Below are 56,905 nucleotides of genomic sequence, written 5' to 3' on the forward strand. Positions count from 1 at the left end.
AATCTATAATGATGTCTTGTACCGGGGAAATTATTTCCACATGTTCCACACCAGAAATATGTAAGACTGAATAGATTGCAGACTTGCGGACAGAGCGACCGATACGGCGCTGATCTCTGATATAGCTGTTTAAATTTTCTCTGGCTTGCTGCAACAAGGTACTATTTTTAGCAGTTTGAGCCACATAGATTTTTGCTTGAATGTCATAATTTACAATACCAATAGAATGCACTGTTGGACGGTCGCAAACTGGTCTGACACTTTCATCGTTGAGTGCGAGCTGAACAATATCAATTAATTCTTGAGATGCCGCCCCAGTCTCAGAATCATTTTGCAAAATGTAAATATCCAAGAAATACGGCTTATTTGGTGGAGAAACTACGGACACATCCCCCACACGACCATCGGCACTATGTGCAAAAAATTTATATGAAGATGTTGGACCAGCAACGCTTAAACTATTCATTGCCAAGATATAGCGATAACGTAGATCGTCATCAGTTTCCATAATTGCTGGCATTGGCGGCGTAACTGTATTATCTGCTGGACAAATGACTAATCGTTTTATATTTCGATCTGCAACTAAATTCTCTAAATCCGAACCTGTTGAATACATCACCAATAAAGATTTAACATCCTCGTTACGCTCCTGGCAGAATATCAATTCTAAATAAGCGCAATATTCCAATAATTTAGTCACTGGATCTGATTCACGTTTTAAGGTTTTTTCAATTTCTTCACGATCTTCAGGATTGTAAAGCGCGATAAATCCCTCTTTTCGTTTAGAAAGAATTTCTTCAAAATTCAGTTCTTTGATTAACTTTGGCGGTGTTAAATATTCAAAATTAATACCTGTCATTTTTCACCTACCTTATTACAATCCCATCCAGTTTAATTGCCTTACCATCCAGCAGATATTTACCTGTCAGCGTTAAAACCAATTGCCCTTTGGTTGCGCTGGTAATATCAATTTGCTCTAACTGCAAACGGTCTTCCCACTGATTTAATGCTTCAGCCACAGCCGCATAAATATCTACTAATGTTTCTCGATTTGTCGGCGCATCGATCAATTCAAATAATCGAGATCCGTATTCACGGCGCATGACTCTTGAGCCAATTGGCGTAGTCAAAATATCAACAATGCTTTGTCTTAAATGCTCAATACCTGTGAGCTCACGACCATGGATTCGACTCATCCCCATTAGTTGACCTCGCCTGAATTATCACCACCGCTTTTAACTTTATTATGAGTATGTGAGCCACCAATATTTTTGCCATTGTGTGTCACTGAACCACCAGTAAAACTAACATTGCCAGACATTGTGGATTTGCCTTTTACTGCCAATGCACCGCCAACGGATAAATTGCCTGTGCATGTGGTTTCTGGTGCATCTATCTGAACATGACTACATTTAACAATGACTTCTCCACCTGCTTGAGATGCATCGACAGTCAAGGTATGTGATTGCTTGTCATATTCAATATAAGTGCCATCCACATATATTGTTTTAGGATTAGCGTTTTTATTGGGGTTCGGAAATTTCTCTTGTGTAATTGAAAATGCAATGACCCCTTGTGCAATATCACCACTGGGCGAAAGTACACAGACTTGCTCACCTTCGCTGGGTGCATTGCCTGAACGATCATCACCAGCACGGGATTTAGCCCATTCAAGCCCTGTCACCAGTAAACCATCGAAATCCACTGCTGCTGTCATCGTCTCAAAATCAACAGACTCAATGCGCCCATAGCGAATTAAATCACCTAACATTCGATCCATATTGGCATTGGCATAACTCAAAGCTCTACCTCCTGATAATCTTGCTCATGACCTATACCTACATCAGGCGTATAGCTATAAACAGGGATCGGGGTTTCACCAATCTGCTTCCAAATATTTTCCCCAACTAGAATTGGGATTGAGAAATCCACACGCCATACTTCATAACTTTTTAAGCTTGGGTAAAAATGATCTTGTGTCAAAGCATCCAATGAAGCTGGTCCAACGGCAATAGATCCGTTATAGGCATGGAAGCGTTTATTTTTAAAAATATAATAAGCAACTTGAGCCGCTAAAGAACGAATATTGATTTTAGAGTTTTGTCTTTCAAAGCTGTCAATCACTCTGGCTTCAACTCTTGCGATCAATGGAAGTTGCTCAGATCCACTATCCCCATCAAGATTTATTTCAAAATCCATTTCCAGAAATAATGCAGGGAGTTCATTCAGTGTTGGCGGCTTGCGTTCTTCTTCTGATCGATAAAATTCAACCAATTTAAACTTTGGAAATTGTTCACGAAGTTTTTTTTCTATTGTCGCGTGTAGATTGAATAAATCTACCCCATCCATTTCATCTGCCATTTTAATTCATGCTCCAATGTCTTAAAAAACTGTTCATGAAATTCCACTGAATTAAACTCAACACCTTCAAGATATGCATCAGCTTGTGGCTTAATAATTTCAACCTGTTTTTCAATGGGTAAACGTGCTTTACCTATCCGTTTAAAAACTTGATTTTTACGCTTAGAAATAAAAGCCTCATCCACTTTTCGCTTACTGGCTGTTACCCCTTTTTGTGTTTGTCTTGGGTTTAAGTGAATCAAGGCAATATCATTCAATCCATAAAACAACCGTATTGAAAATCCTGAACCTGATTGAACGATGGTACTTTTCTTTAAACGGCGTCTGAGTATTTTTTGAGTCAAAGCCAATTCACTGCTTAAACCTCTGACTGTTCGGGTACTCATCCATTTCGCCATCTTGTTTAAAGTACGTTTTAGAGCAACTTTAGCTTGGTTTTCCGAGGGTTCAAGTTCAGCAACTATTGCCTCAATGCCTTCAGATCGAATATCAAATTGAATCATCTCGCTCTTCTAACTTTAAGATACAAAACCCCGTACCATCCCTTTGCGGATAAGTCATAATATTAAAGGTACGCCCATCATCCAAAATCAAACGATCCATTTTCTTAACATCGAAAACATCAATTTCTTTACAAGTAAAGCGTGGCTCAATTGCATCGACTTCATATTCGCCGAGTTGGGCATTTAGATAAGGTTCATCAAAAATGCCCGTAATATTTCGATTGGGTGAACAATCCAAAAATTCGATAGTGACGGTTATGGCAAAACCGCCCTTATCATCTTTTTGTAGAAATACGTCTAAATTTTCCCAACTTGGCGAAGGCATTGATTATTCCTCTGCAGCGGATTGAATAGCTTCAATCATTTGCTTTTTATTTAAACTTTTATCTAAGTCAACATCATATTCAGACTTAGCAAATTCAATCAGCTGGGGCATCGTTAACTTAGATAAATCAACTTCATTGGAATCTGTTTCTTCAAGTGTGCCACGACCTCGGTAAAGCAATTCTTTTGCCAATTGTTCATTGATCTCAACTTCTTCACCCGCACGGCGAATAACACCCTCAATAACGACTGCTGCGGTTAATTTAATCAATACTTTACTCATTTTAATATCCTGATATTTGATTCTAAAAAGCTACCTTTCGATAGCTTTAGAAATTTGAATTAAGGTGTTTTTTTGCCGTAGCAAATAGACTCACTATTACGCAATACAAAATCTACATCTTGGAAAGCGACAATTCGTAATCCACCGCTCGAACTTAATGAATAAGGGTCTAGTGTGAGATCCAGCCCACCCCAAAGACCAATAATTAAATCTGCAAAGTTACCAAAGAAAATATCTCCATCCTCAATCTGATTGGTGATTTCTGTGCGATAACCGTTGACTGTACCACCTGTTTCCCAAATAACACTTTCAGTACCCGTGCCGAACTTAGGAGCAGTTTTACAATGTCCGCGCATTAATGAGTTCATGACATAAGCCATGCGATCCACGTTGGCATTATCTGCAGCAATTTGACTTTCCATGTCGACAATTTCTTTATAGCTCGGATTTAACGCGGCAAAAGGAACCGCATTAATACCCGACATATTTTTAATGCCTAAAGGTTGTTTGTCCGTTCCTGTGCCGTAATAACCTGCTATATCAATGGTTAAAGCCAAAGCTTGGTTAATATCATCCCATACCAAACTTTCTGCATCTGGTGAACTTTGTTGCATCAAACTACGTGTAATATCAACAAGCGCGCCTACAGTTTTTGGTTTTAACTCTTTTTGACCTGTAGTCGGGTTGCTGCCTGCAACATTATCACCTTCACCAACCCAATAGGCGGTAGCTCCACCGGTTGCTTTTGGAATTTCAACATTCCCCACCAAGCCAGACATATGACGACCAAGTTGCATAATCGTGGTACGACTACGCAATAAATCAATAAACATATCTCCACGATGATTAGTCCCTAACAGACTTCCACCTGCGCCAGTGCCCCCACCCAAATCAAAAGCACGTTGTTGATTTTGAGGGATTGAACGGCTTAATACATCAGCAGGTACTAAAATACCCTGAGCAGTACGCCCATAGGCTCGCTCTGCTGCTGCACTACACTCAAACTCAAATGCAGCAGCTTCACGTTCTGAGGCGCTTGCGTTAGGGCGTAAAGCTCGGATAGCTCTGAATAGTGAAAACTGGCGTGTTTCATCATCAGTTAAACCAATATTTGCATTATTGGATTTTGGTTGTTCAGTAATTGGCTTGCCTTGGCGCTCATGCATTTTGTCTAAAATTGCAGTTTGAAATTCAGCTGGTGATTTTCGTTGACCAATATACTCAGTTGCCAATTCAGGCATATTGTATTTTTGACCCAATTCTAAAATTTCACGTGTTCGCGCATGTTCTTGTTCTGCTCCGCGTGTCGCTGTATCTTCAGCCTTGCGAAGAATCTCAATTGCACCAAAACGCTCACCTTTATCATTGAGCTGTTGGCGACAGTAATTACCGTCTTTGTCTGTAAAATGATCCCAATTCATATAAAACGCTCTTTGCTGATTGACTTGAGTTTTAACTTCAATAGGTTCATTTTGCTGAGTGGGTAAATTGTTTTCATTATTCACTTTTTCATTAGAACGACCTACGCCCACGGATGTATCCGCTGGAATAGAAACAGAAGAAATTTCATAGGGTTGCCATTCTGTAATCAGGTAAACATCTTCATGCTCACGCTGTTCCTTCAGAATTGCTTTTTTGATGATGTAACCCACGCTGATATTGGTACGAATTAGATCTACAATATCCTGTAGAATTTCTTCTCCGCGGGACGACTTACTTAATCGTACTAAAGCGCGCCCTTTACGCTGAGAATGGTCAAGCCATGCACTTTCAACAACACCGACTTGATCACGAGAATTATGATCCAGTAAGAATGGCGCACGAGCATTTAAACGACTGAAATCAATTGCACCCTGAGAGTGATCCAAAATCTCAACACCGAACCAACGCCCAACCTCTGCCTCACTTGAAAATGAAAGCTCTGCAGTACGTTTTTCAAGATCAACCTTAAAATCATCTACGACATAAGAACGAAATAATTTATCTTTATTAAAATCAGGCAATGGCTTTGTTTGAGATGCATCACGTTTAAAGTACGCACCTGCAAGCAACCCGCACACAATTGAAGTCGATAACTTAGACTTTTTCATTACACACCCTCTTTTGGTCGCCCAACTGCGCCAACTTGTTTTTTACCCATACTTGTTAAAACCATTTCTTCAGCCACTTCTTTTGTTATGCCTTGATCTACCAACAAATCAATCATTGCTCTGGTATCCCTTGCGATTTCTGCCCATACCGTTTGTGGGTCTTTGCCTTGCTCTCTAATCAGTGCACCAGGTGAAGTCAACATATTATTTTTAGACTTTTCCGCTGCTGCCACATCGCTAGATGGGTCAATCCATGCCCAACGGCGAGGTTGCCAAGACACAGATTTATAACGTTCAAGATCAAGCGCTTTTAGTGGAATATTGCCTTTTTTAATCACACCTTTAAGCAAAGAATATTCAAGCCAAGCGTTATATACGGGTTCAACTAATGACTCGATCAGCCATTGCTGTAATTCTTTCCAGTGTTCACGCTCATCTAATGTGCCCTGTCGAATACTTGAAAAATTCACACCTTCCAAATCAGAGGCGAGATTGTTGTAAAGCACACCCATGCCCGCTGCCATTGAGCGCAGCATTGCCTTATGGAATGGAAGAAATTCGCCAGTGGGGTAATTAGGTGACCATTCTTTTAATTGAGCACCTTGAGGTAACATCGGAAATTCACCAGCCTGAGACTCAATAACAATTTCATCTTCTTCAGGGTCAAACTCTGGACCACTTGCGTCCTTATCCCACTGAATGAATCCCATTTTGTTAGCTGAAACACGTGCATTGACAATGGCTGAATCTTCAAACTCTGCCAATTGCTTCATGCGAAATAAACTGGTTGCGGTCCAAGGTAATCCGCGCTTTTGCCCTACAATGTCATCTAAAAAACCGTGAATAACATCTTCAGCCATCACTTTAATGTAATTTGCAGATCCATATTTATATTGAGCATTTTGTTCGGTAGAGGCATCAAAATAGTAAGCAATCGGGCGACCGAATTTATTAAACTCAATCCCTTGGCGAATGAAATTACCATTTGATAATTTATCTGAATAATGCACTGGACAACGTTGAGCATCTAAAATTTGCAAAGCAAAACCATACTGCCCAGCTTCTTGACCTCGAATAATTCTTATAAAAAATTCTCCATCTTTGGCGGCAGATATGACACAAGCTCTTTGCAATGAGCGCCAAGACTTCTTCCCTTGAATATCACAAATAGACTTCTTGCCCCATTGCTCCCAAGCCTGCTCAATAGAGTCATTCACTTTATTGTCGAGTTTTCCAGCACTGTTTTTGATTTGTGCCTGAAGTGTGACACCTTGTGGACCTACAATATTTTGATGGGTGAGGCGTAAAAATTGTTTACCATAATCATTATTGGCGCATTGCTCGCGACTCCGCGCGACAATAATTTTTTGATAGCGCTCAATGATTAAATCTGCGGGTAAAGGCGAGGATGACCACTTTGAAGTAAGCCGATCTGTAACCCCAGCTTTAAACATTCGACTAGCAGTTTGAAATACACGTCCAGCTCTTTTTTTTATTGAGTCATTATTGATCTTAACTTCTGGTAATGCAGAAATATCAGGGGTTTCAGGTATGGTTCGCTTCAATCCAAACATGAGCATTTACCCCAACTTCACGCGCACGACTTTACCAAAAATACTTTTGCCACTTGACTTGGCAATTTCTCTTGATACTTCAGCACGATATTGATTTCGTAATTTTATAAGGGTGTCTAAGGGTGTTCTAAATAATTCCCTGTTGTTTAATCGATAGCGTTCTTGGTCTAAGGTTGCTCGCCCCTCAATTACAGCTTCTAATGCTTCAAGTGTTTTCTTGGCATGTGAACGTGTATCAACTTGACCAGTTACCGCAGCTAAATCTGTAATAACTTCAACAGAACCCGCTTCAATTTCTTCAACTTCGCCAAAATCATTGACAGCGCGTAAAGAAAAACCGTAATAGCCTGATTTATAGTTTTTTGTGACATCAGCAGATACGTTTAAAACGTGGAGATTTCCATCTTTCTCAGCACTAATATCAATGCTTGATGGTCCACGCAAATAAGCTTTAACAGCCCATAAGGAGGCTGGGTACGCTGTTAAATTAATGTTGTGCTTGAGTGTTAAGCCTGCTGTGATTTTTTGTGGAAATACCATAAAAAATGATTACCGAAACTGAGCTGTTATGCCCATCTTCGATAATCATTAAAATTTTTTCATTATTCATTTTTTCATCTATCTAACTATTAAACTAAAAAGTCTTACTTTTTATTTCCGAATACTCTTTTCTTTTTAACTATTACCGTGGATGACTTTTTTTTAACAACTGTATTTACTCGAGTTTTTTTCGGTTCAATCATTTCGGTTTTTACATTTTCGATGACTGCTGCATCAGTGAGTACACGTTCAGAAATACGTTTTAAATTAGGATTCATAATCTTTAATGCTGCCAAAGCATAAACACGACAATCCAGCGCCTCATTCCGTGCTCGGTCTGGTTTATGCCACTCTCTAATTGGTTGACCTTTGATGTATTTAATGACCAATTTTTCCGCTGTAAGTTGCTTATACCACTCTGTTTCTCGCTGAATAGGAAAATGGCAATAACCCGGTCCCACTCGATCCGATTCCAAACGACGAGATACCATTAATTTTGCTTCGTCTACACCAACAAGCCACAAATCAATTTTACGTTTATCCTTCCCTGATTGCTTTCGCTGTGGTGTTTGTACTATGGGTAAGCCCCATCCACCACGACCTTTGATTGCAAAAAGCTTTCTATTGCGGCGATTTTTAACGTACTCATAAGCCGCTTGTGTACATCCTGCAGTACCACCGGTATCCAGACAAGTTGCTGATATAGTTAGTTGTGAGCCAGACTCATGCAGATAAGATTCTGCAAGAACATCGTCTAACTGCTCCCATACTTCCTCACCAAGCGGATCACCCCACAACACACGATAATCTACAGACCAGCTTTCCTCGCCAAGTCCCCATGCGACAATTTCAAGTTCTAAACGGTCCATTTGCATATCGACACCACAAGTGAGATACACACCATTTAGCGGAACGATCGCTTTATATTCCTCAGCTCGTGCCTGCAAAGAATCAGGATCTACCTTATCTGCATTTTCCTCATAGGTTTCACCCAAAGATACATTTACAAATACCTGTAAATCATCCAAAGCCAATTTATCTAAATAGGATTGGACAATGTCTCGCATTTTTCGGAATGTTGAAAGCATCTCCGGGGCATGGAAACTGATATGACCTTTAAAGGGTAATTCTGCTTTCCAGCCATAACCGTTTTTCTCTGCATTTCGGATGGCTGCAATACGCTCCCCATCTGTCCAAATCTCATTACAACATTCACACCTATAGCCCGCTGTTTCTACTAAATGTGTTTGTTCTAAATCTTCTCGGGCATCTTGAATATTTTTAGATTTTCGCCCCTGCCAAGTCACATTTTCCCATTTTAAAAATTGTGCTTCTCCACAGTGAGGACAAGGAACATAGTACCTACGGCGGTCACCGTTATAATATGCCGTTTCTACACGACTTGCCCCCTTAACTGTGGGTGTACTGGATTCAGTTCTTAAAGCTTGATCGCCAAATGTTGCTGAACGTTGGGAAAGTAACTCAATTGGATCACCTTCGCTTGTAGCTTCCATGCCATCGATTTCATCTGCATGTGTCACTGGTGCAGATCTTGAACGCAATGTTTTAGGAGAACCAGCCCAAGAAAACATCAGCCAACCACCAATATATGAAATCATTCGGCTGTTATTTACACCTTCGCGGCTTCTTGGTTTTGCCATTTTTTTAGAAATTGATTTATTCGCCTCGATCATTGGTCTAAGTTTAGTTTCTAAAAATGTTTGCACGTCCCCTTGTGTAGGTTGGACAAATATCTGAGACTTTGGCTCATGTTCGATAAAGTAGCCTGTTGCACACTGCTGAATTGTTGTTTTGCCTAACTGAGCACCTGTCATATATGTGACACGGCGTACACCATATTCTTTGATAGCATCCAGCATTCCTCGCTGATAAGGTGCATTATCAAAATTTATGGGACCAGGTATGGCATTACCCACTGGAATTTTAATATTTCTCTCCGCCCACTCACTCGGCTTAATGTCAGGTGGTGGCATCAAGAAAGACATTGAGCGTTTAAGAGAATTTACGACTGACTCAAAATTACTAAAGATTGATAAATCACTCATCGTCATCATCCTCAATATCTGAGTCGGCTACTGTTTCAAGCGCTAAAACTAATTCAGCTCTTAATTTTTCTTTAAATGTGCGCTCATCTGTTTCACCTAATAACTGTAAAACCGCACGTTGAGGGATGTTTAGAATGTTTGATCGAATAATACTAAATGCAATGGATTGAGCACGCTCAAACTCTGAAATTAATGCCACTTCACCTTTTTCTTTTGCCAGTTTTAATTCTGCCAATTCGGTTTCTGCTTTTTGTTTTCGTAGTTCTAATTCTTCTTTATTGTCAGGTATTCCACCTGTTGCATTATCCACTGCTTGATCTTGAAGCCACTGGGAGATCTGAGCGGTGTTAAACTGCCATTCACTCCCTTTTCCATGACCTCGGACTACTACTGGACAACCTCTTTTAACCCAAGCATCAACCGTAGTTAAAGCAACTCCAAAAACATCTGAAAGCCCCTTTCTACTTACGTTTTGACCTTTACTTGAGACTGCCATAAAAGCACTTTTTCCAATCCTTATTTTGCTGAGAAGTAGTAGTATGTTTTATTTTAAAAATTCACGCAGATATGAAATCCTGCGAGGTCTTTGCCCCCGCTTGGGGTCACCCCCTGAAAGTACCTTCGATAATGATAATTATTCTCAACTATAAAAGATTTATTAATGTTAATATTTTCAACAACTTGAAGTATACCAATGCATCTCACATTAATAATTTCTTGGTTCATCAGAAGCCTGCCTTGATTACCCATTGACCTGTTCGCATCTGCTCTGCATGACGTTTAGCGCGTTGTGGTGTCTGCTTTGCCCAAAGAGAGTTAAGCATCCCTGTTGCTGCACTTTCATAGCGACCTGTGCGAATCATCTCAAGCGTATTCTTAAAGCCTAACAAGCCCTCTACACCCATCTGAAATGACATAGACAGCAATACACCACGGCGTGCATCATCTAATGATTTGAACCACGGTAGTTTTTGTTCAAGCAAGATTAAGCGTTTTTGAATATCGTTATTAAGCAAGTAAGCCGACTCTTCAGCTGTGATGCCCCCACCCTTACGGCGATCAATCAGACGACCAACGCCAATCGTTGAATATCCCAAATGATCTTTATACTCTGAAAGAACTTCACCCTCTTCAGCACGTAATAAGCGAGTCATTTGCTCATCAAAATTACTCATTACTTTTTACCTCGACTTAGCCAGCTCTTTATCATTTCACCAAAATAAGTGAAAAAGCTTTGATTCTTATATTCACCATTTTTTATCCAGGACGTAAGCTCTTGAATAACCATACCGCCAAACGCACCTAACAAGAATCCAATACCACCGGCATGCACTGGTTCAAGGTCTAACCAATAGATAACGACTTGTGTCAAATAATGAGCAGTTAAAGCGCCTGAAAGTATGAATACAGTGTAATCATGCCAGGTCTTTAATCTGTCTTTGTGGTATCTAGTCACTACTGAAGCTCCTAAAAAACCAGCGATGAAATACTGAATATTGTCCCAAAACTTCAAAATTGCTTCATAAACTTCATGCCAGTTCATTACACTAAGTTCTCAAAATTATTTATTTGATGATTTTTAAATTTTTGTTGTTTTATTTCATTATTCACTTTTTCATAACTTTTACAAAAAAGTCTCCTTCAGGAGACTTTTTTGTAAAAACTTAAGTAACAACAATATCTTCAAATATCTCATCTAATTTCTTTATATCAAACTTAGAAAATCCCAGTAAGTTCAGAGCCTTAGCTTTTTTAGTAAAGTTTGAATCTCCTGTTACCAACATCTTACTTTTACTTGCTAATAAATAATGCGTACAGTCTAAATAAAAATTAATAGGTTTATTCCGCTTATTAAAATTCTCCCCAAAAGCGCCTCGTGGATTGGTAAAATTGATAATATGATAAGCTATAAACATTTTTTCAAGCTTACTTAATTGATTTATATCTTTCCCTATAAATTTAATATATTTATCTAAGAACTTGTTAGCTTCTTGTATATTTTTTTCACTGATTTTTGAGAACTTAATTAGTCCTATTATCATTTCTTTAAACTCTTCTCTCTGAGTCTCTGGAAAATAATCATGGGCAGCATTCTCATAATATTTAATTTCACGAACACTATTTATAAATTCATTCATAAAATTTACATCATCAGAATTTTCCCAGCAATCACTTAAGAGCTGTTCTAAACTATCTGAATCAAAAATCCCTCTATCATTAATATATTTATTTAAAATCGATGTTTCTTTAAGTTTAGAAGTATCTACCTGTATGCTCGGAAAACTAACCTTAAATTTAAATTCCTGTTTATCTTCTTTGCTTACATTTGAATTAATAAGGTCTTGATAAAATTCGAATACACCGTATCCTGTTTTAACACCCTTTATTTTAGAAAATCTTGTTAATACATTTTCTCGTAATTTTGGAATATTTACCAAAAGAGTTCCATCACAAAACTCGTTTGCTAAGAAATATAAATCCTTTTGAATTTCAATAGGATCTGTAGAGTTCATTAAGTCATCAAGATGAGCATGAGAAAGTGGTGTTCTAAATTTTTTTTGAATATTTTTGAATTCAATCCATTTTTTATTTGCTTCTGGGTCAGAATCTTTTTTATAATATATTTTTGACTTCAAATCCTGAATAGCATTCCAATCAAAATATATATAATCATCTTTTAAAAAATCATCTTCATCTAAATTCATATTATCTCCTTACTAACATCTATATAAAATAGATCGAATTTGTTACAAGTTTAGATTCTTATTCTTAGTAATACAATCTTTGTTTTTCCGAAGCAACCAATAAAACGCCTCTTGTCGATAAGTTAAAAAATGCTGCTAATTGCTCTAAGCTATAGCCTTGCTTCAACATATCAATAATCCCTGCATTCCTTCTTTTTAGAATTATGTGCTTACAAAGTGAAAGAATTAATAACTCCCCACCAAACTCTTTGCATAACTTCAACGCATCGGCATAGCCTAAAATTTCAATCAACTTATGATCAAACCCTAACCGAGATTCTTTCGGTACATACAGAAGCAATTGTCCTTCACCATTTCGCTTCTTTGATTTATATCTTGGGTATTGGCTCACTAAAAACAGTGCTTGTTGCTTTCCTATAATTTCAGCAATAGAACGAATATCACCAGTCAAATCATTAATGTTTTCGGTCATAGTATCTTCCATTTAGGCATACGATATACGACTAAATAAACCACTCCTAAGATCCACATCACGTCTATAGGATCTGGATTGTACGAATAATTCTTGTATGCCATTGCTGAAGCTGCAAGCGCGATAAATAAGAAAAAGTTATCTTGAAAGACTAGTTGCCTATTCCAACCTTTTGGAGCACCAATAGAAAAAACAGAAGTGAGGAATACTGCAGTCACCAAGGCAAGCAAAATAGTGAATATTGGAATTAACAAATGGCTCAAAGCGATACACCTCCAAAATTTGCAAAACGCTTGTGAACCAACATTGCTGCATCTCTTGAATGCTCATTGGTTCGACCAAGCCATTTAGTAATTTTTTGAAATGTGGCTGCTTTAACTTTTGTCGTATTTGCTTTTGGGTGAATCATCAAATAATTGATTTTATTTTCAATGCACCATGTTTCCCATATTTGTGCATCACGTTTGATAGATCCAACGCCTTGAGCTTTTTCTCGTCCTCCGGTAAACCATGTTCTTAAACGAGCATCTTCGATGTATAAACAAACATTAGGATTTCCATATTGCTCAATAATCTCTTGAACGCGTGCCATAGCTTGAGTAATCGTTAAGCAATTGACCTGTACCAGTTCGCCACCATCTCCACGATCAATCGCCATTGCAAAGCCGGTATTTACACCTGTATCGATACCGATCATCACTTTTTCAAATGAAGAAAATTTATCAATGGCACTCATGCAACTTTCCTATTTTGTTTTGATTTAAATCCGACTGCCTGCAGGTGTGATTTCCAGTTCTGTAGCTCATTCGGATCTGAGAGTTTTGCAGCAATCCGGCTTGTTAGTTTTTCAAAGGATTCACCTGGCATACTGAACTCATCGATGACGTCTGGAAGTTGAGCTAATTTGTTGGCAAAAACATAAATCTGCTGAGGTGACGAGAAAAATACAGAATCAGAATCACCGCTTGATTTTCCATTTTGCGCTATGTCGTATTTGTGACGGTTTCTCAAAAGTGTGTCAGCGAAGTGGTAAATCAAAAGATCATCACAAAGATCCTTGTCGGCATTGAAAAGTTCGAAAGCTCTTTTTTCACGTTCGAACCAACTTGCTTCGATAATCGACTTTGGCACTACCGTCGGATCAGCTTGATCTAATTCCCAACGAAGTTTTTTCAAACAAAGCCAGTCTTTTTTATTTTTAGATTCTAATGGGAGATTCCTTGGGAGATTCTGTGTCCCAAAATTGGTACTGGTCTCGGTACCAATTTTGGTACTGGTTCCAGTTCCATTATTGGTACTAGTACCGTTTTTGGAACTAGTACCTAAATTGACACCTGTACCATTTTTGGTACTAGTCCCCTTTTTGGTACTGGTGTCTGAATAATCTTCACGTCCAAATACACCAATTAATTGATAAACCTTAACCCCGTTCCCTTTGATTTCACCTGTAAATTGGATCAATTTTTTGAGTTCAAGTTCATCTAAAACTTTGATAATCGTTTTGCGATTTAGCGTAGTGTCTTTCTCTAAGCGCTTTATGCTTGGAAAGCACTTATGATCATCACCGGCTCGATCAGCAAGAGCTAAAAGTACAAGCCTTTCGCTTGCACCTGAGACTGTAGCTTTCCATGCCCATACGGTTGCATCTAAGCTCATATTTCACCGACCTTAGGCATTTCATATATGAAACTGCCATACATTAAAATTTTATTAGCTTTGAGTAAGCTTGCGACAATCTCACCAGCTTGATACACCGTTAAGCGGTGTTCATTGATGAGCATTTCCATAAATTCATGCTTTGTGACTGCAGCATTTTTCTCATCACGATTAATCTTTCTTAAATTTGCTTTTCGGATTTCAAGAAATGTATCTAAAGACTTTAGTGCAGGTTCATACCAGGATTGAGTCCATTGCCTTTGTTTATGCTCTGGAGCTTTTTTAAATACCTTGTTAGTTGTCATGAAACCTCCGCAAGAGATAACTCTATTGGACTTAAACGGCGCTTCATCATGAGTTCAGTGGTTGTTGCGGTACGAATAGCACTTTCAGCTACTCGACCAATGCGGTGATCCGTTGTCCAATACTTACCATCGAATTCTTTAAGCGTAATAAGTTCATTTATCGATAAAAGATTAAGGTTCTTTAAAACCACTACATCACCAGGTAAAAAATTGGATTGATTGTTTTCGCTTATTTGTTGTGCTACATTTGATTTCATATTCATTCCTGATATGTGTGAATATATGAAGCCTGACCTCGAACATCAGGCTTTTTCAATTTCATTACCTGCTGTGTATTTCTTCATTTGTTTTAATGCTGCTTGATCAACCGCAGTCGCCAGCTCAATTAAATTCTGTGTGAGTTGGTGTATCTCTTCATATTCTTGTGGTGTCACAACACCATCTTCATAAGCGTCATAAACAACCTTGTTGGCTTTGCCTGACTTTATGTTGTGTTGCATCATTGCTTCAAAAATTGAAAGCTCATGGTGCTTACTCCGATCACAACTCACAGGAACTAAGGCAAAACCAAGTTCATGCGCCCAAATTTTTAACAATGCTGGGTTTTGCGTGTAATAAAGAATTGCTTCAAGTTTCTTAATACTTGGTAAGTGGTTCGGCATATTGATATTTGCGTAATTGCAAACTGTGTTATGCGAATCCCCTATTACCTGCGCGATGTCTTTAGGAGTAAAACCTGGAGTTTTGCTTATCATTTGCCAAATTGCGTTTTGGGCTTCTCGGCTTAAATTTAATTCCATATGTGAAACCTTGTTTTTATTCACGTTTATTTTTGAGTATTAAATAAGGAAACTATTGTAATTAAGAGCTAAGGGTATCCAAAGCTTTACGGTCAGCAAGCAACTTTCCATTAGTTTGAATTTCAAATACAGCTTGTGTTTTTAACGGAATTTTTTTTCGCCAATAACTTATTACTGATCTATCTTTTTTGAGAATTCGAGCAAGATCAGAATCATTTTTTGCTTGAAAATAATTTTTGAGGTCATCAATAGTCATGTTTAGTTTCCAAAACAAATTAGTTCACTTAATTGAACAATAAGTTTAGGAACATGTCAATTTTTTTGTTTAGTATTTTAAACAAATATAAGGTCTACAAATTATGCAATCTACATCTGATCGTATTTCTCTACGTATGAAAGAACTAGGCTTACAACATAAAGACTTAGTAGCAGCTACTGGAGCAAGTAAAGGAACTGTTACGAATTGGATTAGCGGGGTAAACAATCCCACTGGTAAAAGACTAATTCAATTAGCTCAAGCTTTAAATACAACTTCTGAATGGTTATTAGATGGTACATTTACTGATAAAAATGAATCTGGTGACATACGCTTCGCTCCTGTCGAATTCAGAAGTGCTGACACTAAAGAACGACTTACAAATGTAAGCATCCCAATATATAAAGATGTAAAAGCATCCTGCGGGGCTGGAATTCTAAACTTTTTAGAAGATGCTAATGAATACTTAGATATAGATCCACAAATACTTAAACTTATGGGTATTCAAACAAATCCCTCAAACTTAAGGATAATATACTCTGCTGAATACAGTATGTATCCTACTATTGCACCTGATAGCCCCTTATTTGTGGATGTATCGGATAAAGATCCTAATAATCTAAAAAATGGGAATGTATACGTATTTACTCATAACCATGAATTACGTATGAAAAGAATTTTTGTGAGTTATGCTGGATCAAAGACTGTAAAACTTACCAGTGATAATCCGGATAAAAATAGATATCCAGATGAATTTATTACAAATGAACAGCTAAATGAAATTAATTTTGTTGGACGTTTAGAGTTAGCACTAGTAAAACCTTAATTAATGCAAACAAGATTAAAAATATATTATATTTTTAATCTACTTTTACAATTATGAGGAAATTTATGACTAACTTTAATATTAGAATCATCCTTTGAATTAAATAGTTCAGCTATATATTAATGGGAAATATTATATGATGTTAAAGATTGAAAATCACAGATATTCTTTACATAGAAATTAAAAATTATTAAATCAAAGTTATATATTAACATTTGAATTGATTACATTTAAATGTATACCTTATCAATTAGTTAATAACAATACTTTTAATAATTTTCAAACTTAAAACATTTTTTAAAAAATTTATAAAAAAATAGAGAGCTTCATTGATTTAATTTTTTTATAAAAAAATCTGTGAACCCGACGCAGAACTTCACAATTGATCGGGTAGAGAGGAATAAAATGTATTATCCAATTTTACGTGGCAAACAAAATGAATTTTTAGCACTGAGAGATATTTTAAATAAATTATCTCAAAGCAAGAAAATAACCCCAGTTATTGAACCTGTAAAAGCTGATATTAAAGCGCTTTTGAGTTGTTTAAGCGAGTTAGATGCCAAAGAAGTGCCTAGTATTATTATAGTTAACCCTACTGAAGGTGAACTTGTTGGGGATGATAATGCAACCGAGAGCTTAATTCACAATATTTCAAAATCATTTAAATATGTTAAATTTGGTCTAATTATAAGAAGCACTTCAACATTATCAAAAATAAAATATTATTTGAGTATGATTGATGGTAAAGACTTTGTACTTTTCCATCACTCACCTTATCAAAATACTGATGATATAAAAACTATTGAGCAATTAAATAATTTTAACGGAAACCTTGTTAATCTTTCATCCGTTCCTAAAGATTATCATCAAGAGTTATCAAAAAATCATAATCTTATTGCGATTGATGACCCCTTCAATAAGCAACAAAGAAATGAAGATTATAGAATGAATCAAAATGAGTTTTTTTCTGACCTTCATCATACATATAGTGGTTTAGGATATAATGGTTTTGGAGATTATTTAATTATTGGGGAAGAGTTCCGAGAGGGAGGACGCCTACCCCTTACTGTAGCACTACATATTACTTATCCCAAAAATATAAAAGAAATTTGGGTAAGACATTTTCTCTCTCAACACTATCCACTAGATCCAAAAACATCAGCAATGGTATTAGAATCAATAAATGAACTAAAAGATTTTATTGAAGATAATCCAGATATTTTAGAATTTTCAACAAGTTGTAAAGAGCTCATAAGTAAAGGTGCAACCAGTCTTGGCAACTTGAAACGGCATTCAATTTCTCATCATATAGAATTAATTATATATCTGTTCGAGAAACAAAGAAATTGATTTCATTTTAGGTTTTGAATAATTAGCTGAAATCAAAACTGAACGTAAAGATTCAGGTGAATTTAAAATCAAATCTTTACGTTCTTGATCATATTGCCTTTTATGCATACTGTTTAGTAATTCTTTATGCATTGTTTCTCTATCAAGTTCTAATAAATATCTCTTCTCATCATAAAAATCATCTACTGATTTATATTCAAACTCCTTATTGAAATATTTTTTCAATAAGTACTTTTTATCTCCGGCATGTAACAAAGATGACATAATTTCTGTAGATAGAAGATCCTTATTACTTTTTGGTTTTCTATACTCATTAAAAGTATAATTGTCAGTCAAAATTATGATCCCAATATTTTCAGGCGCAATTTTAAGGAGATTTGATAATTTTTCTTCAGGTATAACAATATTGACATATTCAAAAGCCTTCTCATATATTTCAACTTGATTATTTAATCTTGCAAAAGAATCGTATGCTGTCTTGATCTCATATACTGTAGTAGTCCCATTTGCAACTACAACATCTGCTATTACACCCCATACAAACAATTCAGTAAAAAATGATATATTTTTAAATTTATGTCTACCTAGAACTATTTTATTTGCAATTGCATTTTTATAAATATATTCACTTCTATAAGATCGAACCATATTCAGATGTAAAGAATCAAATAACTCTCCATATGTTTTATTTTTTACTTCAAAATTAGAAACTGAATTTAAAATAGCATCAAATTTTTCAGACTTACCTTTCTTTAGAAATTCGCTAAGAATTCCTTTAGAAAAAGCATTAGACATAATTTTTGCATTTATGGACTCTAAAGACATCAAATACACCCTAAATCCTTCAGATTAACATCCTACCATTGGTAAGAGACAAGTTGCTAATTGTAATCGTAAAACAATCGCCATTGCTACACACATCACTATCAAAAAAGATTTTAATCAATTAGCCAAAGAATAGGAATATAAACATAAGTAAAAAAGTTTATTTTTATAAACATATGTATTGACCAATAAAGTTTAGTTTACTAAACTAAACTTTATAAATTAATTGAAGACACACAAGCTTTAAATCAAGAGTGTTCTTCGTCAGAGCAAGTGAATTATGAACACAAAACCACATTCCATCAATCCCACTCTTACACATCGCGTACAGCCGCTTAACCGCTTCAAAATTGCTATAGTGTCTGGATTATTGACAGTCGGTGCTATCGCTCTTGCGTACGATCAAACAGCGACTCCATACAAGCCACCTGTTGCTATTCCAAACGTCATGCCATCCACGTATAACATTGATGCCTTAAAACTCACCTCAGACACCTCAGGCATAGCTGTAATTAAATTAGATAGCTTCCTACTTAAAGTAAGTTTTGATTTTGATACTCGTCCAGACAATGACGGTGTTCCTGGTACTGAATTTACAGCAATAGACATTACCAATCTCGCGATAGATGAAATCACGGATGTAAATGGTAAAGACTGGAATGACTTCACAGATTACAACGATCACAGAAACATCAATCAAATGATTGTGTCTTATATCGAGCGTAACAAACTTGTGGAGGCAAAATAATGATTTCAACCACCCCAAATAAAACTGAATTCATCAGCAATGAAAACGGTGAATTCCGTATGCGTATCTATTCTTCTGAGTACATTCAAAAAAATGGTGAGATTTATCGAGTGAGTAAATCCGGCTATCTATTCCTCATTGAATTTGCGGAACATTTAGAAAAGCCCTGGATTAGTCTTAGTTTTGAAAAAGAGCGCAAATTCCAAAAGCGCAAGGCTTTAGCAATTGGTTTAAAAAAATCACATATCCCCTCTTATGAACGTCGTACTTACAAAAAACGTATGGGTTTGATTGGGATCCATTAATAGGCAATTTGATTAAGCAACTTGAGTATAAAGTTTCAAACTGAAATTTTTAAAGACGAAGATAAATTAAAAAACGAGTGAATTTATGAACCGTAGAGAAAACTTGATGGACGATCCATTATTAAAAACATCAGAAGTCGCAAAACTTACTTTTAGTCGAAATACGATCGACAGCAAATTAAAGAAAGGTTTATTTCCACAACCTGATTATGTAGACCCTGAAAGTAAATACCGCTACTGGCGACTTTCCACTATCAATAACTTCTTTAGTAAAAAGGCTTCTTAGGAAGCCTTTAATTTATCTATATAGTCAGACCAAGCCTGCATCATTTCAGCACGTTCTTCTAAAAACTTGGTTCTGTTATAAGCACGACCATGCATATCACGTACTTGATGGGCTAACTGCTGTTCTATTCGTTCTACAGTAAACTTTAACTTTTCTTCTAATAATGTTCGAGCGATTGCACGAAAGCCATGCCCTGTCATCTTGTCACGATCATAACCCATTCTTCGTAAAGCCATATTAATTGTCATGTCCGACATTGGGCGTGTTTTACTCGAGATACTTGGAAAAAGTAAATCAGACTTATAACAGAATGGTTTTAACTCTTTAAGTAACTCAATAACTTGATCGGATAAAGGAACGATATGTTCAACACCTGTCTTTTTCATAGTTTTAGGTGGTGTATAGGACCAAGTACGTTCTTCAAAATTTATATCCGACCATTTAGCATGACGTAACTCACCAGTACGCACAAAAACATGAGGCAGAATTTTTAAAGCGAACTTGGTGTGGACATAACCCTCATATTGCTCGATGTCTTTTAATAGTTGACCAAAGTCTTTTTCTTCAACCAAAGCTGAATAATGTTTAATTTCTCTAGGCTTAATCGTCCCAATTAAATCATGTGCAACATCACGCTCACAAAAACCCAATGAAACGGCGTACCTGAAAACTTGAGAGGCTTTTGATCGAATTCTATGTGCTGTTTCTATTGTGCCTTTTGCTTCTGCTTTACGAATGACTTTAACCAGATGCTTAGCTCTTATCTCAGAAATCGGCATCTCTCCGAATTCTTCATATAAATAGTTATAGATCCGTTCATTTCTAACGGCTGTCGCAGGCGTTAAGACTTGTTTGGTTTTAAATTCTTCAGCAATTTTTCTAAATGTATTTTCGTGGCTAATTTTAGCTTCTTCTAAAATGTCATTTCGATAAGTTTGAGGATCAATATTTTTTGAAATTAATGCTCTGTACTCTTCTCGTACTCCTCGAGCTTCAGCCAAAGTAATTTCAGGATAATTACCAATGGCTAAAGTATTTCTCTTTTTAGAGATTGGACGAGTATAGTCAAATCGCCAAAGTACAGCGCCAGAAGTACGGAAAATTAGATTTAATCCATCACCATCAGACAAACGTAAATCTTTGGCTAATCCACTGTTTATATTGGCTTTAAATTGTTTTTGCGTTGCTTTAATCTTCGAATCCGTTAACGGCACTACTTTCTTTGGCATGGCTTTTTGCGTTACAAATTTTGAGTTTTGATTATTGTAACGCAACCTGTACTGCAAAACATGCGTTACAACTATAAATTACTTTGGGATAGTTTGAGTAGACTTTAAGATATTTTCTTATACTTATTAACAACTTAATGCATCTTTCTATAGGTTTATGCAACCAATTTGGTACGCCCAGCGGGACTCGAACCCACTCCACAGGCTTCGGAAACCTGTACTCTATCCAGTTAAGCTATGGGCGCTTAAATTGAGATGGCACATCATAACAAAAAAAACCGTGAGGTAAAGCATTTATAAAACAACTCTTTTCATTGATGATCATGCTTTAAACAATGTTCTATATTTGCAATGTAGAATTCCGTCTAACTTACTTGGTTTATTCAAAAAGATCGCTCACAATACACACTCCTGAAACCATGTGAGAATTTCATGACTGATGCCTTGACGTTAAGAGATTTATCGAAAACCTATAGAAATGGATTCCAAGCACTCAAAGGAATCAATCTAACTGTTCCAGAAGGAGAGTTTTACGCACTTTTAGGACCGAATGGTGCAGGTAAATCTACAACAATCGGTATTATCAGTTCCTTGACACGTAAAACTTCAGGAACCGTAGAAATTTTTGGACACAACCTAGATACCCATCCATCAAATGCAAAACAATGTTTAGGTGTCGTCCCTCAAGAGTTTAACTTTGGTCAATTTGAAAAAATCTTTGACATCTTAGTGACCCAAGCAGGTTATTACGGTATTCCTCCAAAAATTGCACAAAAACGTGCAGAAGAATACTTAGAAAAACTTGGATTATGGGAAAAACGTAATACTCAAGGTCGGATGTTATCTGGTGGGATGAAACGCCGCTTAATGATTGCCCGTGCCATGATGCATGAACCGAAACTTTTAATTTTAGATGAGCCAACTGCTGGGGTAGACATTGAGCTGCGTCGTTCAATGTGGGACTTTCTCACTGAAATGAATGAAAAAGGAACGTCTATTATTTTAACCACACATTATTTGGAAGAAGCTGAAATGCTTTGTCGCCAAATCGCGATTATTGACCGTGGTGTGATTAAAGAAGACACCTCAATGAAAGCCTTTTTAAATCAACTCAGTGAAGAATCATTTATTTTTGATTTGGAATATCCAATCGAGCCCATCACTGTTGACATCATCGGGGTTAAATTTAATTTAATTGATCCAATGACACTAGAAGTCACGATGGACAAAGCACACGCTTTAAATGATTTATTCCAACTTTTAGAAGCTCAAGGTATTCGTGTACGCAGTATGCGTAATAAATCGAATCGTCTAGAAGAACTCTTTGTTAAAATGGTGGAGAAAAACCTGCAAGGAGCAGCACAATGAATTTTAATCAACTGCAAATTGCACTTTACACACTGGTCTTAAAAGAAATTCGCCGCTTTATGCGAATCTGGCCACAGACACTATTACCACCCGCCATTACCATGAGTTTGTACTTTGTGATCTTTGGTAATTTGGTTGGTTCTCGTATTGGTCAAATGGGTGGATTTAGCTACATGCAATTCATCGTACCCGGTCTGATTATGATGGCTGTAATTACCAACAGTTATGCCAACGTCTCTTCAAGTTTTTTTAGTGCCAAATTTCAAAAAAGTATTGAAGAGCTTATCATGAGCCCAGTTCCATTACACATGGTTTTATGTGGTTATGTGATTGGCGGGGTATGTCGTGGTGTACTTGTCGGTGCGATTGTCACTGCCATGAGTATGTTTTTCACTGACCTTTATATACATAATATTTTCGTGACCATATATACGGTGATTGTGACCTCACTATTGTTCTCTTTGGGTGGTTTTATCAATGCTGTATATGCAAAATCTTTCGATGATATTTCAATTATTCCAACCTTTGTATTAACACCACTGACTTATCTTGGTGGGGTATTTTACTCGATCAGTGCTTTAAGCCCATTTTGGCAAAATCTCTCTTTAGTTAACCCGATCGTATATATGGTTAATGCTTTCCGTTTTGGAATTTTAGGTCATAGTGATGTCAATGTTACTTTGTCTTTAATCATAGTGACACTTTGCTGTGGCTTACTCTATGGTATTGCTTACTATTTACTTTCTCGTGGTTCAGGAATGCGTGAATAATGTCTGTTGAACAATCTTTATTGGGTAAAGAAACCAATTACCCGACTACCTATCAGCCTGAAATTCTTTTTCCAATTTCACGTGCGCAAGCACGTGAACAATATGCTGAAGTTGAAGGCATATATCAAGGTCAAGATTGGTGGCATGTTTTCGAAATTTCTTGGCTAAATGCTAAGGGAATTCCTCAAGTTGGGATTGGGCGTATTGCACTCCCAGCAACATCACCGAATTTGATCGAATCTAAATCACTCAAGCTGTATTTTAATAGCATGAACTTTACTCAGTTTGATTCCCGTCAAGCTTTTATCGATACTGTTGAAAAAGATTTGTCTCAAGCAGCGCAAGCACCTGTCACTTTAACGTTGTTTCAAGTGGATGATTTAGACATTACCAAACCGACAGGTATTTGTATTGATGATCAAGAACCTGACCGTCTGGTCAATCATCCAGATGCTAGCCTTTTGGAATTCGATCAAAACACTTCAAATACAGATAAAAATGTTGAAATTCAACTATTTTCACACTTATTAAGAAGTAACTGCCCTGTGACAGGTCAACCCGATTGGGGAACTGTTTTTATCCGTTATCAAGGTAAAAAACCTTGTTATCGTAGTATTTTAGCTTATATTATCTCCTATCGTCAGCATAACGGTTTTCACGAACAATGCGTGGAACAAATTTTTGCCGATATTTGGCAAAATTTAAAACCAGAAAAGCTGATGGTTTATGCAACATATACACGCCGTGGCGGTTTAGATATTAATCCGTGTCGTGTATCTGATGAATCATGGATGCCAAGCCCAATTCGATTGGCGCGACAATAAACATTGAGGTTGAACACATGCCTTTTTTTGGTTTTGTACCTTCTGAAGAACTACTCAAGAATATTCAGACAGGTATCGAGAAAAAAAACTCTAACGAACCACTCTATCCTTTACGTGATCAAACAGCCTTACTTATCAATGAAGAAATTATTGATACGCTTTTGATTGAACTTGTTCGTCGTTTCCCTGCAAGCGACAAACGAGACACTGCGGAAAAACTCGCGGGTTATGTCAAATCAACCGTTGCTGTATTACTTAAACAGTTATTAAGTAAGGCAGACAATGATGTGGTTCGCCAGTCTGTAGATTTTTCAGAACGTAGTCTATTTAAAGATCCGCAAGGTCAATATCAGGTTGGGGTTAACTTAGATCCTAATTTGGTTATTAACCTAAAAAATAGCTTTGCTGAAGTTCAAGCCAATGGCGATGTCAATCGTGCCGTTTTAGCAGAGCAATTTAAACAGTTTGCTGATGCAACTACCAACCACTTTATGCGTGACTTTAATAAAACCCTAGATTTAGGAATGATTAAACGTAAAGCAGCAGATATTGGTGCAGCGGCTGTAGGTAAAGCTGTACATATCGCAATTGATAAATTGATTCCTAATTTAAATAAGGATGAAATTGCAGCAGTTGCAGAATATTACGACACTTTATTTTTTAATTGATCAATAAAATTTAATTGATTGTTTAAAATAAAAAATGCCCTTTTAATCAAGGGCATTTTTCTAAAAACCATTGATCAATTTGATCTATTTTTTAAAAATAAGAAATACTTAAATTCGCTAGAAATTAACTTTTGATTTTCTTTACAAAACAATCAAAATGATAAATAAAATAATCAGTAAATTTAATATGCTAGTATTGTAATTCATTAATCAGTAATTCTACTAATTAGATCAATTAAAAATGGAAGTATTACCTTATGGATGAATCTTTTAAATATTTATATACACACATAGGTACTTTTGGATCTTTGCCCACCCATAAAGTCTACATCAATCATACAACGGATCGCAGTAAATTAATTTTTGCTGATAATACCTATACCTATAGTTCAGTGTCATTTTGGGCTTTGAGAAACTCAGATTTTGATAGTGGGAAAATGGACTGGAAAGAAGAATCTTCCATATATTTAGAAGATGAGATTAAAAAATTAGCAATTTATAAAGCTCAACACCCCTTATTTGTAACTGAATCGCCAATTGAGTAGGTTTAATAAAATACATCTGTTATATTGAGTACGATCGAATCCGTAAGCGAAACGGTAGTGTTTAAGTTGTTATAGGAATAGCGTATTCCCTTCAAAAGCAAGTTTCAAAACTTAAACAGTTAACGCTGAGCATGAGACCGCAACATGCCGATCAAAGAGCCTACTATAATAAGTAGGTTTTTTATTAGAATTTCGAATGAAGATATTTTTTAAACAAAAAAAACTTATCATGAATCGATAAGTTTTATAAATCAGACACTAAAACTATTTGGAAATTTGTGGCTCATTTGTTTTAACCTCTTTAATTTCCTTAACTTCTTGATCAGGATGCGGTGGAGTTACACCAGTACTTGGTTTTGGCACATCCTTAGAGGGGGTCTGCTCATCATCTTTTTTAGTTCCAGCATTCGCCTGAGTTGTATTTTGTGAAAAGCTTTTGAATGACATTATCGTCTTCTTAAATAATAGAGTGAGTTTTGATCATAGTCTTCATAAATAATTGTTATGAGGTAATTATGAGAGTGAAATGTGTATATCTGTTCGGTTATATCTCTTTATATCGACAAAATGTGTCCATTTTAATTCAAATATTTTTTATCCAAATGATCTTAATAGATATTTAAATATAACTAAATTAAAGTGAAATACATTAAAGCAACATTTAAATCAATAAGGTATTTACTTTTGACAATGTGGAATAAAACCACTAACGCTTAGCAAAATGTTAAGACTTGCATTTTTCATGATGCTTATTGAACCGAATTTTATAGAAATTAAAGAAAAGTAACTTATAAATATACAGATAAATATTTTGTTGCGAAGTATTGATATTCATTGCCTTCGGGGGGGATTGTGATAGCATGCGCAAAACATGTTTTCGTACAAAATAGACCAATGGCACCAAGCTCTCAATATAAATTTTTACGGCATTCTCCTCGTGATGGTTTAAGCACCGCTACGCTCCCTTCTCGTTGGCAAAGACTACATATTGACCCTTGGTTGAGTTTATTTCTCATTTTAAATGCATTACTGGGCTTAACCGTGCTTTATAGCGCATCGGCACAGGATATGGGGTTGGTTTCCAAACAAGCAATGAGTTTTGGGATCGGTTTCTTAGTGATGTGCGGTTTAGCCCAAGTCCCACCCAAAGTTTATCAAGCGTTCGCACCATATTTTTATCTTTTTGGTTTGGTCTGTCTGGTTGCAGTTAAGCTATTTGGTGAAGTGCGAATGGGCGCACAGCGTTGGATTGGTATCCCAGGCTTCGGTAGTGTACAACCCAGTGAGTTCTTAAAAATTGGTATGCCCTTAATGATTGCTTGGTTTTTATCACGTAATCCACTTCCACCAAGCTTTAAGAATGTCGTTTTGTCATTATTGATGATCGGTATACCTTTTATCCTAATCGCTGAACAGCCTGATCTAGGGACATCACTGTTGATCTTAGCCAGTGGGATTTTTGTGCTGTTTCTCAGTGGGCTTTCATGGAAAATGATTTTAGGTGCAGTTAGCGCAGCTGCTGTAGTTATTCCAGTGGCTTGGGAGTTTTTACTGCATGATTACCAACGACAGCGTGTTCTCACCTTATTTAATCCTGAAGCTGACGCCTTAGGCACAGGCTGGAACATCATTCAATCTAAAACGGCGATTGGCTCAGGCGGATTTATGGGCAAAGGCTACTTAGAAGGGACTCAATCACATTTACACTTTTTACCAGAAGGTCACACTGACTTTATTATTGCTGCATTTTCGGAAGAATTTGGTTTGATTGGTATTCTACTACTCATCACTATCTATTTTTGTATCATCTTTAGAACCTTTCAAATGAGTCTACAATGCTTTCATAATTTTGGACGTTTGGTTGCCGGTGCTTTTGCTTTGTCATTTTTTGTTTATGTATTTGTAAATGCAGGCATGGTCAGTGGTATTTTACCTGTAGTCGGTGTACCACTACCCTTTATGAGTTATGGTGGCACGGCAATTATTACTTTAATGGCCACTTTTGGCATTGTGATGTCGATCCATACGCATCGTTAATTTTTTATCATAAATAATTAGGAAATATAACCTATGCTTACTTTTGGGCTTTTACAGAAGGTTAAAAATATCACTTTCTGTGCGGCAGCATTTTCACTGACCAGTTTTTGTCAAGCCAATGATTTTGCCAGCAACCCTGAATACAATAATTTTAAAGCCAGAACTATGCAAACATACGGCTTAAGTGCAGAACAGATTGATTGGGCAATGAATGGTTCACGCAATTTACCGAATATCATCAATATCATGGAACGCCCAGGTGAAAGCAAGCCTTGGTATCAGTATAAGACTAACTTTTTAGCCGAAGGCACTATTCAGCGTGGCGTGCGTTTCAAACAACAATATGCAGATACCCTAAATCGCGCAGAACAGCAGTTTGGTGTGCCTCAATCGATCATTTTGGGCATTCTAGGGGTTGAAACAGGTTATGGCTCGAATAAGGGCTCATTTATCACCCGTGATGCACTTGCTACACTGGGTTTTGGTTATCCTCGCCGTGCTCAATATTTTCAGGATGAATTAGGTGCCCTTATTGCATGGTCATATAAAGATGGTGTTCCAACCAACTCGATTGTTGGTTCCTATGCAGGTGCTGTAGGCTATCCGCAATTTATGCCAAGTAATGTGTCTAAGTTTGGTGTTGATTATGATGGTAATGGTCATGTCGACTTGCGTAACTCTGCTGTAGATGCAATTGGTTCTATTGCTAACTATCTTGCTCAGCATGGTTGGCAACGCGATCAACCGATTGCATTTTTAGCGCGATATACAGGAAACAATCCTGATGCAATCATTGCCAAAGATTTAACCCAACCTGTTCCTTATGGTTCACTGAAAAATTTAGGAATTTCTCCATTAAACCCAATTGTTAAAATTGATGATTTAGACTTGGTCAATATTATTCAGTTACAAGACACAAATGGTCCTATTTATTATATTACTTATCCTAATTTTCAAGTGATTACCACATATAATAGAAGCCGCATGTATGCCACCGCTTTATGGCTTTTAGGCACTGAAATTGTAAGTCGATGAGACTTACAATTTCCTTTAGATAGAATAAGTCAAGAAATATTTTTGTTAATTTGATCACATTATATACTTTTTAAATAAATTGTTACAATATTGATTATTTTCTAATCAAAACCTGTAAGAATTTGTCCTTTTTGTAACGGTTTCTTAAATAATGCTAGACACGTTTAATGCAGCTTGAATATTATCCTTTCCGTTAAATGCAGTTGCAAAAGTGAATTTACAGACCTCTATGGTTAATTTTCAGCGACTTAGAAAGTTAAAATTGAGGTTCCAAGGAGTTAAACGATGCATGCTTCACTCAAATATGTGATGGCCCTGACCATGGGTCTGAGTATGACGCAAGTCAACTCAGAAATGGTTCAGTCATCATATTTAAATAATGATTCGGATAGTTCGAGTCTAGCTTCTCGTGTGATTAGCAAGGATTCAACAAATTTCAATTCTCATTTTTCAAACCTAAACAGTTTGTCAATTACTGAACGTTCTGGCGACCAAGTCCGTCGTCAAACTATTGCAGCAAAGATTCAAGTTCCTGAAGATGAGCCTTCAGTAATTGATAAACTTAATGAAGTTGCTTCTAATACAGTTCGCAAATTTAGCCAAACTGGTGTTGCATCTTGGTACGGTCGTCAGTTCCACGGTCGTAAAACTGCAAGTGGTGATACATTCGATATGAATGATCTCACAGCAGCTCATCGTAGCCTGCCATTAAACTGCTTTATTCGTGTAACCAATAAAGACAATGGTAAGAGTGTTGTGGTTAAAGTTAACGATCGTGGTCCATTCCATGGTAATCGTGTACTCGATCTCTCTTATGGCGCTGCGAAGCGTTTAGGTATTACAAATTCAGGAACGGCACGTGTTAATATTGAACGCGTAGACGGTCCAAACTCGTAAATCACTGCATGCATTTAACAAAAGCCACTTTCAGTGGCTTTTTTATTATCACTTGAAAATACTCATGTCCGAATTGCCCCCTTATTTTTTTAATTATTCCCCTTTTCTTTAAAATTTTTTCCAATCAAAATTAAAATTCAATGAGCACAGGAAGTGTTCGAGAACATATCCAAAAAAAAGCAAAAATCTAAAATTAAGCAAGTGAGTCCAGCATGGAAGCAAACCATAAGATCCACCGTATAGATCATCGAATACTCAGCAGAACACACAAAGTGATTGCGCTCGGGTTTGCGACACAAGGACTTGGTTATGCCACAGTCATGACTGCTCTCCCCACGATAAAAGACCGATTTAAGTTAACTGAAGACCAGTTAGCAATGATCATTCTAGGAGTCTGTATTGCCGCAGCACTCGGTTCAATTTTAGCCGATCGTATTGCGGTTAAACTTGGGTCACGACTTGCCATTGTGACTGGTTTTATTTTTGAAGCCATTGGAATAGCAATTGCTGCATTTAGCCCAAATGTGATGCTGATGATTGCGAGCTTCTTAGTGTATGGGCTTGGACTAGGCTGCTTAGATGCAGCACTTAATATGCAAGCCGTCATGATGGAACAACGACTTGGGAAAAGTGTTTTTGGCGGTTTCTTTGCTTGCTATACAGCGGCTGCATTTTTAGGTGCATTGATGATGTCAGCCACTGTTTCAACCCCACTTGGCGCAACGACAGCATTATGCATCGCTGTGGTGATTGCATGCATCACCTCGCATTTGTCTAGAAACTGGTTATTTCAGCAAAAACAGTGTGCAGAATTAAATCCACAGCAGAAGCCAGCCATCCCATATCAACAACTACTTATTTTTGGGCTAATTATCCTAATTGTATTTACTGTCGACTCCGCAATCAGTACTTGGAGCTCCATTTATCTCAAAGATGTTTTAGCAAGTTCAGCAACGATTGCTCCTTTAGGTTATGCAGCTTATCAAATTGGAATTTTACTGACGCGATTAAGTCTTGATTATTTGCTGCGATTTAAAACAGCCACATGGGTTGCATTAGTCACAATCCTGATCGGAGCATTTGGATGTGTATTATCTGGAATAAGTCATTCACTCGTTACCGTAATCATTGGTTTTGCGCTGGCTGGTGTCGCCGTAGGCGCATTGGTCCCACTGACCTTTTCCGCCGCAGGTCGTTTAGATGAAAATCGACGAGATGAAATTATTGCCCGAGTTAATATTTTTAATTATGGCGGTGCTGTTGCAGGTGCAGTTATTGTTGGCTTACTTGCAACGCCTTTTGGTTATGCCCCATCGTTTATTGGTTTGGCATTTGCTTTGCTGGGCATCCTTTATTTTAGAAAAAGACTGGTTTAATCTGTATCAATTCTAATCTTACATTCATAAAAGTGACTAAATAGCCCAGTTTAAATATGTGAAAAGTAAACATCATTTCTATACTTAGCATGAAATCTTTGTTAATTTAATTCTTATTCTATACGCTATTTTGAATTCAATTGTAGCGACGTATATTCAATTCTAACAATACAAAAACTAGGGTGATTCACTATGTTGCAACTTAACCCATCCCAGCTTGTTCGATTTATTGCTCCTATCATCTGCATCAGTAGTTTTGGCTTGCTCAGTGCTTGTACCAACATCGCTCAATCAGATCCCACAAAATCTCAAACTGTAACAACTTCCCTTCCACAAGCCAGTACACTTTTTTATGGTGGCTCGATTTTGACCATGCAAGGGATGTCACCACATTATGTAGAAGCATTGTTTGTCAAAGATGGAAAAATTGTCTTTGCAGGTGATTTAAACCAAGCACAGAAACTCAAACAAAAGAATACTCAAGTAATTAACTTAAAACGTCATACTCTACTCCCCGGGTTTATCGATGCACATAGCCATTTAAACAGTGTGGGTTTACAGCAAACTGTTGCTAACCTCTATCCAACACCAGATGGCAATGTATCCGATATCCCCTCTCTGATTCATGAACTTTCCTTGTGGCAACAAAAAAATCCTGATTTTATTAAGGCAACCTCAGGATGGATTATTGGCAATGGCTATGATGATGCGCAACTGAATGAAAAACGCCACCCAACCGCTGATGATTTAGATTTGGTTTCGACCAACCATCCTATTATTGTCTTACACCAATCAGGTCATTTAGCCTCAGTCAATCATAAAGCGCTTGAGGTTTTAAACATCAATCAGAATACACCTAATCCAACTGGAGGGATTATTCGCCGTAAAGCAAATTCTCAAGAACCCAATGGCGTACTTGAAGAAGCTGCCGTTTTCTCAGCAATGGCAACTGCTTTTAGTCAAGTGCCACCTGAGATCATGCAAAATATGGCAAAAACAGCGCTCAATACCTACATCAAAAATGGCTATACCACCGTACAAGAAGGTCGTGCTGATCACGGCACAGCTGAATTGTGGCGAAGTTTTGCCGCCATCAACCAATTAGATATTGATGTTGTGGTTTATCCCGACATCATGAATGAAAAAGACTACATGCTTAAAAATGGCAGCAGTCTAAATTACCAAAATCATTTTAGAATTGGCGGGGTAAAAATCAGCCTAGATGGTTCTCCTCAAGGCAAAACTGCATGGCTCACTCAGCCTTATCTTGTTCCACCAGAAGGCAAAAGCAAAGATTATCGAGGTTATCCTGCTTATCCTGATATCAAACAAGTTCAAGATGCAATTAATCTTGCTTATCAGAATCACTGGCAAATTCTTGCACATGCCAATGGAGATGCTGCAATTGATCAATATTTAACAACCATTGAAAAAGCAAATACTCAATATGGATATGCAGACCGCCGTAATGTCATTATTCATGCCCAAACCATGCGTGAAGATCAATTAGATCAAGCCAAAAAACTTGGACTGATTCCATCATTCTTTTCATTACACACCTACTATTGGGGTGATTGGCACAAACATGAAACGCTTGGCGCAGAACGCGCTAACCGAATCTCCCCAACTGGATCTGCTTTACGCAAGAATATGATTTTTACTGAACATCATGATGCGCCTGTTATTCCACCCAAGAATATGATGGTGATTGATGCCACTGTGAATCGAACGACCCGTTCTGGAGATGTTTTAGGTGAAGATCAAAAAGTCAGTCCCTATATTGCTTTAAAATCAGTGACTGATTGGGCTGCATATCAGTACTTTGAAGAAAAAAATAAAGGTACTTTAGAGCAAGGAAAATTGGCGGACCTTGTACTTTTAGATCAAGACCCTTTAAAAGTCCCTTCTCAAAAGATCAAAGACATTAAAATATTAGCGACCTATAAAGAAGGTCGATTGATTTATCAACGCCCTCAATAAAGATCAAAAAGGATAAGTCATGCTCAAGCAAAAAATTTTAATCATGATTTTATTCCTGCTCAGTGGTTTTGCTTATGGCGATATTTCCATATTCAAAGCCACTTTTCCAGCGTTGAAAAATAACAAAGCGCCACATCAACAACACCACATCGAAAAGCTGCCAGCGACCAGACTTAATCATGATGTTTTTGTCGACACGTATATTGCTGCCATTCCCAATCCATTTAACGATACTGGCTTTTATAAAGACGATTCCATATGTAACAACAAAACCCAAGCTGTGAAGTGTCAATTTAATTATCAATTGTCCACAACACAGGCTAAAAATTTCAAAATTATCTTGTTACCTGGTATTGGTCCCGTACTCATCCCTAAAACATGGCAGGTCATCAGTACAGATTTAGGACCTTCTGGTGTCGCTTATGCTGTACTCGCAAGTCCTCAAAAAGATGAGGCGATCACAATTTACAATTCATCTGCTTGTGTTGGCTGTGCCATGCACAGTGCCAGTTTATATTTTCCAAATGTTCGAAAACTCAGTCTAGCCAATGAGTTTGGTGCTATTGAGGACAAAAATCATCTATTAAAGATCGTCAGAGTGAACAAAAACAAAGTTTATTTTAGTTATCAGATTCCCAACCACAACGCACATACACATGGTATCGCCTACTATAGCGATGAAAGTGACGGTAATGACATCACCAACTTTCAAGAAATCAAAGTCACGCTCAAACCGCAACACCAAACTTGGGCACGTGATATCTTAAATTTCTATCAAAGCACGCATTAAAATAGGTCGACTAGAACAATCGGAATTGATTTGGTCAGTCGGATTTTGACCTCAAGCCAATTCTGAATTATATTATTTTCAGGAAAATTAAAGCTAGATGAACAATAAAGCCAACCATCTGCATGGAGCGCCAAATGAAAAACATTACTGAATGGTTTGATGAATATAGTGAAAGTCATCAAAACAAAACCAATAAAGCCATCCATTGGGCCTGTGTTCCTGCGATTTTATTTGCCATCATTGGAATCCTTGCACATTTTAGTGCCTTGCTTACAGCCCTTCTTTTAGTGCTTACACTGGTTTTCTACACCCGCTTAGATATTGTGCTTGCTGTCGCGATGACCGCATTGATTGCTGTCATGGCATGGGTGATCTACCTGCTTCCTGTTGGCGTTGGTTTTTATATTGGCGTGTTTGTTTTGGCATGGATTGGACAGTTTTATGGGCATAAAATTGAGGGTAAAAAACCATCATTTTTTAAAGACCTTCAATTTCTCTTGATTGGTCCTGTATGGTGCATGGATGCATATCTAAGTAAAGTACTGCCAAAATGGAAAACACGCCAAAAACTGGCTTTTTAAGGCAAATACGTTGAGGGGAAATTCCGCACTGACATTCCCCTCCATTTCCTGTCAATTGAATAAATAAAACAAACCATAGAAACACAGTAGACTTAGACCAAGATTGACTAAGATTTTTTTAGAAATCAGCGCTAAAACAATACATATGATCGCTGTTAAAAAATAAGCATCTAAAGGTAAAGCTCGCAATTGTTGATCATTAAAGAACACAATCGGTGCACAAATGGCGGTGAGTAAACAAGGTGCAGAATACTGCAACATATTTTCAATCCGATGCGGTAACTTAAATGCAACTTTGGGTTCGAGAAAGAAATAACGATTTAGAAATACAATAAATGCCAAGCTTAGTAGCAATAACCATGTCATTGTTGAACTCCTAAGCTTCTAAGTTTTGTCAACTTTGCTGCACACATCGCACTCAACATGCCAAAAATTCCTGACAATACAATACCACCTTCGAATTGAAGATATTTAAAGATACAGGCAAAGATTAAGGTAAAAATCACTCCAATCAAGGTCGCTTTGTTTTTAATCATTGGCACAATGATGAGAATAAATACCGCAACAATCGAAAAATCGAGATGTAAACTTTCTAAATTAGGTATCGACTGTGCCAACAAGATGCCAAATAAGCTAAATAAACACCATGCTAAATAAAAACATAAGCCAGCGCCAAATAGATAAGCGAAGGTTCGTTGCTTATTTTCCCCTATTCCTACTGCAAATAATTCATCGGTTAACAGAAAGCCGATCACCAGTCTCTGTCTAAAAGAAAATTGAGTTACATCCTTACGGAAGTTCAAGGCATAAATTAAATGTTGACTGGTTAAGAAAAACACCGTAATAAAAATGGTCCAAACCGAAGCCCCCGCCATAACCAAACCCAAACTCACCAGTTGAGCAGCACCTGCAAATACAACAGCTGACATCGAAAAAGCCTGAGCAAAGGTCAATCCTGCGTTGATTGCCATCGAACCTGCTAGAATCCCCCAAGGTAATACAGCGATTGATAGAGGCAAAATATCAACAACACCACGTAAAAATGCTTTTTTATTCAATTCGGATTGCGATTGAATGTCAGTAGAACAAGGTTCAAATTGATGACTCATTGATTAAATCCAAAACCACGAATAGGATGAGTATCTTCAAAAGCAGTGGACGTGGCTTGCATGAAATTGCTGCTTTATTGCTGTTCTAAGGATTTCTTATGACGTTTAAAAGATGTTGAACTAGGCTAAATATTCAAAGTGCTTAAATATTGGAAAGGTGTTACGCCCATGGCCTTTTTAAAATGTCGATTAAAATGGCTTTGATCTGAAAAGCCACAATTTTGTGCTGTCATTGCGATCGTATAACCTTGTTTTAATAATTGCCGTGCTTTATGCAAACGGACTTGTACCAACCAACTGTGTGGCGGCAACCCTGTATACTTTTTAAATTCTCGCAAAAAGTGCCAAGGACTCAATCCTACAGTTGCAGCCAAATCAGTCAAAGAATAATCTCGCTCAGGAAAAGCATTCAATAAATCTTTGACAATTTCAACTTTACGTTGTGCCTCAGGAAGCTCTGCGGGTGTTAACTTTGCTCGACCATAGCGACTGATTAAACGAGCCAAAGTTGATAAATACAGACTTTCCTTGAGCAACGTATTTTCTTTTTGTTCTAATAGATCAAACAATAAGGTAAATTGTTGTGCCAAACCAACATCGTGAACAACAGCATAAGGAAACCAAGGCACACTATTTTTGACACTAAAAAAATCTTGTCCTGCATCAAGTAACATTTCGGGTGTTGGATAAATTGCTCGGTATTTCCAACCCGACTCAACCGCAGATGAACCTGTGTGAATTTCATCTGCATTGACTAAAATAATGTCACCTTTCGGCGCTGTATGTAACTGCCCTGTTCGATAAAAACTTTGCGCACCATCTTCAATCACACCAATACAATAACCTTCATGCACATGCTTTGAAAATTGCTTATGGTGATACTGTGCTTTTAACAACTCTAATCCACCTAATTCTTTAAGGTGGAAATAGTTTGCCCACTCCTGCATGTTTTCGATTCAAACGCCTTCTGATGGCTTAAAAATAGCACGATTAGAAACAAGGTATAGAACAAAATTGCTGTCGAAATCTGAATAGAATAACAATCAACTAAATTTTATAGAACTGAATGAACAATGCACTATTTATTGATAGGTTTTTCCATCATGCTTTAACCAACCATCTTCATGGCGGCGACTTGGATCATGATGTGTCCAATGAATCACACCACCTTGATTACTGTATTCATACTCTCCAAAAAACTCAACACGATCGCCTTTACGTAAATGATCAATTCGTGGTGCTAAATCAATATTATGTGCGACCAAGACAGTTAAACCGTTATCCAATGAAAGTATGAATTTTTGATGACGTGAACCTTGAGTATCGTCACGTAATATTGCTTTTACTCGCCCTTCCGACTGAACTTGAACATTACTCAACTTTCCATCAAAAGCTTGACGAATAACCGTTAACCCTTGCTGATTTTGACTATTGTTTGACTGCGTGTTTTGAAAATTTTGCTGATCACTTGATTTAGAATCAAATTGTGCAGCACGATTGTTTTGATCTTGGGAATTAACTTGAGCTTGCCCAGTTGATGCCTTGTTTTGTTGGTTTAGGTCAATACCAAAATAAGCAGCAACAATTACAGCGATTGCAGCACCAATACCAAGTTGCGTTTTGTTTGCCATTAAGTTTTAGTCTAAGCAATATGAATAATAGAGATTATAAAAGAATAACGCTCATCATTTGTATAAAATCATTTTACTGATTCTTCTTGAATTTTTTTCTTTAAAACCAATAGCAATAAAAAACCCCTCAAATGAGGGGTTTTCAATAATTATACTCAGAAAGTAAAATTATTTAGCAGCAGCCTGAGCAGCAGCAACTTCTTCAGCAAAGCTCATTTCAGCTTTTTTCTCAATACCTTCACCTACTTCGAAGCGAACGAATTGAGCTACAGTTGTTGCAGTCGCTTTCAATACTTCAGCAACTTTTTTGTCGTTGTCGATAACGTATTGTTGACGCTCAAGAACAACTTCGTTCAAGTATTTTTCAACTGAACCAGTTACCATTTTTTCAACGATGTTTGCTGGTTTACCAGATTCGATTGCTTTAGCTTCTGCAATTTCTTTCTCTTTAGCGATAAGATCAGCAGAAACGTCTTCAGCAGTTACAGCAACTGGGTTGAACGCAGCAACGTGCATTGCAATACCTTTACCAGTTTCAGCAGAACCTATGTAAGAAACAACAACACCAATTTTTAAACCGTGTTTGTAAACTGCAAGGTTTTCACCTTCTACAATTGCAGCACGACGAACTTGAATGTTTTCACCGATTTTTTGAACAAGCGCAATACGAGCTTCTTCAACAGTTGAACCGTCTTCAAGTTTCAATTCAGCAATTTGAGCAGCGTCAGTTACGCCAGCAGCAAGTGCAGCAGCAGCAACTTTAGCAGAGAAACCAGCAAAGTTTTCGTCTTTCGCAACGAAGTCAGTTTGACAGTTTACTTCTAAAAGAATTGCTTTGTTACCTTCTTGAGCAATCGTGATTGCACCATCAGCAGCAATATTACCAGCTTTTTTAGCTGCTTTTGCTTGACCTGATTTACGAAGGTTATCAATCGCTAATTCGATGTCACCGTCTGCTTCTGTTAATGCTTTTTTGCATTCCATCATTGCAAGACCAGTACGGTCACGTAATTCTTTTACCATGCTCGCAGTAACTGCAGTCATGTTGTTCTCCTAAATACGGTAGAATATGAATCTGTTCAACAAAAACGGCCCAAAGGTTTCTCTGGGCCGTTTTGCTTTATCGACGCTCAATTTGTCATCATTTTAATTCACAAAAATGACAAGCTTGCGTCAAAACGCATTAAGCCTCAGGAGCTTCTTTCGCAGCTTCTTCGCCTTTAGCTTGAGCATTTGCTTGAGTTTGAGCGTATTCTTTACCAGCAAGAATCGCATCAGCCATTGCAGAAGCATAAAGTGTAACAGCACGGATCGCATCGTCGTTACCAGGAATAACGAAATCTACGTTATCTGGGTTAGAGTTTGTATCAACGATACCGATTACTGGAATACCAAGGTTTTTAGCTTCTTTAATCGCGATTGCTTCGTGATCAACGTCGATGATGAACAATGCGTCAGGTAAACCACCCATGTTCTTAACACCGCCTAAAGAGCGTTCAAGTTTTTCCATTTCACGAGTACGTTCTAATGCTTCACGTTTAGTAAGTTTAGCAAAAGTACCATCTTGTGATTGAGTTTGAAGATCTTTCAAACGGTTGATTGACTGACGAAGAGTTTTCCAGTTAGTCAACATACCACCCAACCAACGGTGATCAACATAAGGTTGACCAGCGCGCTGAGCTTGCTCACGAATGATGTTAGAAGCAGCACGTTTTGTACCAACGAACAATACTTTGTTCTTTTTGCTTGCTAGATTGTTAACAAAATTCAAAGCATCATTTAACGCAGGAACAGTGTGTTCAAGGTTAATGATGTGAATGCGGTTACGCGCACCAAAAATGTATTGACGCATTTTTGGGTTCCAGAAGCGAGTTTGGTGACCAAAGTGCGCACCAGCTTGAAGAAGGTCGCGCATGCTTACGTTGTAATCTGCCATTTTCTTTACCTTAAAAGTTTGGGTTAGGCCTCCATATGTCCGCATTCTCCACCCTTTCAGGCACCCAGAGTAATGTGACGACATATGTGCGGATTTTTAAATTGCCCTTATCAAAATTTCCATAAACGATTCATAAAGAAAGTCACAGAAAGCATTTGATAAATTGGGCGGCTATTTATACCATAGTCACATACAAATTTCCAAAAGTTTTTAAAGATCATGAACAGTACTTACGAAGCGCCCCGTCGATTAATCAAAACCGCAGATGAAATTGAGAAGATGCGTGTTGCAGGTCGATTGGCTGCAGAAGTTTTGGATATGATCAAACCGCATATCAAACCAGGTGTCAGTACACTGGAGTTGGATACGATTTGTCATGACTATATTGTCAATACACAAAATGCTATACCTGCATGTTTGGGTTATGGCGCTGCACCCGGCCGACCGGCTTTCCAACATGTGATTTGTACTTCTGTGAACCACGTGGTATGTCACGGCATTCCGTCTGAAAGTAAAATCCTGAAAAAAGGCGATATCCTGAATATTGATGTCACAGTGATTAAAGATGGTTACCACGGCGATACCAATATGATGTATGTCGTTGGTGGAGAAACTTCAATCATTGCAGACCGTTTATGTAAAGTTGCTCAAGAAGCAATGTACCGTGGTATGGCAACCGTTAAACCAGGCTCTACAATTGGCGATATTGGTGCTGCAATCCAAAAGTATGTTGAGTCAGAGCGTTTTAGCGTTGTCCGTGAATATTGTGGTCATGGTATTGGCACTGTATTCCATGACGAACCCCAAGTTTTACATTATGGACAACCAAACTCAGGTATGGTTTTAGAAGAAGGTATGACCTTTACCATTGAGCCGATGGTCAATGCAGGCGTTTGGCAAACCCGTTTGATGGGCGATAAATGGACTGTCGTAACCAAAGATCATAGCCTTTCAGCGCAATACGAACATACACTTCTAGTCACTAAAAATGGTGTTGAAGTTTTAACCGCGCGCCCTGAAGAAGACTTGTCTCGCTTTCAGAAATAAATAAGTCATTGACTAAACTGACTTGAGTCATTTAAGAAAAGGTCATATTGATATGACCTTTTTTTATTACTGCAATTTTCCACTATAAATAAGATATTGTTTTAAAATATTTTTTACCGTAAAAATCTTCTATTTTTACAATGTAATGCAATGTTAACACAATTACATAGATGCTAAGATTATCAACCCGATGATAAATAAAACATTAAAAAAAGAACATTCACTTAAAAAAAGACCTTGCAAAAGCAACATTCAAACACAGCAAAAAATCCTAATAATAAAAATACATAAAAATTAGTATCAATTGCGGACATGGAGTCCAATTCTATGAAGAAATCATTACTTTGCATGATCACCACATGTGTGACTTTACCTATGATGGCACATGCGGATTCACCTTATTTCAGTTTTAAAGATGGTGATGGATTTAAGCGATTTTCTGTATCAGCAGGCTGGTTACATGCTATGCCACAAGGCAATGGCAATCCCATCAAAGTGAATACCGCCGTTGCTGAAGGAACCCAATCAAAAGTAGGAGATATTTCTAAAAAAGCTGTACTAGATGCAGCTGTTAAGGAATCAAATCCTTTTCTATATGGTGCAATCGGTCTTTTAGGTGACACAATTCCCAGTGCTTTAACTGGTACAGCGACTGTCAATGGCTTATCGAGTTGGACTGCTGAAGGTACAGGCTTAACAGCAAAAGATGTTGATACTTTTGGCTTGATGGGCAATTATTACTTTACTGACAATATTTCTCTAGAGTTTAAAGCGGGTATTCCACCTAAAGTTGAGATTGAAGGTAAAGGTCAAATCTATGCCCCTTTGACAGGCAAAGATTCAACTCCACTCGGGAGTATTGACTTACAGAAAGATATTCCGATTACCGATTTATCCAAGCACTCTAAAGCAGCATCGGCAACTGCATGGTTACCAGCAGCAGAGTTACATTATCAATTTGGTAAATCTGGTGTAAATAAATTTCGACCTTATCTTGGTGTCGGTGTGATGTATGCACATTTCACCCATTTAAAAGTCGATAATGGCGTGAAAGATGATTTGATTGCAGCAGGTCATATGATTCAAAATGTCTTAGATAATCAAGCAGGTGCTGCACTTGACGGTAAACTATCTTCAGCAAATCCTGTAGTCAAAGTCAAAGCAGATGATGCTTGGGCGCCTATGGCAACATTGGGTGCAACCTATGACTTTAATGAGCGTTGGTTTGGCGTAGGCTCAGTAACTTATGCTCCTATGAGTAGCGATGCCACAATTACCATTTCAAACTCAAATACCAATAAAGATCTTGTTACGGCTAAGACTAAAATTGATATCGATCCTCTGATTACCTATGTGGGTGTAGGTTACCGTTTTTAATTTCTGAGACTAAAATGATTTTCTTGAAAAATCATTTAATCAATAAATTAAAATCATTGACCTAAACCGAGCAGATTGATCACTAAAATTTATCGATCGATAAAATTTTATTCTATCGCTAAGTCCCATTGAATCCTCTACAATTCTCATATGATGATTCAATGGACCACTTATGTCAGCGCTACAGGACGACACTCGCTTTTCTAAACCTCTCATTTATATGCTCATTGGAAGTGCTTTTATTCTGGCACTTTCTTTGGGTGTGCGTCATGGTTTTGGACTTTATTTAGTCCCGATGAGCCATGAGTTTAACTGGAGCCACCAAGTTTTTAGCTTGGCAATTGCTATGCAAAACTTACTCTGGGGTGCTGTTCAACCCTTTACAGGCGCACTTGCTGATAAATACGGCAGTAAAAAAGTCGTTGCAGTTGGAGGTGTACTTTATACGATTGGCTTGTTGTTGATGTCAGTCAGTTCAAATGCCCTTTTACTTGACCTTAGTGTCGGTTTAATTATTGGCTTAGCTCTCTCTGCAACTTCTTTTTCGGTACTGCTTTCAGCAGTTGGGCGTGCCGCTCATCCAAGCAAACGCAGCATGGCTATGGGGATTGCAAGTGCGGCAGGTTCATTTGGGCAATTTATCATGTTGCCTACCACCCTCCTACTGATTAAAAACTTTGGATGGTCTTCGGCACTGGTCATCACGGCAGTCTTGGTTGTATTGATTATCCCATTGGCATGGATGCTGAAAGCACCAATGTATACCCCGCCAAATGCAGTCAAGCAGGCGCTAAAACCGAGCTTAACCTTTAAACAAATTTTAAACATTGCCTTTCATCATAAACCTTTTCTGTGGTTGGCCTTTGGTTTCTTGGTATGTGGATTCCAAGTAGTGTTCTTAGGAATTCATCTTCCAGGCTATCTGATTGATCATGGTTTTGATGCTTCAACAGGTACAGTATTTCTTGCACTGGTTGGATTATTTAATATTGTAGGAACCTATGCCGCAGGCTGGTTAGGCGATAAATATTCAAAACCTCATTTGTTAATGGGTCTCTATGGCTTACGAGGCATAACCATTATTGCATTTTTGATGCTGCCACTGAGCATCTGGACGGTATATGCTTTCGGCATCATTATGGGGATTCTTTGGCTTTCAACGGTTCCTTTAACCAATGGCATTGTTGCCAATATGTTTGGTGTAAAATATTTAACCATGCTCAGCGGTATTGTATTTTTCACCCATCAAGTCGGCTCATTTTTTGGTGGCTGGTTGGGTGGCTTAAACCATGATATAACAGGTAACTACAACATCATCTGGGGTTGTTCAATTGCGTTAAGTCTGTTTGGCGTTATTGTGCATTTCTTCGTGAATGAGGAGGCGGTTGTCGATGACTGATACTGATATATGGTTAAAATTTGCTGTTTGGGGTGTCATTATTCTATTGTTGCTCTTGTCTAGCCTACTGTGGTTTAACACACCTGAATTGTTTGAATATTTTAATATGGCTTTTTGTGCACACTAATTTGAACTGAATTTGACGACCTAAACGTTTGAGCTGAATCTCAGTGCGATTGATTCAAAAGCGCTCAAAAAAGGCTGCCAGACAATCGTGATTATGGCAGCTTTTTTAAAATTCACTATTCAGTCTTTATTTTTGAATAAAAAAGTTTAGACATTAAAAAGACCATTTCACAATGGTCTTTTTAACGATCAATCTTAAATGATCTTAAGCTGATTTGCGTGAGTTTACTCGCCCTTGAATCACAGCTTTGACATTATTTTTGGCATAATTCAAGAAAACTTTTAATGGTGAAAGTTTCGGATTTGGCTTTTTGCCTTCACCGATCGCTTTAAATTGTGCGGCATACCAAAGGATTTCCATAATTGCCATTTTATCAACAAAAGGAATACCAGTTTTGATTTGCTCTACTGCATAACGCACATCTCGACCTGCGATCAAATGATTACTCACATCAGGCTCTACTGCCAAAGGACGAGCAATACCAATAAATTCGCAAGCGCCACTCTCCAGTGCTGCATTCATCCCTTGCGCTGTGCGGAAACCACCTGTCACCATCAGATGACATTTGACCTCTTTACGGATTTTTTCAGCAAAATCTAGGAAATATGCTTCACGTGCAATAGTGCTTTGTTTACGCTTGTCAGCCTTTGCTCCCGCCATTGCTGGTGCTTCATAAGTTCCACCAGAAATTTCGATAATATCAATACCAGCTGCATCAATCGCTTTGAATACTTGCACCACTTCTTCTTCAGTAATTCCACCACGTTGAAAGTCCGCAGAGTTCAACTTAACCGATACAATAAAATTTTCTGAGGTTTTGGCACGAACTGCTTGATAAATTTCCAATAAGAAACGCATACGGTTTTCAATTGAACCGCCCCACTGGTCTTGACGCTTATTGGTCAACGGTGAGAGAAATTGGCTGATCAAATAACCATGTGCGCCGTGGAGCTGCACCCCTTCGAATCCTGCTTTTTCACAAATCCGCGCTGATTCTGCAAAACGCTGGATAATATCTAAAATTTCAACTTCACTTAACGCTCGAGGAGTCCCAAATGTGGTTGCCAATAATGGACTAAACGGTACGGCAGATGGTGCAACTGTTTCTTTATTTAGCCCTTTTGGACACTGACGTCCCGGATGTGACAATTGAATCAATTGCACCATGCCGTGTTTTTTTCCGATATTTGCCCATTCAGTCAATTTGGCAAGATCTCGCTCGGTTTCAACCACAACCACACCTGGCTCATTTTTAGCACGGAAATCGACCATCACATTACCGGTGATCGCACAACCCAAACCACCTTTGCCCCATGCATCATACAATCCCAAATGCAGTTGATTGGGTTGTCCGGCATGGTTTGCCAGTGCCTCACTCATCGCACCTTTAATAATGCGGTTTTTAAAAATGGTCTTATTTATTTCTAATGATTCTGCAAGATGGCTCATGGTCAAATCTCTTCAATGATTAGAGTTTTTACTCTATTTTAAATTTATCATAGTTCAAGCGTAAATCTGACAATTTAATTTGTCAATTTTGTAAGTGTGACTGAAGAGATTAAAATTACTCAATCATTACAGCTTAATATTGACTCGCTTTAATTAAATTTTTTGTGTAACTATTCAACGGCTTGTCAAATAAATCTTGGGTATCTTGAAACTCGATAACCTTCGCCTCTTTCAGCACCAATACTTTCTGACACAGTGCTTTGACTACTTGCAAGTCATGACTAATAAATAAATAGCTCATTTGATAGTCTTGTTGCAATTGACGCAATAATTTCACAATTGCACGCTGTGTGGTTCGATCAAGTGCAGATGTTGGCTCATCAAGAATCAGTAATTTAGGTCGCAGTACCACTGCACGTGCCAAGGCGACACGTTGTCGTTGTCCTCCTGAAAGCTGATGTGGATAAAGTTGTTTCACGACAACAGGTAATTCAACTTTATTCAAAATTTCATTGATCCGAATAATCATTTCTGATTCTTTTAAATTTTGTAGTGCCAAGCCCTCTCGAATAATCTGATCGACCGTCATTCTTGGGTTTAAACTGCTTAATGGATCTTGAAAGACAATCTGAAAATTGCAGCGTAGCGGTCTTAATTTGCGCTGATTCAAGCGATTAATATCTTGATTTAATAAAATAATATTACCTGTACTTTCAATCAGTCTTGCAATTGCCAAAGCTAAAGATGTTTTACCAGAACCGCTTTCTCCGACAATCCCAATGGATTCAGCACGATTCAAACGCAAATTTAAAGGCTCAACCGCAATAAAATAATCTTGGATTCGATTTAAAACTCCTTTCCGAATTGGAAATTTGACCCCGAGTCGATGTAAAGATAGTACCAAATGACTGTCATTCGGTGTTGGATTGGCTTCACCAAAGTTATGATCCAGTAAATATTGGGTATATGCTGTTTTAGGTTTTAGAAAAATATCTCGAACTAAACCCTTTTCTTCAACTCGTCCCTGATTCATCACGATCACTTGATTGGAATATTTACGAACCAAATTCAAGTCATGGCTAATCAGGATCATCGCCATTTTATGATTCAAAATCAGCAATTGTAATAAGTTTAAGACTTGGGATTGTAAGGTAACATCCAATGCTGTGGTTGGCTCGTCTGCAATAATAATTTCAGGTTTTTGTGCCAATACTGAAGCGATTAAAACACGTTGTCTTTGCCCGCCCGACAGTTCATGTGGATAACGTTGTAACTTATCCTCAGGATCATCCATCCCGACATCACACAATAAATCATAGACACGTTTTCTGGCTTTTTCTTTAGACATCCCTTCTAAAATTAATGTTTCACCCACAATCCGTTCTACTTTATGCAATGGATTTAAAGCGGTCATCGGTTCTTGAAAGATCATGGCAATTTTTTTACCACGAATATTTAATATACCATTTTGATTGAGTGCCAATAAGTCGTGTTGATCATAGACAGCTTGCCCTGAAGCTTTTAAATCATCGGGAAGTAATCCCAGTAAAGCCAAACCGCTGATAGATTTCCCGGACCCACTCTCCCCGACAATCGCTACAGTTTCACCGACATGTAAATCAAAATTCAGATTCTCAACCAGCACTTTCTGTTGTTTATTTTCAATGTGCAGATGCTTAACAGACAATAATAAAGATTCATCATTATTTTTGGCGTCTTGGATCGAATGCATCGCGTGTCGCCTCCCCAATATAAATTAATAATGACAAAACCAACGCCAATGTAAAAAAACCTGAAAGTGCAAGCCACGGTGCATCTAGGTTATTTTTACCTTGTAGCAGCAACTCTCCCAAAGATGCGGCATCAGGTGGTAAGCCATAGCCTAGAAAATCCAACGCCGTAAGTGCTGTAATATTTGCAGTCAACATAAAAGGTAATTGTGACAAGCTTGAACTCATGACATTTGGCAGAATATGCCTAAAAATAATCACTAAATCACTTACACCTAATGCACGCGCTGCTTGCACATAATCCAAGTGACGCGCACGAAGGAACTCCGCTCGCACAATACCCACCAACTCTGTCCAACCGAAAATCAACATGATCAAAAACAGCCAATACACACTCGGCGTAAACAAACTGACTAAAATAATCACCATGAATAAAGTGGGTAATCCTCCCCAAACTTCGAGGATTCGCTGCCCAATCAAATCAACCCATCCACCATAATAGCCCTGAATCGCACCCACAACGACCCCAAGAAAAGCAGCAAACAACGTAAGAGCAAAACCAAATAACAAGGATATACGTAATCCATACAGGATTCTGGCCAACACATCACGTCCTTGGTCATCTGTTCCCAACCAATTTTGCGTTGTAGGTGGTGATGGTACAGGGACAGCTAAATCTAAATTAGGGGTCTGATAGGAGAAACGTAGAATAGGCCAAATCGCCCAGCCTTTTTCATCAATCAACTGTTGAACAACAGGATCTCGATAATCAGCTTCAGTTTCAAAAACTCCACCAAAGGTTGTTTCTGGATAGGCTTTAAGCACAGGCATGTAATAGTGCTGATCGTATTTGACCAATACTGGCTTATCATTGGCAATAAATTCAGCTGAAATAGAAATCACAAACAGTGCTATAAATAGAATAAAACAGCCAAAGCCCAATCGATTTTGTTTAAATTTCTCTAAACGAGCATGCATGCTTGGTGACATTATTTCGCACCTCTTGTTTCAAAATCAATCCGAGGATCAATCACCCGATACAACACATCGCAAATCAATCTTAAAATCAGACCAAAGAGGGTCAAAAAGAATAAAGTACCAAAAATCACAGGATAATCACGCTGTTGTACAGCTTCAAAACCCAGTAAGCCTAATCCATCTAAATTAAAAATTATTTCGATCAGTAAGTTACCTACAAAAAACACCCCCACAAGCACTTCCGGTAACCCTGCCACAATCACCAATAAGGCATTACGGAATACATGTTTGTAGAGCACTGTATTTTCGGTCAAACCTTTGGCGCGTGCAGCGAGTACATAATGCTTATTTAACTCTTCCATAAATGTGTATTTTGTAAGATAGGTTAAACTGGCAAAACCACCCAGCACTATTGCCAACAAAGGTAAAGCCATGTGCCAAAAATAATCAATCACCTGCTCAAACAAGTTCAAACTGTGAAAGTTGTCTGATACAAAACCCTGTAATGGAAACCACTGAAAATAAGAACCACCAGCAAAAAATACGATCAACAAAATCGCAAAGACAAAAGCAGGAACGGCATAACCTACAGCGAGTAGCAATGATGTTGCTCGATCAAAAAAAAGACCATTCTGTTTGGCTTTCCTTATACCCAAAGGAATGGAAATTAAGTAAATCAGCAAAGTGCTCCATAAACCCAAAGACATTGTGACTGGCATTTTTTCGAGTAAGAGTTCTGTAACAGGTTTATCTTTAAAAAAACTGCTGCCAAAATCAAAAGCCAAATAATTGCTCAGCATCAGTCCAAAACGTCGATACGCGGGTTGATCAAAACCATATTGCTTTTTGATTTGCTCAACCATTTCTTGGCTCAGACCTTGCGCACCACGATACTCATGACGGTCAATCGAAGCAGAAATTCCACCCGTGCCGATATTATCTCGTTGAAAGTTTTCTGCTTGCTGAATCGCCTGTTCAACAGGTCCGCCTGGTGCAATTTGAACCACAACAAAATTGATCAATAAAACAAAGAACAATGTTGGAATGATCAGTAATAGCCTTTTGAGTATATATGTGCCCATTGCAACAAGGTTCCTTATGTCCTCATGAGGATGGATGAATCAATTTAACTACGACTTAATTTGAGTCACTTATGTTTTGCATACTATTGTCTTTTAGACAATTTTTTTCATCGATTATCTTTTTAAATATTGCTCTACTTTTTTAGTTTCAATCGGATCAGCCCACCAATACTCCAAACCGAGTGATAGTTTGGGTTTAATTACAGGTTGATGATACATGTTCCAATAGGCATACCAATTTTTATCATTGCCATAGGTCAGAATTTGATAATAACCAGCACGTAACACACGATCGAGTACACGTGTATGTAATACCAGTTGTTCACGATTTGGGGAAGCAATCATCTTTTGGATTAATTGATCGATTACAGAATTTTTAATTCCTGCATAGTTATAATTGCCCACCTCATCTGCTGCTTTAGAACCCCACATTTGAGCCTGTTCAGCACCTGGTGTCAAAGATTGTGGCATATCCATTGGTGTCATCTGAAAATCCAAACGGCGCATACGTTCAGTATATTGCGGCAAATCCACTTGGCGAATCGTGGCTTGAATACCGAGTTTTTTTAAATTGCGTATATAGGGCATCAAAGTTCGTTGCGCACCATCCTGATGAATCAAAAACTCAATGCGAATAGGTTTCCCCTGCTGATCAAGCAATTGACCTTGGTAAAAACGATACCCTGCTTTTAATAAAATAGAACGTGCAATCAACAGGTTTTGACGATTAAAACCACTGGCATCAGAAACAGGATATTGCCAATCTGCTAAAACACCTTCTCGTTGTAAAGTTGGAAGTTGTTTAAGGTAAGGTTTAAGAATCTCTAGTTCTTGAACACTGGGTTTCCCCGTCGCAGCTAGCTCACTGTTTTGAAAATGGCTTTGTAGTCGAATATTTTGACCATATAACAAAGCTTTGTTGATCCATTCAAAATCATAAGCATAGGTTAAGGCCTGTCGAAAATACAGATCATTAAAAGGTGTTTTTCGGGTATTAAATACCAAACTTTGAGTTAAAGCCGGTGTTTGAATTTTAGCGGTATAAGCTTTGACTAGTCCTGCTTTTACCGCAGGAAAATGATAAGCAGTCACCCAATTGCGCGCGCTTTTCTCTTGGTAAAATGTATACTGTCCGGACTTAAAGCCCTCAAAAGCAACTTCAGGACTGCGATAATAAACATATTTGATTCGATCAAAGTTATAACGTCCGCGATTGACAGGCAAGTCTTTTGCCCAATAGTGTGGGTTCCGTCTATAAGTAATACTACGTCCAGAATCAATTCGTTCAATTAAATAAGGACCAGATCCTAAAATCGGTTGCAAAGTCACTTTGCTATAGTCTTTATTTTTCCAATCCGCTTTTGAGTAAATTGCGATCTTTGCCAAAATATAAGGCATATCAGGATTATGGGCAGATTTAAAGGTCATTTTTACCTGATACTTGGACAACACTTCCGTTTTTGCCAAATCAGATAAATACATTTGAAAGCCAAGATTGGCTTTGGTCTGAATCGTATCAAAGCTAAATTTGATATCTTCAGCGGTGACTGGTGACCCATCACTAAAACGGGCTTGAGGATTTAGGTGAAAAATGACAAATTTGGTTTTAGCGGGATCATAACTGACTTTTTCAGCAAGTAGTGGATATAACACACCTGGTTCATCCAACGAGCTATCCATCAAGCTATCAAATACATAGTTGATTCCTTCAGTCGAACTGCCTTTGCCATTCAAACTGTTTAAATTATCAAATGTACCGATACTTGACGTACTGATATAACCGCCTTTTGGCGCATTGATATTGGCATAAGGCATGACCTGAGCTTTGACATATAATGGCGAATTATGAACCGCAATATAAGGTGTAGTCTGAATTGCAGCAGCTACATCTACTGCAATACCTCCCCCCAATGCCAATACGAATGTACTGACATGTGTAAAACTCAGGTGCATTCCCCTACTTTCCTTGATTCAAAAAATCATTTTGAAAATTTAAATCACTCAGTAAATCCATCTATCACCCAAATCAATTAAAGATTTGGAACTTTGATAATACTACCAATACGTAAAGCGGCATTTGGTTTCAGATCATTCATCTCAGCTAATGCACCAGTATCGATACCGAACTTACTGGCTAAACGAATCAATGAGTCGCCACTTTTCACTTTGTACTCAGTGACAGTTTTAGGAATACGAATGGATTGACCGCGCTGTAAACCAGCACGTGGACTTAAATCATTCATCTCAGCCAGTTCTTGTACGGATAAACCCACACGACTTGCAATGACATTTAAAGATTCACCTGCCTTAACAGCATAACTTTCAGTATTCTTACTCGCTGCTTTAGATGAAGACTTTGCTGAAGCTTTTAAGTCTTCCTTTTCCTTAGAAAGCGAGGCTTTACTGGGTAAATCTCCGTCAATTTTCAAACGTTGTCCAACATCAAGTGCTTGATTACGAGATAAACCATTTAAGTCGCTCAAATAGCTCAACTGTAATTTATATTTCTTGGCAATACTTGCTAGCGTCTCACCTGATTTTACGACATGAATGTCCTTGCTTGAAGCTTCAGATTTTGCTTCACTTTTGCTATGTGCTCTGTCTTTAGCACTACTTTCAGGTGTCCCTGTTAATTTGAGCTTTTGTCCAACCAGCAAACCTGAAGTCGTTGTTAGACCATTTAACTCAGCAATTTGGTTAACTTGTAAATTATATTTGTTAGCAACTGCAATCAAACTATCGCCCGATTGAACTGTATAGGTCTCTGGAGTAGAACTTCCAGCAGGAATTTTGATCACCTGACCTACAAGTAAGTTTCGAGATGGAGAGAGTTTATTCAACTCAGCCAACTCCGTTAAAGATAATTTAGACTGTGCTGCAATACTGGATAAACTATCACCACTTTGAACTTTATAGTTTTCCGTTTTATAGCTTGGTTCAGATTTCAGATTTTTAAACTTACTTTGCTCAACCACTTTCGACTCAAGCTTGTTCTCTTGCTCATTCACTTCATTAAGGGGCACATTGATTTTTTGCCCGACAAACAAACTGCTTGAAATATCTAATCCTGGAGTTAAATCAGCAAGTTCATGTACTGATAATGCATAACGATCAGCGATGATTTTGAGATATTCACCACGTTTGACCACATAAGATTTAGTTCTTACTTTGGCAACGGGCTTAGATGTATCTGCTCGAACCACAGTCTTATTAATTTCTGATAATTTATCATCAGCAGTATCTTTAAGTTTTAATTTTTGACCAACAAATAAATTACTGTTGGTATTCAAATTGTTATAACTTGCCAATTGTGAAACCGATAAATCAAATTGATTGGCAACGCCAGTTAAGCTGTCATTCGGTTTAACCACATAAGTGGTCGGTGCTGACTCTGTTGCTTTCCGTGAGGTGGTTGGCGCATCAATCTGTGGTTTAGCATCATACAAATACAATGTTGCACCAACAAATAAAGTTCCATTTGGATCCACTTGGTTCCATTTGGCAATGTCACGCCAATTGACTCCATTTTTCAAAGCAATCGTTGCTAAAGTATCACCTGCCAAAACAGTATAAGTGCTGCGTTTACCTTTAGGAGGTTCCACCACGACTTCAGTATCAGTTTTCTTAAAGTTCTTATCTTGATTCAGTTTCGCTTCTTCAGAATTTGCAGGTGTAGTATCAGCCAAGCCTTTAGGATAGGCAAATCCAACAGTATTTTCTCTACCCTGCACTTCTGCGACTGATTGACTGGTCTGAATCGCAGTCAGTTTAATTTTGCCGTCATACGGGTCTAAAACTTCTGTACCTTGTGGCGCAATTGCTTTAATTTCTTTAACAACTTCTTCTTTTTCTGCTTGTGTTGCTTGTGGCTCTAACACTTGTTTAACTGTTTCTTTTTCACCTTCAGCTTTCACCGCAGCAAGAATTTGAGCCTTTTCTCGTGCAGAAATAGGCGGTTCTACTGCAACAGGTTTAACATTGGCAGCCGTAGTAACGGCAACAGGAATACGTGGTGCACTTGGAATATCTGCATTGGCGGCAAATCGCGCCAAAGCATCTGAGCCCTGTGGCGTATTCTTTAAAGTATTTACTGAATTTGCAGTGCTGGTTGTCGTAGTGGTTGCTTTATTTGAACTCAATACAGGTGGCGTGGTACGGGTCGGCGTAATCGATTGCGTTACCGTAGACGTTACACCAGCAGGTGTTAAAGTCTGGGTTGCTGTCGTTGGGCTATTATTGCTTGCCCAAAATCCACCATCAGAGCTTGATTTTAAAGCTCTTAACTTGGAATCAATTGTTGGGCTTAAATCAGCAGGAATCAAAATTCGTAAAGTACTTGATGGATCAACAACTTCACCACGATGCCCTGGATTCAGTGCGTACAATTCCGCACGGCTTAAACCTGTGATGGACGCAATTTGATTCAATTGTGCACCTGGTGGAACAGCGACTTCTCTAAAATGCGGACGATTGGCAATCGGCGGTAAACTTACACCATATTTAGATGGATTTTTAATGATTTGTGCGACCGCCAAAAAGCGCGGAACATAGTTCATCGTTTCTTGTGGTAATCGTAATGACCAATAGTCTGTTGGCAACCCTGCTGCTTGGTTTCGATTAATTGCCTGTTGAATTCGTCCTGGACCAGCATTGTATGCTGCCAATGCCAATTCCCATGAACCAAACTGATTATACAAACCACCTAAAAACTCATATGCTGCACGAGTGGACTCAACCACATCACGACGCCCATCGTACAAACTGGTTTGTCTTAAACCGTAAATTTTACCTGTGCTTGGGATGAACTGCCACATTCCCGCTGCCGCAGCACTACTGGTTGCAGCAGGATCGTAAGAACTTTCAATGATTGGTAATAATGCCAATTCAGTTGGCAAACCGCGACGTTCAGCTTCTTTTACTGTATGGTAAAGATAACGTGATGCACGGGCACTCAAACGATCAATATAAGGTTGACGAGAAACGAACCAGCTTCGTTGTGCATCAATCCGTGGGTCCCAATGGTTTTCATCCATTTTAAAACCAACAGACATGCGTTTCCAAACGTCACCATGTTTTAAAATCAATAAACGATCACCTTCTACCGCACGCATATCAGTTGCTGACAGAAGATCCTCTAGTGAATCCAAACTGTTCGCGTCCAACATCCCTGACGACTTTGATGTTTGAGTTTTTGACGTCGATGGGTTCGAAGAACACCCAGCAGTCAAACCCAGTGCCGCCAATGCAGATGTTAATAGTGATAGTTTAAAGAAAACAGATGCAGTAGGTTGCCACACCATTGTGGTAGGTTTAAACATAAGGGTTCCGAACAACATTTAGTAAATTATTTTATCTTTGCCATTTTAGTAGAGCTTAGGGCGCATACAAGGCAAAATTTGAATGCGAATTGCATACAAATGTTACAAGAAATTAAAAAAATCTCAGTTCATGCGTAGAAAACGCTGATTTGCGTATACAATAAATTCTTAAACCACGATGTTCAACTCTTAATTCACTTTCATTGGTTATTACTATGTCACAAACAATCACACTTTATGTCGACGGTGCTTGTAAAGGCAACCCAGGTCCTGGTGGCTGGGGTGCTTATATCATCACTGAAACTGAAGAGCATAAATTGTGTGGTGGTGAGCTGGATACCACCAATAATCGTATGGAGCTGAGTGCTGCTATTGAAGGCATTTCATTTTGCCCTACAGAAGCGAAACTGATTATTTGGACCGACTCCAACTATGTGAAGCGCGGTATTACCGAATGGATTGAAGGTTGGAAAAAGAAAAATTGGAAAGATGTCAAAAATCCTGATTTATGGCAAAAACTGGATCGCGTATGTAGAGGTCGTGAAATCGAATGGAATTGGATTAAAGGTCATGCAGGTCATGCAGGCAATGAAATGGCTGATCAGTTGGCAAACTTAGGTACGGAACAAACATTGGCAGCAAAAAACACGAAGGTGCCTCAATCAGCCACCGAACAGATTGTAGAAAATAATGATAAAAAAAAAGATGAAAAAGACTGGTTGCTTGATGATCCCTTCGGATTTGACCTGATGGAATCCGATGAAACTATCGATACTGAATTGCCGACACCCAAACAAACTGTGACAAGTTCTGAGACACCAAATAATAATTTGCGTGATCAAGATGTAGTAGAACAGGTTGAACAAAGTACTCAAATGAAAGATATGAATATTCACCCGCAAATTGTGATTACACCTGCGACCATAAAACTGCATGGACCTAAACAGTTTATTCTTGATACCGAAACCACAGGTTTTTATTATCAGGACAGTGATCGAATTGTTGAAGTTGGTGCGATTGAAATGGTCAACCGTAAACTCACAGGCAGTTCGATTCACATCTACATTAATCCAGGAAAACCTGTAGGTGAGTCAGAAGCCATCCACGGGATCACTGATGAATTTTTAAAAGACAAACCCAAGTATGAGGAAATTGCAGAAGTCCTATTCGACTACTTAAAAGGCAGTGAAATCATTGCACATAATGCAAGCTTCGATATGAACTTCTTGGATATGGAATTCAAACGCAGTGGTCTTCCTGCCCTGTCTGAAGTGTGTACAGTGACTGATACTTTAGCGATGGCTAAAAGTAAGCATCCCGGACAAAAAAACTCTTTAGATGCACTTGTTCGACGTTACGAAATTGTTCAACGTGATCGTACTTTCCACGGCGCATTGCTTGATGCTGAAATTTTAGCCGATGTTTATCTCGCAATGACAGGCGGACAAGTATCCTTTGACATGGATGCTATTTCTGCACATACTGAACAAGCTCAGGGGAATACAACACGGCAAAAAATTGAAATTGATGTTCCAGTAATTTACGCTTCAGATGAAGAATTGGAAGCACATGAGAACTGGGTCAATAAATATCAAGAAAAACATGGGGAAGCCTGCATTTTTGCAAAATAAAATTTCCTATTTAGGCTGATTTTTTTCTGTAAAAAGTCCCTTGTTCAGCTATATTAAAACTTAGAAAATTAGCCTCGTTTTGAGGCTATGCAATAGAACATTTAGATACCCAGGAAAGGTGCAGATCAATGTCTTACCAAACCTCTATACATTTTGATCCGACGGCATTACTGATTATTAAAAAAGAAGTCGATAATTCAATTTTACAAGTTGAATCTGCTGTCAGCAGTTTAGTTGAAGATCAAACTTTACCCTTTGGTATTGATGATGCATTGCTACAACTGGAACAATGTAGTCATGTACTGATGCTGATTGACATGCCTCAAGTTGCAAAAATTGCCGAACTTTCAGCACAAGTCATGCGTAAAATCATGCAAAATCCACGTGAAATCAATACTCAAGATGTGATTGCATTGAGCGAAGGTACAACCATGCTCAAACGTTACATTGAGTTTAGTTGTCTACGTGAAGTCAAAGTGCCACAATTTTTGCATGATACACTAAATCGCTTGGAACTTTCTTTAGGTTTAGAACTCACGCCAGAAGGTCAAGCTATTATGCCACTACTGGATTGCGTGACGCCTAGTTTTAATCTCTTACAAACTCCCGATTTGGAACGTTCAGTGCATGTACATAAGCTTTATAAGCTGTGTCTGCATAAACTCTTAAATCAACAAGAGACAGATTTAGATCTGCAAGGGATAAAACTGGTTGGCAATTATTTAGCCAATATCGCTCAAGGACAACCGAGTGCTCAATATTGGGCGCTGATTGCTGTGGCTTTAAATCAGATTGAAAATATTATCCTCAACGATACACGTTTAAGAACATTAATTAGCATCGAAACCAACATTTCATCATTCTTTAAAGACCTTGCAGGATTTATTCCATCCTTAACCGATACTGCAAATGTATTGAGTATTTGTATTAGTCAGGAAGATGAAATTTCTCAACACATTCGTGAGCAAATCAATGTAGGCGAAGATATTTTAACGGATACTCAATTACAGATTTTTAGTCGTCATTTGTACGGACCAGATTTCGATACGATTCATAGTGTCAGCCAGCTCATTACAGATGAAATGTCGCAAATCCGTAATGATATCGAGTTTAATTATCAAAATATGAGTGATGAAAAAACTCAAGAATTAAAGAGTAAACTCACAGACCTTGCACATGTATTTAAAGTACTTAACTTAAATGAAGCCTATAGCGAACTAAAACAGCAAGCTGATCTGTTGTCTCAAGAAAACATGCTGAGAGATGAAAACTATGCACAGCAATTGATGAATAGTATTCTATCTGCGATGAACTCTATTGGAATTCTTGAACGCAATTACACTTCTAATCGCTTGCAATTAAAGGTCAATAATCTACATATTTCTTTAGACCGTCTTGATGAAGCTCACACCGCTTTACTGACTGAAACTAAGGCAATGGTCGATTTAAGTTCACAAACACTGGTTCAATATTTACAAGATCCGCAGTCTACAAGTCTAGAACTACTACCTTCTCAATTATATGAAATTGGAGGAGCTTTATTGTTCCTTGCAGCCAAAGATGGTCAAAAGGCATTGGCACAGTCTGCTGAATTTATTCAGTCTGGACTCAACAAAGAACAGATATTTAACCAACAACAGATCAATAAACTTCTGGATGTGTTAGCCAGTGCAGATATGATGATTGAAAATCTACAGAACAAACAACCTGTTTTAC

60 protein-coding genes and 1 tRNA gene (2 of these 61 only partly in view) are annotated in these 56,905 nt (G+C 37.9%); 23 read left to right on the forward strand and 38 right to left on the reverse strand.

Annotation, left to right across the window (positions count from 1 at the left end):
- The 22 genes from AC1Z3T_RS10255 to AC1Z3T_RS10360 all read right to left on the reverse strand — a co-directional run.
- Nucleotides 1–859, reverse strand: partial view of a baseplate assembly protein gene (locus AC1Z3T_RS10255; RefSeq protein ID WP_483396625.1) — the 5' portion only. It extends 56 nt beyond the left edge of the window; only the first 859 of its 915 coding nucleotides appear in the window; it begins with the start codon at nt 857–859; its stop codon lies beyond the left edge, outside the window.
- Nucleotides 860–866: 7 nt separating this feature from the next.
- Nucleotides 867–1,196, reverse strand: a complete 330-nt coding sequence (locus AC1Z3T_RS10260) for a GPW/gp25 family protein (protein WP_228153680.1) — start codon at nt 1,194–1,196, stop codon at nt 867–869.
- A 5-nt stretch (nt 1,197–1,201) separates the two neighbouring features.
- Nucleotides 1,202–1,801 (reverse strand): phage baseplate assembly protein V, encoded by a 600-nt coding sequence (locus AC1Z3T_RS10265; RefSeq protein ID WP_100884822.1) that lies wholly within the window; start codon nt 1,799–1,801, stop codon nt 1,202–1,204.
- The gene (locus AC1Z3T_RS10270; RefSeq protein ID WP_221260468.1) at nt 1,798–2,361 is read right to left on the reverse strand and encodes a hypothetical protein; all 564 of its coding nucleotides are present in this window, start codon (nt 2,359–2,361) and stop codon (nt 1,798–1,800) included. Before AC1Z3T_RS10270 ends, AC1Z3T_RS10265 begins: the two co-directional genes overlap by 4 nt.
- A complete protein-coding gene (locus AC1Z3T_RS10275) occupies nt 2,337–2,864 on the reverse strand; it encodes a phage tail protein (protein WP_221260469.1) in 528 nt (175 codons plus the stop codon). Before AC1Z3T_RS10275 ends, AC1Z3T_RS10270 begins: the two co-directional genes overlap by 25 nt.
- A complete protein-coding gene (locus AC1Z3T_RS10280) occupies nt 2,851–3,189 on the reverse strand; it encodes a head-tail joining protein (RefSeq protein WP_221260470.1) in 339 nt (112 codons plus the stop codon). Before AC1Z3T_RS10280 ends, AC1Z3T_RS10275 begins: the two co-directional genes overlap by 14 nt.
- Before the next feature lie 3 nt (nt 3,190–3,192).
- Nucleotides 3,193–3,471, reverse strand: a complete 279-nt coding sequence (locus AC1Z3T_RS10285) for a hypothetical protein (protein ID WP_151806607.1) — start codon at nt 3,469–3,471, stop codon at nt 3,193–3,195.
- A 59-nt stretch (nt 3,472–3,530) separates the two neighbouring features.
- The gene (locus tag AC1Z3T_RS10290) at nt 3,531–5,561 is read right to left on the reverse strand and encodes a phage major capsid protein (protein WP_483396626.1); all 2,031 of its coding nucleotides are present in this window, start codon (nt 5,559–5,561) and stop codon (nt 3,531–3,533) included.
- On the reverse strand, nt 5,561–7,135 hold the full coding sequence (locus AC1Z3T_RS10295) for a phage portal protein (RefSeq protein WP_221260472.1): 1,575 nt from the start codon (nt 7,133–7,135) through the stop codon (nt 5,561–5,563). Before AC1Z3T_RS10295 ends, AC1Z3T_RS10290 begins: the two co-directional genes overlap by 1 nt.
- A 6-nt stretch (nt 7,136–7,141) precedes the next feature.
- Nucleotides 7,142–7,675: a hypothetical protein gene (locus AC1Z3T_RS10300; RefSeq protein WP_221260473.1), complete on the reverse strand. Its 534-nt coding sequence runs from the start codon at nt 7,673–7,675 to the stop codon at nt 7,142–7,144.
- Nucleotides 7,676–7,779: 104 nt separating this feature from the next.
- The gene (locus AC1Z3T_RS10305) at nt 7,780–9,741 is read right to left on the reverse strand and encodes a phage terminase large subunit family protein (protein WP_213065030.1); all 1,962 of its coding nucleotides are present in this window, start codon (nt 9,739–9,741) and stop codon (nt 7,780–7,782) included.
- Entirely contained in the window at nt 9,734–10,237 is a 504-nt protein-coding gene (locus AC1Z3T_RS10310; RefSeq protein ID WP_042086497.1) for a terminase small subunit, read from the reverse strand. Before AC1Z3T_RS10310 ends, AC1Z3T_RS10305 begins: the two co-directional genes overlap by 8 nt.
- 229 nt (nt 10,238–10,466) lie before the next feature.
- Nucleotides 10,467–10,916, reverse strand: a complete 450-nt coding sequence (locus AC1Z3T_RS10315; RefSeq protein ID WP_483396627.1) for a glycoside hydrolase family protein — start codon at nt 10,914–10,916, stop codon at nt 10,467–10,469.
- A complete protein-coding gene (locus AC1Z3T_RS10320) occupies nt 10,916–11,284 on the reverse strand; it encodes an MFS transporter (RefSeq protein WP_221260475.1) in 369 nt (122 codons plus the stop codon). The genes AC1Z3T_RS10315 and AC1Z3T_RS10320 overlap by 1 nt, the downstream gene beginning before the upstream one ends.
- 121 nt (nt 11,285–11,405) lie before the next feature.
- Nucleotides 11,406–12,446, reverse strand: a complete 1,041-nt coding sequence (locus AC1Z3T_RS10325; protein WP_483396628.1) for a hypothetical protein — start codon at nt 12,444–12,446, stop codon at nt 11,406–11,408.
- 64 nt (nt 12,447–12,510) lie between these two features.
- Nucleotides 12,511–12,918: a hypothetical protein gene (locus tag AC1Z3T_RS10330; protein WP_483396629.1), complete on the reverse strand. Its 408-nt coding sequence runs from the start codon at nt 12,916–12,918 to the stop codon at nt 12,511–12,513.
- Nucleotides 12,919–13,177: 259 nt separating this feature from the next.
- Nucleotides 13,178–13,654: a hypothetical protein gene (locus AC1Z3T_RS10335; protein ID WP_483396630.1), complete on the reverse strand. Its 477-nt coding sequence runs from the start codon at nt 13,652–13,654 to the stop codon at nt 13,178–13,180.
- Entirely contained in the window at nt 13,651–14,574 is a 924-nt protein-coding gene (locus tag AC1Z3T_RS10340; protein WP_483396631.1) for a helix-turn-helix domain-containing protein, read from the reverse strand. The genes AC1Z3T_RS10335 and AC1Z3T_RS10340 overlap by 4 nt, the downstream gene beginning before the upstream one ends.
- On the reverse strand, nt 14,571–14,879 hold the full coding sequence (locus AC1Z3T_RS10345) for a hypothetical protein (RefSeq protein WP_100884806.1): 309 nt from the start codon (nt 14,877–14,879) through the stop codon (nt 14,571–14,573). Before AC1Z3T_RS10345 ends, AC1Z3T_RS10340 begins: the two co-directional genes overlap by 4 nt.
- Nucleotides 14,876–15,136, reverse strand: coding sequence for a hypothetical protein (locus AC1Z3T_RS10350; protein WP_100884805.1), 261 nt, complete (start codon nt 15,134–15,136; stop codon nt 14,876–14,878). Before AC1Z3T_RS10350 ends, AC1Z3T_RS10345 begins: the two co-directional genes overlap by 4 nt.
- A gap of 45 nt (nt 15,137–15,181) precedes the next feature.
- A complete protein-coding gene (locus AC1Z3T_RS10355; RefSeq protein WP_483396632.1) occupies nt 15,182–15,679 on the reverse strand; it encodes a phage regulatory CII family protein in 498 nt (165 codons plus the stop codon).
- Nucleotides 15,680–15,740: 61 nt separating this feature from the next.
- On the reverse strand, nt 15,741–15,935 hold the full coding sequence (locus AC1Z3T_RS10360) for a hypothetical protein (protein WP_483396633.1): 195 nt from the start codon (nt 15,933–15,935) through the stop codon (nt 15,741–15,743).
- 103 nt (nt 15,936–16,038) lie between these two features.
- Here AC1Z3T_RS10360 and AC1Z3T_RS10365 point away from each other — a divergent pair, with 103 nt between their 5' ends.
- Nucleotides 16,039–16,761 (forward strand): S24 family peptidase, encoded by a 723-nt coding sequence (locus AC1Z3T_RS10365; RefSeq protein ID WP_483396634.1) that lies wholly within the window; start codon nt 16,039–16,041, stop codon nt 16,759–16,761.
- Nucleotides 16,762–17,166: 405 nt separating this feature from the next.
- Nucleotides 17,167–18,111, forward strand: a complete 945-nt coding sequence (locus AC1Z3T_RS10370; protein WP_483396635.1) for a sce7725 family protein — start codon at nt 17,167–17,169, stop codon at nt 18,109–18,111.
- Here the strand turns inward: AC1Z3T_RS10370 and AC1Z3T_RS10375 are convergent.
- Nucleotides 18,076–18,936, reverse strand: coding sequence for a sce7726 family protein (locus tag AC1Z3T_RS10375; protein WP_483396636.1), 861 nt, complete (start codon nt 18,934–18,936; stop codon nt 18,076–18,078). The two genes, AC1Z3T_RS10370 and AC1Z3T_RS10375, sit on opposite strands and share 36 nt — an antisense overlap.
- 280 nt (nt 18,937–19,216) lie before the next feature.
- Between AC1Z3T_RS10375 and AC1Z3T_RS10380 the strand changes: the two genes are divergently transcribed.
- From AC1Z3T_RS10380 to AC1Z3T_RS10390, 3 genes are all read left to right on the forward strand, one after another.
- Nucleotides 19,217–19,684, forward strand: coding sequence for a hypothetical protein (locus AC1Z3T_RS10380; protein ID WP_483396637.1), 468 nt, complete (start codon nt 19,217–19,219; stop codon nt 19,682–19,684).
- Nucleotides 19,684–19,989, forward strand: coding sequence for a hypothetical protein (locus AC1Z3T_RS10385; RefSeq protein ID WP_199958763.1), 306 nt, complete (start codon nt 19,684–19,686; stop codon nt 19,987–19,989). Before AC1Z3T_RS10380 ends, AC1Z3T_RS10385 begins: the two co-directional genes overlap by 1 nt.
- A gap of 85 nt (nt 19,990–20,074) precedes the next feature.
- Nucleotides 20,075–20,275 carry a helix-turn-helix transcriptional regulator gene (locus AC1Z3T_RS10390; RefSeq protein ID WP_199958764.1) on the forward strand — a complete coding sequence of 67 codons (201 nt, stop codon included), beginning with the start codon at nt 20,075–20,077 and terminating at the stop codon, nt 20,273–20,275.
- Here AC1Z3T_RS10390 and AC1Z3T_RS10395 read toward each other — a convergent pair.
- Both AC1Z3T_RS10395 and AC1Z3T_RS10400 read right to left on the reverse strand, forming a co-directional pair.
- Nucleotides 20,272–21,504 (reverse strand): tyrosine-type recombinase/integrase, encoded by a 1,233-nt coding sequence (locus AC1Z3T_RS10395; protein WP_483396638.1) that lies wholly within the window; start codon nt 21,502–21,504, stop codon nt 20,272–20,274. The two genes, AC1Z3T_RS10390 and AC1Z3T_RS10395, sit on opposite strands and share 4 nt — an antisense overlap.
- Nucleotides 21,505–21,673: 169 nt before the next feature.
- Nucleotides 21,674–21,749, reverse strand: a tRNA-Arg gene (locus tag AC1Z3T_RS10400).
- A 187-nt stretch (nt 21,750–21,936) separates the two neighbouring features.
- On the opposite strand from AC1Z3T_RS10400, the gene AC1Z3T_RS10405 reads away from it, so the two are divergent.
- The 5 genes from AC1Z3T_RS10405 (at nt 21,937) to AC1Z3T_RS10425 (ending at nt 25,679) form a co-directional block, all read left to right on the forward strand.
- A complete protein-coding gene (locus AC1Z3T_RS10405; protein WP_004831679.1) occupies nt 21,937–22,872 on the forward strand; it encodes an ABC transporter ATP-binding protein in 936 nt (311 codons plus the stop codon).
- The gene (locus AC1Z3T_RS10410) at nt 22,869–23,642 is read left to right on the forward strand and encodes an ABC transporter permease (RefSeq protein WP_100884796.1); all 774 of its coding nucleotides are present in this window, start codon (nt 22,869–22,871) and stop codon (nt 23,640–23,642) included. Before AC1Z3T_RS10405 ends, AC1Z3T_RS10410 begins: the two co-directional genes overlap by 4 nt.
- Nucleotides 23,642–24,466, forward strand: a complete 825-nt coding sequence (gene queF / locus AC1Z3T_RS10415) for an NADPH-dependent 7-cyano-7-deazaguanine reductase QueF (protein ID WP_009586505.1) — start codon at nt 23,642–23,644, stop codon at nt 24,464–24,466. The genes AC1Z3T_RS10410 and queF overlap by 1 nt, the downstream gene beginning before the upstream one ends.
- A 17-nt stretch (nt 24,467–24,483) precedes the next feature.
- Complete coding sequence (locus AC1Z3T_RS10420) at nt 24,484–25,134, forward strand: hypothetical protein (protein WP_100884795.1); 651 nt, start codon at nt 24,484–24,486, stop codon at nt 25,132–25,134.
- A gap of 257 nt (nt 25,135–25,391) precedes the next feature.
- Nucleotides 25,392–25,679 (forward strand): hypothetical protein, encoded by a 288-nt coding sequence (locus tag AC1Z3T_RS10425; protein ID WP_100884794.1) that lies wholly within the window; start codon nt 25,392–25,394, stop codon nt 25,677–25,679.
- 264 nt (nt 25,680–25,943) lie between these two features.
- On the opposite strand, the gene AC1Z3T_RS10430 is transcribed toward AC1Z3T_RS10425, so the two are convergent.
- Complete coding sequence (locus tag AC1Z3T_RS10430; RefSeq protein WP_042085764.1) at nt 25,944–26,126, reverse strand: hypothetical protein; 183 nt, start codon at nt 26,124–26,126, stop codon at nt 25,944–25,946.
- 447 nt (nt 26,127–26,573) lie between these two features.
- Between AC1Z3T_RS10430 and rodA the strand changes: the two genes are divergently transcribed.
- From rodA to AC1Z3T_RS10465, 7 genes are all read left to right on the forward strand, one after another.
- Nucleotides 26,574–27,716, forward strand: a complete 1,143-nt coding sequence (gene rodA, locus AC1Z3T_RS10435) for a rod shape-determining protein RodA (protein ID WP_100884793.1) — start codon at nt 26,574–26,576, stop codon at nt 27,714–27,716.
- A gap of 33 nt (nt 27,717–27,749) precedes the next feature.
- Nucleotides 27,750–28,751 (forward strand): lytic murein transglycosylase B, encoded by a 1,002-nt coding sequence (gene mltB, locus AC1Z3T_RS10440; protein WP_004831688.1) that lies wholly within the window; start codon nt 27,750–27,752, stop codon nt 28,749–28,751.
- 285 nt (nt 28,752–29,036) lie between these two features.
- Nucleotides 29,037–29,648 (forward strand): septal ring lytic transglycosylase RlpA family protein, encoded by a 612-nt coding sequence (locus AC1Z3T_RS10445; RefSeq protein ID WP_004831690.1) that lies wholly within the window; start codon nt 29,037–29,039, stop codon nt 29,646–29,648.
- A 212-nt stretch (nt 29,649–29,860) separates the two neighbouring features.
- Nucleotides 29,861–31,024, forward strand: coding sequence for an MFS transporter (locus AC1Z3T_RS10450; protein WP_100884792.1), 1,164 nt, complete (start codon nt 29,861–29,863; stop codon nt 31,022–31,024).
- A gap of 192 nt (nt 31,025–31,216) precedes the next feature.
- On the forward strand, nt 31,217–33,004 hold the full coding sequence (locus tag AC1Z3T_RS10455) for an amidohydrolase (RefSeq protein ID WP_100884791.1): 1,788 nt from the start codon (nt 31,217–31,219) through the stop codon (nt 33,002–33,004).
- A gap of 19 nt (nt 33,005–33,023) precedes the next feature.
- Nucleotides 33,024–33,794: a DUF4850 domain-containing protein gene (locus tag AC1Z3T_RS10460; protein ID WP_100884790.1), complete on the forward strand. Its 771-nt coding sequence runs from the start codon at nt 33,024–33,026 to the stop codon at nt 33,792–33,794.
- A gap of 134 nt (nt 33,795–33,928) precedes the next feature.
- Complete coding sequence (locus AC1Z3T_RS10465) at nt 33,929–34,375, forward strand: Mpo1 family 2-hydroxy fatty acid dioxygenase (RefSeq protein ID WP_004831696.1); 447 nt, start codon at nt 33,929–33,931, stop codon at nt 34,373–34,375.
- 51 nt (nt 34,376–34,426) lie between these two features.
- Here AC1Z3T_RS10465 and AC1Z3T_RS10470 read toward each other — a convergent pair whose 3' ends face one another.
- From AC1Z3T_RS10470 to rpsB, 6 genes are all read right to left on the reverse strand, one after another.
- A complete protein-coding gene (locus tag AC1Z3T_RS10470) occupies nt 34,427–34,741 on the reverse strand; it encodes an AzlD domain-containing protein (protein ID WP_100884789.1) in 315 nt (104 codons plus the stop codon).
- Nucleotides 34,738–35,484, reverse strand: coding sequence for an AzlC family ABC transporter permease (locus AC1Z3T_RS10475; RefSeq protein WP_100884788.1), 747 nt, complete (start codon nt 35,482–35,484; stop codon nt 34,738–34,740). The genes AC1Z3T_RS10470 and AC1Z3T_RS10475 overlap by 4 nt, the downstream gene beginning before the upstream one ends.
- A gap of 125 nt (nt 35,485–35,609) precedes the next feature.
- Nucleotides 35,610–36,431 carry an AraC family transcriptional regulator gene (locus AC1Z3T_RS10480; protein WP_100884787.1) on the reverse strand — a complete coding sequence of 274 codons (822 nt, stop codon included), beginning with the start codon at nt 36,429–36,431 and terminating at the stop codon, nt 35,610–35,612.
- Nucleotides 36,432–36,566: 135 nt separating this feature from the next.
- On the reverse strand, nt 36,567–37,115 hold the full coding sequence (locus tag AC1Z3T_RS10485; protein ID WP_004831702.1) for a DUF3465 domain-containing protein: 549 nt from the start codon (nt 37,113–37,115) through the stop codon (nt 36,567–36,569).
- A 168-nt stretch (nt 37,116–37,283) separates the two neighbouring features.
- Entirely contained in the window at nt 37,284–38,159 is an 876-nt protein-coding gene (gene tsf, locus AC1Z3T_RS10490) for a translation elongation factor Ts (RefSeq protein ID WP_100884786.1), read from the reverse strand.
- Nucleotides 38,160–38,298: 139 nt separating this feature from the next.
- Entirely contained in the window at nt 38,299–39,051 is a 753-nt protein-coding gene (gene rpsB / locus AC1Z3T_RS10495; RefSeq protein WP_004831703.1) for a 30S ribosomal protein S2, read from the reverse strand.
- Nucleotides 39,052–39,270: 219 nt separating this feature from the next.
- Here rpsB and map point away from each other — a divergent pair, with 219 nt between their 5' ends.
- The 4 genes from map (at nt 39,271) to AC1Z3T_RS10515 (ending at nt 43,001) form a co-directional block, all read left to right on the forward strand.
- Nucleotides 39,271–40,098 (forward strand): type I methionyl aminopeptidase, encoded by an 828-nt coding sequence (gene map / locus AC1Z3T_RS10500; RefSeq protein WP_004831704.1) that lies wholly within the window; start codon nt 39,271–39,273, stop codon nt 40,096–40,098.
- A 327-nt stretch (nt 40,099–40,425) separates the two neighbouring features.
- A complete protein-coding gene (locus AC1Z3T_RS10505; RefSeq protein WP_005030424.1) occupies nt 40,426–41,475 on the forward strand; it encodes an OmpW/AlkL family protein in 1,050 nt (349 codons plus the stop codon).
- Nucleotides 41,476–41,647: 172 nt separating this feature from the next.
- Nucleotides 41,648–42,874: an MFS transporter gene (locus AC1Z3T_RS10510; RefSeq protein ID WP_100884785.1), complete on the forward strand. Its 1,227-nt coding sequence runs from the start codon at nt 41,648–41,650 to the stop codon at nt 42,872–42,874.
- Nucleotides 42,867–43,001, forward strand: coding sequence for a hypothetical protein (locus tag AC1Z3T_RS10515; RefSeq protein ID WP_004831707.1), 135 nt, complete (start codon nt 42,867–42,869; stop codon nt 42,999–43,001). Before AC1Z3T_RS10510 ends, AC1Z3T_RS10515 begins: the two co-directional genes overlap by 8 nt.
- Nucleotides 43,002–43,205: 204 nt before the next feature.
- On the opposite strand, the gene AC1Z3T_RS10520 is transcribed toward AC1Z3T_RS10515, so the two are convergent.
- The 6 genes from AC1Z3T_RS10520 to AC1Z3T_RS10545 form a co-directional block, all read right to left on the reverse strand.
- Complete coding sequence (locus AC1Z3T_RS10520) at nt 43,206–44,450, reverse strand: NADH:flavin oxidoreductase/NADH oxidase family protein (RefSeq protein WP_042085745.1); 1,245 nt, start codon at nt 44,448–44,450, stop codon at nt 43,206–43,208.
- A 133-nt stretch (nt 44,451–44,583) separates the two neighbouring features.
- On the reverse strand, nt 44,584–46,182 hold the full coding sequence (locus AC1Z3T_RS10525; RefSeq protein WP_100884784.1) for an ATP-binding cassette domain-containing protein: 1,599 nt from the start codon (nt 46,180–46,182) through the stop codon (nt 44,584–44,586).
- Complete coding sequence (locus tag AC1Z3T_RS10530) at nt 46,154–47,170, reverse strand: ABC transporter permease (RefSeq protein ID WP_100884783.1); 1,017 nt, start codon at nt 47,168–47,170, stop codon at nt 46,154–46,156. The genes AC1Z3T_RS10525 and AC1Z3T_RS10530 overlap by 29 nt, the downstream gene beginning before the upstream one ends.
- Nucleotides 47,170–48,240, reverse strand: coding sequence for a microcin C ABC transporter permease YejB (locus AC1Z3T_RS10535; RefSeq protein WP_100884782.1), 1,071 nt, complete (start codon nt 48,238–48,240; stop codon nt 47,170–47,172). Before AC1Z3T_RS10535 ends, AC1Z3T_RS10530 begins: the two co-directional genes overlap by 1 nt.
- 114 nt (nt 48,241–48,354) lie before the next feature.
- A complete protein-coding gene (locus AC1Z3T_RS10540; RefSeq protein WP_100884781.1) occupies nt 48,355–50,193 on the reverse strand; it encodes an extracellular solute-binding protein in 1,839 nt (612 codons plus the stop codon).
- A 77-nt stretch (nt 50,194–50,270) separates the two neighbouring features.
- Nucleotides 50,271–53,558 carry a LysM peptidoglycan-binding domain-containing protein gene (locus AC1Z3T_RS10545; protein WP_100884780.1) on the reverse strand — a complete coding sequence of 1,096 codons (3,288 nt, stop codon included), beginning with the start codon at nt 53,556–53,558 and terminating at the stop codon, nt 50,271–50,273.
- A gap of 215 nt (nt 53,559–53,773) precedes the next feature.
- On the opposite strand from AC1Z3T_RS10545, the gene dnaQ reads away from it, so the two are divergent.
- Nucleotides 53,774–55,189 carry a DNA polymerase III subunit epsilon gene (gene dnaQ / locus AC1Z3T_RS10550; RefSeq protein ID WP_009586486.1) on the forward strand — a complete coding sequence of 472 codons (1,416 nt, stop codon included), beginning with the start codon at nt 53,774–53,776 and terminating at the stop codon, nt 55,187–55,189.
- 128 nt (nt 55,190–55,317) lie between these two features.
- A protein-coding gene (locus tag AC1Z3T_RS10555) for a chemotaxis protein (protein ID WP_483396639.1) crosses the window boundary here: on the forward strand, nt 55,318–56,905 show its 5' portion. It continues 56 nt past the right edge of the window; 1,588 of the gene's 1,644 nt are visible here — the first part of the coding sequence; the start codon lies at nt 55,318–55,320; the stop codon falls past the right edge of the window.

Source organism: Acinetobacter sp. B-6, from assembly GCF_056930735.1.

What these genes read in the sequence shown, in the direction of transcription:
- AC1Z3T_RS10260 (WP_228153680.1), bottom strand. Translation starts at nt 1,196, where the DNA reads ATGAGTCGAATCCATGGTCGTGAGCTCACAGGTATTGAGCATTTAAGA.
- AC1Z3T_RS10270 (WP_221260468.1), bottom strand. Translation starts at nt 2,361, where the DNA reads ATGGCAGATGAAATGGATGGGGTAGATTTATTCAATCTACACGCGACA.
- AC1Z3T_RS10275 (WP_221260469.1), bottom strand. Translation starts at nt 2,864, where the DNA reads ATGATTCAATTTGATATTCGATCTGAAGGCATTGAGGCAATAGTTGCT.
- AC1Z3T_RS10280 (WP_221260470.1), bottom strand. Translation starts at nt 3,189, where the DNA reads ATGCCTTCGCCAAGTTGGGAAAATTTAGACGTATTTCTACAAAAAGAT.
- AC1Z3T_RS10285 (WP_151806607.1), bottom strand. Translation starts at nt 3,471, where the DNA reads ATGAGTAAAGTATTGATTAAATTAACCGCAGCAGTCGTTATTGAGGGT.
- AC1Z3T_RS10290 (WP_483396626.1), bottom strand. Translation starts at nt 5,561, where the DNA reads ATGAAAAAGTCTAAGTTATCGACTTCAATTGTGTGCGGGTTGCTTGCA.
- AC1Z3T_RS10295 (WP_221260472.1), bottom strand. Translation starts at nt 7,135, where the DNA reads ATGTTTGGATTGAAGCGAACCATACCTGAAACCCCTGATATTTCTGCA.
- AC1Z3T_RS10300 (WP_221260473.1), bottom strand. Translation starts at nt 7,675, where the DNA reads ATGGTATTTCCACAAAAAATCACAGCAGGCTTAACACTCAAGCACAAC.
- AC1Z3T_RS10305 (WP_213065030.1), bottom strand. Translation starts at nt 9,741, where the DNA reads ATGAGTGATTTATCAATCTTTAGTAATTTTGAGTCAGTCGTAAATTCT.
- AC1Z3T_RS10310 (WP_042086497.1), bottom strand. Translation starts at nt 10,237, where the DNA reads ATGGCAGTCTCAAGTAAAGGTCAAAACGTAAGTAGAAAGGGGCTTTCA.
- AC1Z3T_RS10315 (WP_483396627.1), bottom strand. Translation starts at nt 10,916, where the DNA reads ATGAGTAATTTTGATGAGCAAATGACTCGCTTATTACGTGCTGAAGAG.
- AC1Z3T_RS10320 (WP_221260475.1), bottom strand. Translation starts at nt 11,284, where the DNA reads ATGAACTGGCATGAAGTTTATGAAGCAATTTTGAAGTTTTGGGACAAT.
- AC1Z3T_RS10325 (WP_483396628.1), bottom strand. Translation starts at nt 12,446, where the DNA reads ATGAATTTAGATGAAGATGATTTTTTAAAAGATGATTATATATATTTT.
- AC1Z3T_RS10330 (WP_483396629.1), bottom strand. Translation starts at nt 12,918, where the DNA reads ATGACCGAAAACATTAATGATTTGACTGGTGATATTCGTTCTATTGCT.
- AC1Z3T_RS10335 (WP_483396630.1), bottom strand. Translation starts at nt 13,654, where the DNA reads ATGAGTGCCATTGATAAATTTTCTTCATTTGAAAAAGTGATGATCGGT.
- AC1Z3T_RS10340 (WP_483396631.1), bottom strand. Translation starts at nt 14,574, where the DNA reads ATGAGCTTAGATGCAACCGTATGGGCATGGAAAGCTACAGTCTCAGGT.
- AC1Z3T_RS10345 (WP_100884806.1), bottom strand. Translation starts at nt 14,879, where the DNA reads ATGACAACTAACAAGGTATTTAAAAAAGCTCCAGAGCATAAACAAAGG.
- AC1Z3T_RS10350 (WP_100884805.1), bottom strand. Translation starts at nt 15,136, where the DNA reads ATGAAATCAAATGTAGCACAACAAATAAGCGAAAACAATCAATCCAAT.
- AC1Z3T_RS10355 (WP_483396632.1), bottom strand. Translation starts at nt 15,679, where the DNA reads ATGGAATTAAATTTAAGCCGAGAAGCCCAAAACGCAATTTGGCAAATG.
- AC1Z3T_RS10360 (WP_483396633.1), bottom strand. Translation starts at nt 15,935, where the DNA reads ATGACTATTGATGACCTCAAAAATTATTTTCAAGCAAAAAATGATTCT.
- AC1Z3T_RS10365 (WP_483396634.1), top strand. Translation starts at nt 16,039, where the DNA reads ATGCAATCTACATCTGATCGTATTTCTCTACGTATGAAAGAACTAGGC.
- AC1Z3T_RS10370 (WP_483396635.1), top strand. Translation starts at nt 17,167, where the DNA reads ATGTATTATCCAATTTTACGTGGCAAACAAAATGAATTTTTAGCACTG.
- AC1Z3T_RS10375 (WP_483396636.1), bottom strand. Translation starts at nt 18,936, where the DNA reads ATGTCTTTAGAGTCCATAAATGCAAAAATTATGTCTAATGCTTTTTCT.
- AC1Z3T_RS10380 (WP_483396637.1), top strand. Translation starts at nt 19,217, where the DNA reads ATGAACACAAAACCACATTCCATCAATCCCACTCTTACACATCGCGTA.
- AC1Z3T_RS10385 (WP_199958763.1), top strand. Translation starts at nt 19,684, where the DNA reads ATGATTTCAACCACCCCAAATAAAACTGAATTCATCAGCAATGAAAAC.
- AC1Z3T_RS10390 (WP_199958764.1), top strand. Translation starts at nt 20,075, where the DNA reads ATGAACCGTAGAGAAAACTTGATGGACGATCCATTATTAAAAACATCA.
- AC1Z3T_RS10395 (WP_483396638.1), bottom strand. Translation starts at nt 21,504, where the DNA reads ATGCCAAAGAAAGTAGTGCCGTTAACGGATTCGAAGATTAAAGCAACG.
- AC1Z3T_RS10405 (WP_004831679.1), top strand. Translation starts at nt 21,937, where the DNA reads ATGACTGATGCCTTGACGTTAAGAGATTTATCGAAAACCTATAGAAAT.
- AC1Z3T_RS10410 (WP_100884796.1), top strand. Translation starts at nt 22,869, where the DNA reads ATGAATTTTAATCAACTGCAAATTGCACTTTACACACTGGTCTTAAAA.
- queF (WP_009586505.1), top strand. Translation starts at nt 23,642, where the DNA reads ATGTCTGTTGAACAATCTTTATTGGGTAAAGAAACCAATTACCCGACT.
- AC1Z3T_RS10420 (WP_100884795.1), top strand. Translation starts at nt 24,484, where the DNA reads ATGCCTTTTTTTGGTTTTGTACCTTCTGAAGAACTACTCAAGAATATT.
- AC1Z3T_RS10425 (WP_100884794.1), top strand. Translation starts at nt 25,392, where the DNA reads ATGGATGAATCTTTTAAATATTTATATACACACATAGGTACTTTTGGA.
- AC1Z3T_RS10430 (WP_042085764.1), bottom strand. Translation starts at nt 26,126, where the DNA reads ATGTCATTCAAAAGCTTTTCACAAAATACAACTCAGGCGAATGCTGGA.
- rodA (WP_100884793.1), top strand. Translation starts at nt 26,574, where the DNA reads ATGGCACCAAGCTCTCAATATAAATTTTTACGGCATTCTCCTCGTGAT.
- mltB (WP_004831688.1), top strand. Translation starts at nt 27,750, where the DNA reads ATGCTTACTTTTGGGCTTTTACAGAAGGTTAAAAATATCACTTTCTGT.
- AC1Z3T_RS10445 (WP_004831690.1), top strand. Translation starts at nt 29,037, where the DNA reads ATGCATGCTTCACTCAAATATGTGATGGCCCTGACCATGGGTCTGAGT.
- AC1Z3T_RS10450 (WP_100884792.1), top strand. Translation starts at nt 29,861, where the DNA reads ATGGAAGCAAACCATAAGATCCACCGTATAGATCATCGAATACTCAGC.
- AC1Z3T_RS10455 (WP_100884791.1), top strand. Translation starts at nt 31,217, where the DNA reads ATGTTGCAACTTAACCCATCCCAGCTTGTTCGATTTATTGCTCCTATC.
- AC1Z3T_RS10460 (WP_100884790.1), top strand. Translation starts at nt 33,024, where the DNA reads ATGCTCAAGCAAAAAATTTTAATCATGATTTTATTCCTGCTCAGTGGT.
- AC1Z3T_RS10465 (WP_004831696.1), top strand. Translation starts at nt 33,929, where the DNA reads ATGAAAAACATTACTGAATGGTTTGATGAATATAGTGAAAGTCATCAA.
- AC1Z3T_RS10470 (WP_100884789.1), bottom strand. Translation starts at nt 34,741, where the DNA reads ATGACATGGTTATTGCTACTAAGCTTGGCATTTATTGTATTTCTAAAT.
- AC1Z3T_RS10475 (WP_100884788.1), bottom strand. Translation starts at nt 35,484, where the DNA reads ATGAGTCATCAATTTGAACCTTGTTCTACTGACATTCAATCGCAATCC.
- AC1Z3T_RS10480 (WP_100884787.1), bottom strand. Translation starts at nt 36,431, where the DNA reads ATGCAGGAGTGGGCAAACTATTTCCACCTTAAAGAATTAGGTGGATTA.
- AC1Z3T_RS10485 (WP_004831702.1), bottom strand. Translation starts at nt 37,115, where the DNA reads ATGGCAAACAAAACGCAACTTGGTATTGGTGCTGCAATCGCTGTAATT.
- tsf (WP_100884786.1), bottom strand. Translation starts at nt 38,159, where the DNA reads ATGACTGCAGTTACTGCGAGCATGGTAAAAGAATTACGTGACCGTACT.
- rpsB (WP_004831703.1), bottom strand. Translation starts at nt 39,051, where the DNA reads ATGGCAGATTACAACGTAAGCATGCGCGACCTTCTTCAAGCTGGTGCG.
- map (WP_004831704.1), top strand. Translation starts at nt 39,271, where the DNA reads ATGAACAGTACTTACGAAGCGCCCCGTCGATTAATCAAAACCGCAGAT.
- AC1Z3T_RS10505 (WP_005030424.1), top strand. Translation starts at nt 40,426, where the DNA reads ATGAAGAAATCATTACTTTGCATGATCACCACATGTGTGACTTTACCT.
- AC1Z3T_RS10510 (WP_100884785.1), top strand. Translation starts at nt 41,648, where the DNA reads ATGTCAGCGCTACAGGACGACACTCGCTTTTCTAAACCTCTCATTTAT.
- AC1Z3T_RS10515 (WP_004831707.1), top strand. Translation starts at nt 42,867, where the DNA reads ATGACTGATACTGATATATGGTTAAAATTTGCTGTTTGGGGTGTCATT.
- AC1Z3T_RS10520 (WP_042085745.1), bottom strand. Translation starts at nt 44,450, where the DNA reads ATGAGCCATCTTGCAGAATCATTAGAAATAAATAAGACCATTTTTAAA.
- AC1Z3T_RS10525 (WP_100884784.1), bottom strand. Translation starts at nt 46,182, where the DNA reads ATGCATTCGATCCAAGACGCCAAAAATAATGATGAATCTTTATTATTG.
- AC1Z3T_RS10530 (WP_100884783.1), bottom strand. Translation starts at nt 47,170, where the DNA reads ATGTCACCAAGCATGCATGCTCGTTTAGAGAAATTTAAACAAAATCGA.
- AC1Z3T_RS10535 (WP_100884782.1), bottom strand. Translation starts at nt 48,240, where the DNA reads ATGGGCACATATATACTCAAAAGGCTATTACTGATCATTCCAACATTG.
- AC1Z3T_RS10540 (WP_100884781.1), bottom strand. Translation starts at nt 50,193, where the DNA reads ATGCACCTGAGTTTTACACATGTCAGTACATTCGTATTGGCATTGGGG.
- AC1Z3T_RS10545 (WP_100884780.1), bottom strand. Translation starts at nt 53,558, where the DNA reads ATGTTTAAACCTACCACAATGGTGTGGCAACCTACTGCATCTGTTTTC.
- dnaQ (WP_009586486.1), top strand. Translation starts at nt 53,774, where the DNA reads ATGTCACAAACAATCACACTTTATGTCGACGGTGCTTGTAAAGGCAAC.